The organism is Acinetobacter silvestris (genome assembly GCF_002135235.1).
Lineage (GTDB): Bacteria > Pseudomonadota > Gammaproteobacteria > Pseudomonadales > Moraxellaceae > Acinetobacter > Acinetobacter silvestris.
Genome location: NZ_NEGB01000002.1, coordinates 403,700 through 461,370 on the forward strand (window position 1 = coordinate 403,700; position 57,671 = coordinate 461,370).

General features: G+C 37.6%; 43 protein-coding genes, 3 tRNA genes and 1 other RNA gene (2 of these 47 running past the window's edge). 23 read left to right on the forward strand and 24 right to left on the reverse strand.

Features of this window, described 5'->3' with window-relative positions; genetic code table 11:
* The 3 genes from B9T28_RS05175 to B9T28_RS05185 all read right to left on the reverse strand — a co-directional run.
* Positions 1 to 105: the start of a DNA internalization-related competence protein ComEC/Rec2 gene (locus B9T28_RS05175; RefSeq protein WP_086202883.1), read on the reverse strand. The gene continues 2,343 nt to the left of window position 1, outside the view; the window shows 105 of its 2,448 coding nt (coding positions 1–105); its start codon is at positions 103 to 105; the stop codon falls past the left edge of the window.
* Between the two features lie 88 nt (positions 106 to 193).
* Positions 194 to 883 (reverse strand): lipoprotein-releasing ABC transporter ATP-binding protein LolD, encoded by a 690-nt coding sequence (gene lolD, locus B9T28_RS05180; RefSeq protein WP_086202884.1) that lies wholly within the window; start codon positions 881 to 883, stop codon positions 194 to 196.
* A complete protein-coding gene (locus B9T28_RS05185; RefSeq protein ID WP_086202885.1) occupies positions 876 to 2,111 on the reverse strand; it encodes a lipoprotein-releasing ABC transporter permease subunit in 1,236 nt (411 codons plus the stop codon). Before B9T28_RS05185 ends, lolD begins: the two co-directional genes overlap by 8 nt.
* Positions 2,112 to 2,134: 23 nt before the next feature.
* On the opposite strand from B9T28_RS05185, the gene B9T28_RS05190 reads away from it, so the two are divergent.
* Positions 2,135 to 2,707 (forward strand): PilZ domain-containing protein, encoded by a 573-nt coding sequence (locus tag B9T28_RS05190; RefSeq protein WP_086202886.1) that lies wholly within the window; start codon positions 2,135 to 2,137, stop codon positions 2,705 to 2,707.
* On the opposite strand, the gene B9T28_RS05195 is transcribed toward B9T28_RS05190, so the two are convergent.
* Both B9T28_RS05195 and B9T28_RS05200 read right to left on the reverse strand, forming a co-directional pair.
* Positions 2,704 to 3,615: a DMT family transporter gene (locus B9T28_RS05195; protein WP_086202887.1), complete on the reverse strand. Its 912-nt coding sequence runs from the start codon at positions 3,613 to 3,615 to the stop codon at positions 2,704 to 2,706. The genes B9T28_RS05190 and B9T28_RS05195 overlap by 4 nt on opposite strands.
* 25 nt (positions 3,616 to 3,640) lie before the next feature.
* Complete coding sequence (locus B9T28_RS05200; protein WP_086202888.1) at positions 3,641 to 4,111, reverse strand: YaiI/YqxD family protein; 471 nt, start codon at positions 4,109 to 4,111, stop codon at positions 3,641 to 3,643.
* A gap of 397 nt (positions 4,112 to 4,508) precedes the next feature.
* Here B9T28_RS05200 and B9T28_RS05205 point away from each other — a divergent pair, with 397 nt between their 5' ends.
* The 7 genes from B9T28_RS05205 (at position 4,509) to B9T28_RS05235 (ending at position 9,653) form a co-directional block, all read left to right on the forward strand.
* On the forward strand, positions 4,509 to 5,939 hold the full coding sequence (locus tag B9T28_RS05205; RefSeq protein WP_086202889.1) for an amino acid permease: 1,431 nt from the start codon (positions 4,509 to 4,511) through the stop codon (positions 5,937 to 5,939).
* A gap of 166 nt (positions 5,940 to 6,105) precedes the next feature.
* Positions 6,106 to 6,181 (forward strand) — tRNA-Glu (locus B9T28_RS05210).
* Positions 6,182 to 6,274: 93 nt separating this feature from the next.
* Positions 6,275 to 7,705, forward strand: coding sequence for an amino acid permease (locus B9T28_RS05215; protein WP_086202890.1), 1,431 nt, complete (start codon positions 6,275 to 6,277; stop codon positions 7,703 to 7,705).
* 130 nt (positions 7,706 to 7,835) lie between these two features.
* The gene (locus B9T28_RS05220; RefSeq protein WP_086202891.1) at positions 7,836 to 8,750 is read left to right on the forward strand and encodes a lipase family protein; all 915 of its coding nucleotides are present in this window, start codon (positions 7,836 to 7,838) and stop codon (positions 8,748 to 8,750) included.
* Positions 8,751 to 8,866: 116 nt separating this feature from the next.
* A tRNA-Glu gene (locus B9T28_RS05225) sits at positions 8,867 to 8,942 on the forward strand.
* Positions 8,943 to 8,983: 41 nt separating this feature from the next.
* A tRNA-Glu gene (locus B9T28_RS05230) sits at positions 8,984 to 9,059 on the forward strand.
* Between the two features lie 216 nt (positions 9,060 to 9,275).
* Positions 9,276 to 9,653, forward strand: a complete 378-nt coding sequence (locus tag B9T28_RS05235; protein WP_086202892.1) for a glutathione binding-like protein — start codon at positions 9,276 to 9,278, stop codon at positions 9,651 to 9,653.
* Between the two features lie 6 nt (positions 9,654 to 9,659).
* On the opposite strand, the gene B9T28_RS05240 is transcribed toward B9T28_RS05235, so the two are convergent.
* The 6 genes from B9T28_RS05240 to B9T28_RS05265 all read right to left on the reverse strand — a co-directional run bounded on the left by B9T28_RS05240 (position 9,660) and on the right by B9T28_RS05265 (position 19,843).
* Entirely contained in the window at positions 9,660 to 10,904 is a 1,245-nt protein-coding gene (locus tag B9T28_RS05240) for an NADH:flavin oxidoreductase/NADH oxidase family protein (RefSeq protein ID WP_086202893.1), read from the reverse strand.
* Positions 10,905 to 11,005: 101 nt separating this feature from the next.
* The gene (locus tag B9T28_RS05245) at positions 11,006 to 12,592 is read right to left on the reverse strand and encodes an ABC transporter ATP-binding protein (protein WP_086202894.1); all 1,587 of its coding nucleotides are present in this window, start codon (positions 12,590 to 12,592) and stop codon (positions 11,006 to 11,008) included.
* The gene (locus B9T28_RS05250; protein WP_086202895.1) at positions 12,567 to 13,580 is read right to left on the reverse strand and encodes an ABC transporter permease; all 1,014 of its coding nucleotides are present in this window, start codon (positions 13,578 to 13,580) and stop codon (positions 12,567 to 12,569) included. The genes B9T28_RS05245 and B9T28_RS05250 overlap by 26 nt, the downstream gene beginning before the upstream one ends.
* A complete protein-coding gene (locus tag B9T28_RS05255; protein ID WP_086202896.1) occupies positions 13,580 to 14,656 on the reverse strand; it encodes a microcin C ABC transporter permease YejB in 1,077 nt (358 codons plus the stop codon). The genes B9T28_RS05250 and B9T28_RS05255 overlap by 1 nt, the downstream gene beginning before the upstream one ends.
* A 30-nt stretch (positions 14,657 to 14,686) precedes the next feature.
* The gene (locus B9T28_RS05260) at positions 14,687 to 16,531 is read right to left on the reverse strand and encodes an extracellular solute-binding protein (protein WP_086202897.1); all 1,845 of its coding nucleotides are present in this window, start codon (positions 16,529 to 16,531) and stop codon (positions 14,687 to 14,689) included.
* A gap of 33 nt (positions 16,532 to 16,564) precedes the next feature.
* Positions 16,565 to 19,843: a LysM peptidoglycan-binding domain-containing protein gene (locus B9T28_RS05265; RefSeq protein ID WP_086202898.1), complete on the reverse strand. Its 3,279-nt coding sequence runs from the start codon at positions 19,841 to 19,843 to the stop codon at positions 16,565 to 16,567.
* A 215-nt stretch (positions 19,844 to 20,058) separates the two neighbouring features.
* Between B9T28_RS05265 and dnaQ the strand changes: the two genes are divergently transcribed.
* From dnaQ to nudC, 3 genes are all read left to right on the forward strand, one after another.
* Positions 20,059 to 21,462, forward strand: a complete 1,404-nt coding sequence (dnaQ, locus tag B9T28_RS05270; RefSeq protein WP_086202899.1) for a DNA polymerase III subunit epsilon — start codon at positions 20,059 to 20,061, stop codon at positions 21,460 to 21,462.
* 124 nt (positions 21,463 to 21,586) lie between these two features.
* Positions 21,587 to 23,230: a chemotaxis protein gene (locus tag B9T28_RS05275; RefSeq protein ID WP_086202900.1), complete on the forward strand. Its 1,644-nt coding sequence runs from the start codon at positions 21,587 to 21,589 to the stop codon at positions 23,228 to 23,230.
* Positions 23,230 to 23,985, forward strand: coding sequence for an NAD(+) diphosphatase (nudC, locus tag B9T28_RS05280; protein WP_086202901.1), 756 nt, complete (start codon positions 23,230 to 23,232; stop codon positions 23,983 to 23,985). The genes B9T28_RS05275 and nudC overlap by 1 nt, the downstream gene beginning before the upstream one ends.
* Positions 23,986 to 23,998: 13 nt before the next feature.
* Here the strand turns inward: nudC and B9T28_RS05285 are convergent, their stop codons facing one another.
* The 4 genes from B9T28_RS05285 to B9T28_RS05300 form a co-directional block, all read right to left on the reverse strand.
* A complete protein-coding gene (locus B9T28_RS05285) occupies positions 23,999 to 24,889 on the reverse strand; it encodes an alpha/beta hydrolase (protein WP_086202902.1) in 891 nt (296 codons plus the stop codon).
* Positions 24,879 to 25,550, reverse strand: coding sequence for a BON domain-containing protein (locus B9T28_RS05290; RefSeq protein WP_434057120.1), 672 nt, complete (start codon positions 25,548 to 25,550; stop codon positions 24,879 to 24,881). Before B9T28_RS05290 ends, B9T28_RS05285 begins: the two co-directional genes overlap by 11 nt.
* 87 nt (positions 25,551 to 25,637) lie before the next feature.
* A complete protein-coding gene (locus tag B9T28_RS05295; protein ID WP_086202904.1) occupies positions 25,638 to 26,075 on the reverse strand; it encodes a YraN family protein in 438 nt (145 codons plus the stop codon).
* Positions 26,076 to 27,026 (reverse strand): penicillin-binding protein activator, encoded by a 951-nt coding sequence (locus B9T28_RS05300; protein WP_086202905.1) that lies wholly within the window; start codon positions 27,024 to 27,026, stop codon positions 26,076 to 26,078. It abuts the gene before it with no gap.
* 11 nt (positions 27,027 to 27,037) lie between these two features.
* On the opposite strand from B9T28_RS05300, the gene rsmI reads away from it, so the two are divergent.
* A complete protein-coding gene (rsmI, locus tag B9T28_RS05305) occupies positions 27,038 to 27,880 on the forward strand; it encodes a 16S rRNA (cytidine(1402)-2'-O)-methyltransferase (protein ID WP_086202906.1) in 843 nt (280 codons plus the stop codon).
* 156 nt (positions 27,881 to 28,036) lie between these two features.
* On the opposite strand, the gene B9T28_RS05310 is transcribed toward rsmI, so the two are convergent.
* From B9T28_RS05310 to B9T28_RS05325, 4 genes are all read right to left on the reverse strand, one after another.
* Positions 28,037 to 28,660 (reverse strand): glutathione S-transferase, encoded by a 624-nt coding sequence (locus tag B9T28_RS05310; protein ID WP_086202907.1) that lies wholly within the window; start codon positions 28,658 to 28,660, stop codon positions 28,037 to 28,039.
* Between the two features lie 58 nt (positions 28,661 to 28,718).
* Positions 28,719 to 28,970, reverse strand: coding sequence for a hypothetical protein (locus B9T28_RS05315; RefSeq protein ID WP_086202908.1), 252 nt, complete (start codon positions 28,968 to 28,970; stop codon positions 28,719 to 28,721).
* A gap of 176 nt (positions 28,971 to 29,146) precedes the next feature.
* Positions 29,147 to 30,400 carry an FAD-dependent monooxygenase gene (locus B9T28_RS05320; RefSeq protein WP_086202909.1) on the reverse strand — a complete coding sequence of 418 codons (1,254 nt, stop codon included), beginning with the start codon at positions 30,398 to 30,400 and terminating at the stop codon, positions 29,147 to 29,149.
* Complete coding sequence (locus B9T28_RS05325; protein ID WP_086202910.1) at positions 30,397 to 31,608, reverse strand: FAD-dependent monooxygenase; 1,212 nt, start codon at positions 31,606 to 31,608, stop codon at positions 30,397 to 30,399. The genes B9T28_RS05320 and B9T28_RS05325 overlap by 4 nt, the downstream gene beginning before the upstream one ends.
* Before the next feature lie 482 nt (positions 31,609 to 32,090).
* Between B9T28_RS05325 and B9T28_RS14995 the strand changes: the two genes are divergently transcribed.
* From B9T28_RS14995 to B9T28_RS05350, 5 genes are all read left to right on the forward strand, one after another.
* On the forward strand, positions 32,091 to 33,287 hold the full coding sequence (locus B9T28_RS14995; RefSeq protein WP_252053489.1) for a DUF6714 family protein: 1,197 nt from the start codon (positions 32,091 to 32,093) through the stop codon (positions 33,285 to 33,287).
* Positions 33,288 to 33,390: 103 nt separating this feature from the next.
* The gene (locus B9T28_RS05335) at positions 33,391 to 33,807 is read left to right on the forward strand and encodes a hypothetical protein (RefSeq protein ID WP_086202911.1); all 417 of its coding nucleotides are present in this window, start codon (positions 33,391 to 33,393) and stop codon (positions 33,805 to 33,807) included.
* A gap of 49 nt (positions 33,808 to 33,856) precedes the next feature.
* Complete coding sequence (locus tag B9T28_RS05340) at positions 33,857 to 34,153, forward strand: hypothetical protein (protein WP_086202912.1); 297 nt, start codon at positions 33,857 to 33,859, stop codon at positions 34,151 to 34,153.
* Between the two features lie 215 nt (positions 34,154 to 34,368).
* On the forward strand, positions 34,369 to 34,617 hold the full coding sequence (locus B9T28_RS05345; protein WP_086202913.1) for a hypothetical protein: 249 nt from the start codon (positions 34,369 to 34,371) through the stop codon (positions 34,615 to 34,617).
* 81 nt (positions 34,618 to 34,698) lie between these two features.
* Positions 34,699 to 35,232 (forward strand): hypothetical protein, encoded by a 534-nt coding sequence (locus B9T28_RS05350; protein ID WP_252053492.1) that lies wholly within the window; start codon positions 34,699 to 34,701, stop codon positions 35,230 to 35,232.
* 431 nt (positions 35,233 to 35,663) lie between these two features.
* On the opposite strand, the gene pepP is transcribed toward B9T28_RS05350, so the two are convergent.
* Together pepP and B9T28_RS05360 are read right to left on the reverse strand one after the other, a co-directional pair.
* Complete coding sequence (gene pepP / locus B9T28_RS05355) at positions 35,664 to 36,980, reverse strand: Xaa-Pro aminopeptidase (RefSeq protein ID WP_086202914.1); 1,317 nt, start codon at positions 36,978 to 36,980, stop codon at positions 35,664 to 35,666.
* 117 nt (positions 36,981 to 37,097) lie between these two features.
* On the reverse strand, positions 37,098 to 37,730 hold the full coding sequence (locus B9T28_RS05360) for a UPF0149 family protein (protein WP_086202915.1): 633 nt from the start codon (positions 37,728 to 37,730) through the stop codon (positions 37,098 to 37,100).
* Positions 37,731 to 37,795: 65 nt separating this feature from the next.
* Between B9T28_RS05360 and B9T28_RS05365 the strand changes: the two genes are divergently transcribed.
* The 4 genes from B9T28_RS05365 to B9T28_RS05380 all read left to right on the forward strand — a co-directional run bounded on the left by B9T28_RS05365 (position 37,796) and on the right by B9T28_RS05380 (position 39,586).
* Positions 37,796 to 38,353, forward strand: coding sequence for a hypothetical protein (locus B9T28_RS05365; protein WP_086202916.1), 558 nt, complete (start codon positions 37,796 to 37,798; stop codon positions 38,351 to 38,353).
* Entirely contained in the window at positions 38,350 to 38,634 is a 285-nt protein-coding gene (locus B9T28_RS05370; RefSeq protein WP_086202917.1) for a cell division protein ZapA, read from the forward strand. The genes B9T28_RS05365 and B9T28_RS05370 overlap by 4 nt, the downstream gene beginning before the upstream one ends.
* A 100-nt stretch (positions 38,635 to 38,734) precedes the next feature.
* A non-coding RNA gene (gene ssrS, locus B9T28_RS05375) (6S RNA) lies at positions 38,735 to 38,917 on the forward strand.
* A 237-nt stretch (positions 38,918 to 39,154) separates the two neighbouring features.
* Entirely contained in the window at positions 39,155 to 39,586 is a 432-nt protein-coding gene (locus tag B9T28_RS05380; protein ID WP_086202918.1) for a hypothetical protein, read from the forward strand.
* Between the two features lie 429 nt (positions 39,587 to 40,015).
* On the opposite strand, the gene B9T28_RS05385 is transcribed toward B9T28_RS05380, so the two are convergent.
* Complete coding sequence (locus B9T28_RS05385; protein ID WP_086202919.1) at positions 40,016 to 42,883, reverse strand: ImpA family metalloprotease; 2,868 nt, start codon at positions 42,881 to 42,883, stop codon at positions 40,016 to 40,018.
* 1,344 nt (positions 42,884 to 44,227) lie between these two features.
* On the opposite strand from B9T28_RS05385, the gene hutH reads away from it, so the two are divergent.
* Together hutH and B9T28_RS05395 are read left to right on the forward strand one after the other, a co-directional pair.
* Positions 44,228 to 45,760, forward strand: coding sequence for a histidine ammonia-lyase (gene hutH, locus B9T28_RS05390; protein WP_086203047.1), 1,533 nt, complete (start codon positions 44,228 to 44,230; stop codon positions 45,758 to 45,760).
* A 75-nt stretch (positions 45,761 to 45,835) separates the two neighbouring features.
* Complete coding sequence (locus B9T28_RS05395) at positions 45,836 to 47,248, forward strand: amino acid permease (RefSeq protein ID WP_086202920.1); 1,413 nt, start codon at positions 45,836 to 45,838, stop codon at positions 47,246 to 47,248.
* A 736-nt stretch (positions 47,249 to 47,984) separates the two neighbouring features.
* On the opposite strand, the gene B9T28_RS05400 is transcribed toward B9T28_RS05395, so the two are convergent.
* Positions 47,985 to 51,698: a hypothetical protein gene (locus B9T28_RS05400; protein ID WP_213032966.1), complete on the reverse strand. Its 3,714-nt coding sequence runs from the start codon at positions 51,696 to 51,698 to the stop codon at positions 47,985 to 47,987.
* A gap of 12 nt (positions 51,699 to 51,710) precedes the next feature.
* A protein-coding gene (locus B9T28_RS05405) for a CshA/CshB family fibrillar adhesin-related protein (protein WP_171263458.1) crosses the window boundary here: on the reverse strand, positions 51,711 to 57,671 show its 3' portion. 420 nt of this gene lie beyond the right edge of the window; 5,961 of the gene's 6,381 nt are visible here — the last part of the coding sequence; its start codon lies off the right edge, out of view — the gene reads right to left on this strand; it ends in the stop codon at positions 51,711 to 51,713.

Here is a 57,671-nt window from a genome sequence, read left to right on the forward strand (position 1 = left end):
GAAAAAAATAAGCATGGGCCAAAGAGTAGAGATAAAATGGGGTAAATTTCGACCCATCATGGAAATTCCAAAAATCCATCCCAATAAAGTAAACAACCCAGTCATATTGTTATTATCAAATCTGTATTTATACAAAGAATTAAAGCCCATTTACATGGGCTTTAACAAGGTAATTTATCGGATAATGGATGAATCAATGTTCATGATTGGACCAAAGACCATCTTGCATGTGCAAAATTCTATCTGCTTTTTGCGCCAGTTGCTCATCATGCGTCACAATAAGCATCGCCATATTAAATTCACTGCGTAAATCAGTCAGTAAATCAAAAATACTCGCTGCAGTTTTTCGGTCTAAATTACCTGTAGGCTCATCTGCCAACATGAGTTTAGGTTGAGTGACTAAAGCACGAGCCAATGCAACACGTTGACGTTCGCCACCAGAGAGTTCGCCTGGTTTATGCGTTAAACGATGAGTTAAGCCCACTCGTTCTAATAAATATTCTGCACGTGCTTTTGCTTGCTTAAAAGATACTTCTTTTCTTAACATTAAAGGCATACATACATTTTCTAGAGCAGAAAACTCGGGTAGCAAATGATGGAATTGATAAACGAAACCTAAATGCTGATTACGTAAATAACCTCGTTCAGCTTCGCCTAAATTATCAAAGCGTTGTCCATTGAGGTATACCATTCCTGCTGTAGGGCAATCTAAACCACCTAACACATGTAATAAAGTACTTTTACCTGAACCACTCGAACCAACAATAGAAACAAATTCGCCCGAATTCACTTGCAAAGAAAGTCCTTTGATCACTTCAACAGTTGATTTTCCATCAGTAAAGGATTTGAAAACATTCTGTGCTTCTAACACGACATTACTCATAACGAAGTGCCTCTGCTGGTTGAATTTTTGCTGCACGAAAGGCAGGATAAATCGTCGCCAAGAAACTTAAAATTAAGGATAAACCAACAATCACTACTACGTCTTGCCATCTTAAATAAGACGGTAAATAATTAATAAAGTAGGCATCAAATAAGTGCCAACCAAATGTTGTATTCAACCAATCAATTAAATGACTAATACTTAAAGCTGAAATAACCCCCAAGATTGCGCCTACGACCGTACCCACGACACCAATGATGGTGCCCTGCACCATAAAAATTCGAGTGATTGTTGCAGGAGAAGCACCAAGTGTCCGCAAAATGGCGATATCTGACTTTTTATCCGTCACCACCATTACTAGTGATGAAACGATATTAAAGGCTGCCACTAAAACAATTAAAAACAGTAGCAAACTCACCATGGCCTTTTCCATCTGAATCGCACTGAATAAATTACCATGCGTATAGGTCCAATCTGATGCATAAAAATTACCAGGTAATTCTTTTACAATGTCATTGGCGACTTGTGGCGCAAGGAAAATATCATCGAGTTTCAAACGTATACCTTGAGCACCATCAGGAAGGCGTAATAAAGTTGATGCATCATTTAGTGCAATATAACCCAGACTGGAATCTACTTCTGCACCAATACTGAAAATACCCACCAGTTTAAAACGCTTAAATCGTGGCACTACCCCCGCTGGAGATGGCGTTGCTTCTGGTAAAACCAAAGTGACATTGTCATTGAGACTTAAACCCAATGCATCCGTCATTTGCTTTCCAAGTACAATACCAAACTCACCTTTTTTCAGCTGATCAATACTGCCTTCAACCATATGATTTTGGATAATTGAAACTTTTTTCTCGTATTCAGGTTCAATCCCCGTCACCATAATCCCAGCGACTTGTCCCTGTGCGGTGAGCATGCCTTGTAATTGCGTAAATGGTGCGACACCAGTTACATGTTTATGCTGTTCAATTTTCTTTGCAAGTACCGGCCAGTCTGTTAGAATTTGTGTTGAGGAAACAGTGGCTTGAGGTATCATCCCCAACACACGGTTTTTCAACTCTCGGTCAAAACCATTCATAACAGATAATACTGTAATAAGTACAGCAACTCCTAAGGTGAGACCGACCATGGAAACTAAAGCAATAAAAGAAATAAAGTGATTACTACGCCGTGCGCGAGTGTATCTCAACCCTATATACAGCGAGATTGGTTTAAACATACCATCTAGTCCGAGGTGATTTTATGGAAACGTTACAGCATCAAAACGAAGAAAACGAGCGTCGTGTTATGTCTCGTATCGATGCTGCATTAAGAATCAACTATCAGGTGATTCCTGATGAGACGGCACTTAATGATCCATATGATTCTAATTTTGTATTACCGCGCTATTTTCTACTACTTGCAGAATTAGATCAATTTGATCATGCGCTTCACTACGAAATAGAACAATTAAATGAAAAAGATCAACAAATTGCTCGAATATTATCCTTATTTAATCAAAAGTTAAACCTCATTACTGGTTCTCTTTACGATTCTATTGTACAAACCCTGTTACCAGTTCCACAAAATGTAAATTTTTCAGAGAGTGGTTTTAGTTTTTATAGTGATCAAAATCTAAAACAAGGCACTTATATACATGTAACATTAAGCCATCCTGAAAATTTCTTTCATATTGCTGCCACTGCACAAATCGCATATTCAGAACATGAAGAGGATGGGAAATTTCGAATTGGTGCGTACTTTATTACCTTGCATCCACAGGATAAAGTCAAACTTGCGAGCTGTATACAAGTCACCCCAACGACGACGATTTAAGATTGATTCAGTTTAAAAGCAAGTTCACGACTTGCTTTTAAATCTTTATAAAAATATAAAAATAGTCCGAATAATAAGACGATTGCACCAATAAAGACCATTGCTGTCGGTCGTTCATGATTTAAAATTGCACCAAAAAGCATTGCTAACATTGGTGTGAGTACAGTTGTCAGCGACAAAGTTGTTGCCTTAATATTCTGCACGAGTTTGAAATAACAAAACATCGCGATGAGAGATGCCATCACTACGGTATAGAGTAAAGCCAATAAAGATTTTGTTTCAGGTATATGATCGGGTGCATATTGCCAAATAAATGGAATCAGACACATTGCCACAAGCGTTGAAACGAGAATAGAACCCGTTGCTTGTGCCACAGGCTCAACCGTCGCATTGACTTTCTTTACCCAAAAAATAGACAGTGAATAAGTAAAAACACTGATCAGCATGAAGCCTATACCTATCGGATGAATATGCTGACTTTCTCCACCACTGGTACAAATTAGCCCTAATCCGCATACAGCGACCAACATGCCGAACCATTGTAATGACTGCAATTTTTGATTAAACCCAAAGCGACCAATCATTCCCGCCATAATCGGTGCTAAACCAAACATTAAAGCGATCATACCTGAACTTAAATATGGGGTTGCAGCATAGGTAAAAATTTGCGAACCGATCAAGCTAAATGAACCTGCCACATAACTATGCAATGCTACTTTATCAGTTGGAAATTTAATTTTAAGAATGAGTAATATAGCAATGGCCACAGGTAATGCAATCAAAAAGCGTAGCACTAAAGCCCACATTAAATGCAAATCTGACACACTCCAGACAATTGCTAACGGTGTGGTCGACCAAATGAAGACTAATAAAGCATAAGTCATCACGATATTGCTTTTAGATAACATACAACTTTTTCATTCCAAAAATACGTTAAAGAGATGTTTTACGTTTTTGCTTCATAATGGTTTGATCTAAACTACTTGAAAATTCTCGTTTATCTCGTTCAGAGAGCGGTGGTGGACCACCTGTTTGTACGCCTGCACCACGTAATGCATCCATAAAATCCCGCAAATGTAAGCGTGCTTTTATATTGGCTTCCGTATAAATTTCACCACGAGGATGAATCGCAACGCCTCCTTTCTCAATTACTTGTGCAGCTAAAGGAATATCTTGTGTCATCACAATATCATTGGCTTTCATTCGTTCAATGATTTCTTTATCTGCTTGATCTGCGCCATTCATTACTTGGATTGAATTAATCCGAACAGAGGGAGTTATGCCCACATTTTGATTTGCAACAAAAGTGACTTCTAATTGATAACGATCTGAAGCACGGATAATGACATCACGAAGAATTTTAGGCAGTGCATCAGCATCAACCCAAAGTTTAAAAGGCAGCACAGGATATCTCAGAAATTCACATGAATTCTAGTTTAACAAAAGATCATGACAAATAATGATAAAAACAAGATTTCTGCAACGAATCTATCAATTTGGAAATAGAGGAATTAATCAGCAATAAAAATTCGACTAAAGTCTGTAAAAAAAACTTAAACAATACCAACACACTTAATAAATTTTTAATGTTTTACAAATACTTAAAATTGAACATTTTCAACAGCATTTAAACTTTTTCTAAACCCCAAAACCCAACAACCCCCTATCAGTATATTAAACCCACAAATATTGATTAAATTATTTCCAATTTCACTGGAATTTCAATAGGTAAACCGGTGAATTTTTGTGAAAATTCATACTTTCTATTAAACTACTGCTTTAGAATTCATTGACAACGAATATGCAATCTCCCAATCCATCTACTCAGCAAAATGTTGCTGAAGGAAATTCTGTTTCTTTAAAAAGAACCATGACCCAACGCCATCTGATTATGTTGTCTTTGGGTGGTGCCATTGGTACAGGTTTATTTTTAAGCTCAGGTCAAGTTATTGCTCAAGCGGGACCAATTGGCGCCGTCATCTCCTATATTATTGGTGGCTTAATTGCTTACATGGTCATGCTGTGCTTAGGTGAACTTGCTGTGAATCAGCCTGTAACAGGTTCATTTGGTGCATTTGCAACAAATAATATTGGACCAGGTACAGGATACATGGTCTCATGGATGTATTGGTTGGGGTGGTCTGCAACACTGGGGACTGAATTCACAGCTGCAGCTTTACTCATGCAAGAATGGTTTCCATCCATTTCAGTATGGATTTGGACTTTGATCTTTGCCAGTGCGGTACTCATTTCAAATCTAACTTCAACGCGCTTTTTTGCTGAGTCAGAGTTTTGGCTTTCTTTTGTGAAAGTCTCGACAGTCCTTGTCTTCATTGTATTAGGGCTGGGAGCAATTTTTGGATTCATTGCATTTGATGGTTACGATTCTGCGCCACTATTTAGCAATTTAACTGCACATGGATGGTTCCCAAACGGTTTATTTCCCATTTTTGCCACCATGCTGATTGTCAACTTTGCCTTTAATGGCACCGAGATGATTGGTATTGCAGCAGGTGAAACCGAAAATCCTGAGAAAAATGTTCCCAAAGCCATTCATGCTGCTGTTTGGCGTTTAATGATTTTCTTTGTCGGCACCATTATTGTCATTAGCGCCTTACTTCCATACCAAGAAGCTGGATTAAATACCGCACATGGCAGTGGTTTAAGTAACAGTCCATTTGTATCTGTCTTTAATTTTATTGGCATTCCTTATGCTGAAGACATTATGCGTTTTGTGATTATCACCGCATTACTTTCCACAGCAAATTCGGGACTATATGCAGCATCACGTATGATGTGGGCACTGTCTGTGCAGAAGCAACTCCCTAAAATATTCTCTAAATTAACTTCATCTGGTACGCCTGTAATCGCCATTTTAGTAACGATGATTGGTGGTTTACCCGGATTATTGTCTGAGCAATTTGGTGCGGATGTAATTTTCAAAAACTTATTGGGTATTGCAGCATTTACTATGGTCATCGTGTGGATGAGTATTTGTTGGAGTCAATTCAATTTCCGTCGTCAATGGTTACGAGAAGGTAAAACCTTAACAGAACTAAAATTTAGAACCCCTTGGTTTCCATTAATTCCAATTTTAGGCTTTACCACCTGTACAATCACTGGGCTGAGTATGGCCGCTGATCCTGAAATGCTATCTGGTTTTATTGGCTGTTTAATTTTCATGGCACTTTGCTATGCCAACTATTATTGGCTATATCATCCTAAAAACTAAAATTAATCTTAAATATATAAAGGGAGCGATACATATTGCTCCCTTTTTTCTATTTATTTTTATGCAATGTATCATTTTTATTCAATTAAATTCTTTATGCTGAAATAATGATTGTCTAGGTTTGACACGCCATTCAAATATACCTATCATAGCCACACCTCAGAACGACCCTATCGTCTAGAGGCCTAGGACATCGCCCTTTCACGGCGGTAACCGGGGTTCGAATCCCCGTAGGGTCGCCATTTATTATTCTTATAAATTCTCATCATTTCCCAATTGCACTATTTGTTAATTACACTACAATAAGCCGCTTCGTAATATCTATTCCGTTTTATATGTCTTCTCCTCCATCTCAGCATGATGCATTCGACCAAGCACATTCTACCGCGCCTTTAAAACGTGCAATGAGCACTCGCCATCTTGTGATGCTTTCACTTGGTGGAGCCATAGGAACTGGATTATTTTTAGGTTCAGGAGAGGTCATTGCGCAAACAGGTCCCATAGGTGCCATTATTGCCTATATTCTAGGTGGATTAATTGCCTATATGGTCATGCTCTGTTTGGGCGAACTGGCTGTGCATATGCCTGAATCTGGTTCATTTGGTAGTTACGCAAACCAATTCATTGGTCCAGCAACTGGCTATATGATTACTTGGCTCTATTGGCTGACATGGACTGCGACACTAGGTACCGAATTTACCGCAGCTGCATTACTCATGCAGGAATGGTTTCCACAGGTTTCTGTTTGGTTGTGGACCATCATTTTTGCTGCAATTGTCTTTATTCTCAATATTAGTTCAACACGCTTATTTGCAGAATCTGAATTTTGGCTATCTTTAGTCAAAGTCATTACCGTCATCTGCTTTATTATTCTCGGTTTATTGGCTATTTTTGGATTTATTCCTTTCCAAGGTTATGAATCTGCACCACTGTTTAGCAATTTGACGACCCAAGGCTGGTTTCCACAAGGAATCTTCCCTATTTTTGCGACCATGCTCATCGTGAATTTTGCCTTCTCTGGTACTGAGTTAATTGGTGTTGCTGCGGGTGAAACCGAAGATCCTGCAAAGAATGTCCCTAAAGCAATTAATGCTGCTATATGGCGCTTATTAATCTTCTTTGTCGGAACAATTATTGTCATTAGTGCATTACTTCCGTATCAAGATGCCGGTTTAAATGCGAATCACAGTATCAGTAGCAGTCCTTTTGTCACCGTATTTTCATTTATTGGCATTCCACATGCTGAAGATATTATTCGATTTGTGATTATTACCGCACTACTTTCTGCTGCAAATTCGGGCTTATACGCTGCTTCTCGTATGATGTATTCACTCTCGATGAAGAAACAACTGCCAAGATTATTCTCAAGATTATCTCAATCTGGCACACCCATTATTGCGATTATTGTCACCATGTTTGGCGCACTTCCTGGTTTGCTTTCAGAACAATTCGCACCTGAAACTATCTTTAAAAATTTACTCGGTATTGCGGCCTTCACCATGGTCGTCGTATGGATGAGCATTTGTCTTTCTCAATTTAATTTCCGTCGTCGTTGGTACAAAGCGGGTCATACCAATGCTGAACTTAAATTTGTCGCACCGCTCTTTCCAATTGTCCCTATCCTCGGTTTTATTTTTTGCTTTATCACTGGTATAAGCATGGCAACAGACAAAGACATGCTTCCTGGATTTTTTGGATGTTTAATTTTTATTGCTGCTTGTTATATCAGCTATGCTGTTTTCTACAAACCCAAGAAAAATCAATAAAATACAAAGTTTCTTTCCCTCAAGAAGTGTTGCAAAATGCTACACTTCTTGTACCTCAAAACACTAGAATACCTATCAATAACCAAGTAAATTGAACGATAAACCTCACCAAGAATAATTACAAAATACGATGAAAATTATTTTCCTTCATGGTATGAATCAGCAAGATTACACCGCAGATTCATTAAAAGAATATTGGACGAGCATTTTCAGCAAAGGCATCGATGAGCTTTGCCTAAAAATAAATGTTGAAAAACTCAATATTGAACTGCCTTTTTATGGTGATTTAATAACTAAACACCAATTAAGCAATAACTTCGACTTAGATGCATTCTTACCCAAATCTATTCTTAACTTTCATTTGAATCACCACCGCGCTATAGAACCTAAAATTCAAACCTCAAACGTAAATATTCCAGAACTTCCTTTATTTACTAAAAAACAAATATTATCCTTTTCTACACGTATATATCTCGCTTCACAATTTGCCAAAGACATCGCGCTAAAAGAATTTGTCACCATACTCAATAACTTCCCCAAACTTCAGGAGAGTTTAATTCATAAGTTTTTAATCGAAACCTATATGTATCTCAATTGCTCCAAATTCATGCAGGAAGTAAATCAACGCGTTTTAGATAGTTTAGATGAGCATGAAGAACATATTATTGTTTCACACTCCTTAGGCACCGTGATTGCATACAATCTTTTACAACAAATCGATTCCAAATTTCGTATCCAACGCTTTATCACTTTAGGCTCACCACTTGCGTTTCGTATGATTCAAAGTAAAGTCATACAACCCATTATTCATCCGAAAAGCCTACATGGTGATTGGTATAACTTTTATTCAGATGATGATTTCTTAACAGCATTTCCACTCATTGAGGCACCATTTAACTTTCGTCCATCCATTAGAAATAAGAAGATTTCAACATTTACCAATATGCCGCATAAAATTATTGGTTATTTACAACACCCAGATGTCATCAAGTGCATCTTAGAACCCATTTTGAAACCTAGCGTACGCAAACAGTATTGTTTTTAATCACAACAACCAATTTTGGTGTGTTTTTATTCACTCAATCTATTTTTAACTTTTTATTGTATAAAAAGGTTTGACACTTTCACATATCCATCCTAATATACGCCCACCTCTGAAACGACCCTATCGTCTAGAGGCCTAGGACATCGCCCTTTCACGGCGGTAACCGGGGTTCGAATCCCCGTAGGGTCGCCATTAATTCATGGTTTAGTTTTCAGAAGTATGCCTCATCTATTGACCCTATCGTCTAGAGGCCTAGGACATCGCCCTTTCACGGCGGTAACCGGGGTTCGAATCCCCGTAGGGTCGCCACATTCGAGATTGAAAAATCTCAACAAAAAAGCCTGAGCATATTTTGACTCAGGCTTTTTTGTTTCCAAGCAAATCAAGTTTAAAATAAATTACTGCTTTATACTCAAGTAATTATTCAAATGTGACTACTCTTGCTGAAACAACAGCAATTCTCAACTTAGCCCTCAGGAAATACCTTTTTTTTATTATTGGAAGAATTTTGCTGAAGCGACATTTATGCCTGATTTAGCACTCAAACAAATTTTTACAACCATTGTTGCAAGAACACTCTTGCTTATACGCCCTGTCACTCAACTTCTTAAATTTGGATTTGATCTGGGATATTTAAACAACGCCCTCAATCAGCATATGCAAAAGATTGATGAACATTTAAAAACCCACCCATATATAGCAGGTCAACACTTTACCAATGCAGATCTTTTATTATGGTTTCCATTGTTCGCTTGCACCCAATCAAATCCAGCTTTTGAACAGTTACAACACATCCAACGCTATCTATTACAAATACAAAGCAGACCAGCCTTTCAACGTGCATTAGCGAAAGGGCAATGGTCTGCCTCGACATTTCAATCTTATTGGTCTAAAGCATGGTAATCCACATTAAGCACTTTTACGTGAATTAACACGACCGCGAATAACTGCTTTTACATTATTCGTAGCATAGTGAAAGAATACTTTCAGCGGAGATAGTTTTGGATTAGGCTGCTTTCCCTCACCAATCGCTTTAAATTGCGCTGCATACCAAAGAATTTCCATAATCGCCATTTTGTCGACAAAAGGAATACCCGTTTTAATTGGCGCGATGGCATAACGTACATCTTGCCCAGCAATCAAACGCTCACAGACATCCGTTTCGACCGCTAAAGGTCTTGCAATGCCTATAAACTCACATGCACCACTATCTAAGGCATCATTCATCCCTTTTGCAGTACGAAAGCCACCCGTCACCATTAAATGGCATTTAACTTCTTTACGAATCTTTTCAGCAAAGTCTAAAAAGTAAGCTTCACGTGCAATAGTACTGACTTTACGTTTATCAGCCTTGGCTCCTGCCATTGCCGGTGCTTCATACGTCCCCCCAGAGATTTCAATCAGATCAATTCCTGCTGTATCAATCGCCTTAAATACAGCGACAACCTCTTCTTCGCTAATCCCACCACGCTGGAAATCTGCTGAGTTTAATTTTACAGAAACAATAAAATTGTCAGAGGTCGTTAAACGAACTGCTTTATAAATTCCAAGCAGGAAGCGCATACGATTCTCAATAGAACCACCCCATTGATCTTGGCGTTTGTTGGTTAATGGCGATAAAAACTGGCTAATTAAATAACCATGTGCACCATGCAACTGTATTCCGTCAAAACCCGCTTTTTCACAAATTCGTGCAGACTCAGCAAAACGCTGGATAATCTCTAAGATTTCCTCTTCATGCAATTCACGCGGCGTACCAAAGGTGGTTGCTAACATCGGGCTAAATGGCACTGCTGAAGCCGAAACCGTTTCTTTATTTAAGCCCTTTGGACACTGACGACCAGGATGTGACAATTGAATCAACTGCACCATGCCATATTTTTTACCAATATCTGCCCATTCTTTAAGTTTGGCTAAATCACGTTCAGTTTCTACCACCACCACACCCGGTTCATTTTTAGCACGAAAATCAACCATCACATTACCAGTGATCGCACAACCCAAATGACCTTTGGCCCAAGTCTCATATAAACCTAAATGAAGTTGATTCGGCTGACCAGCATAGTTTGCTAATGCTTCACTCATCGCACCTTTAATTAGGCGGTTTTTAAAGGTTGTATTGCGAATTTTTATAGCTTCTGCGATATGGCTCATGCTCATCATCTCTATTTTATCTAGAGTATAAACTCTAAAATTATGTGTATTGCCAGTGTAAAATTGACAATCCATTTTGTCAAACTTAGCTTTTCTACTACTTAGTACTGACTCGCTGCAATTAAAGTCTTGGTATATTCACTCTTAGGCCTGGTAAATAAAGCATGGGTCTCTTGAAATTCAACCAATTCAGCATGATGTAATACCATAATTTTTTGACATAAAGATTTGACGACTTGTAAGTCATGGCTAATAAATAAATAGCTTATTTGGTACTCAATCTGTAACTGGCGCAATAAGTTAACAATCGCATGTTGTGTTGTTCGATCTAAAGCAGACGTGGGTTCATCTAAAATAATAAGTTTAGGATGTAACACCAAAGCGCGTGCTAATGCTACGCGCTGACGCTGCCCACCTGACAACTCATGCGGATAACGATCTTTGAACTCAACAGGTAATTCAACTTTTTGTAAAGCTTCTGTAATTAATCCCGCAATCTCTATTTTTTTTAATTTTTTAAGTGCTAATCCCTCCCCAATAATTTGCTCGACATTCATACGTGGATTCAGACTTGAATAAGGATCTTGAAATACCATTTGAAATTCAGAACGCAAAGGACGTAATTTACGTTCCTTTAATAAATTCAAATCCTGATTCAGTAAAAAAATTTTTCCACTACTTGCAATGAGTCGTGCAATTGCCAAAGCCATAGAGGTTTTACCCGAACCACTTTCTCCAACAATACCAATCGACTCAGCCTGATTAAGCCTTAAATCTAAAGGCTCAAGTGCAACAAAATAATCTTTCGCCCGATTCAGGATACCCTGCTTAATCGGAAACTTAACCGCTAACTTTGATAGAGACAGCAGCAATTCAGCATTTTCCGGAAGAGGATTCGCCTCGCCAAAGTCATGATTAAGTAAATGTTGCGTATATGTCGTTTGAGGATTATGAAAAATTTTCTGAACCTCACCTTGCTCTTCGACATGCCCCTTATTCATTACGATGACTTGATTAGCGTAGCGTTTAACCAAATTCAAATCATGACTAATTAAAATCATCGCCATATTTGAATTTTGAACCAACAATTGTAATAGGTTCAGAACTTGCGCTTGTAGCGTCACATCCAAGGCTGTGGTTGGCTCATCAGCAATGATAATGTCTGGTTCTAGTGCCAATGCAGCAGCAATCATCACACGTTGTCTTTGTCCACCAGAGAGCTCATGTGGATAGCATCTTAATTTTTCTTTAGCGTCTGGAATACCGACATCGTATAATAGATCCAGCACCCGTTTTTGAACTTTATCTTTTGACCAACCTTGTAAAAATAGAGTTTCACCAATAATTTTTTCAACACGATGTAACGGATTCAAAGCCGTCATCGGCTCTTGAAAGATCATCGCAATTTTCTGACCACGAATATTTTGTAATTGAGTTTGATTTAAAGTCAGTAAATTTTGTTGTAAAAATTCAACCTGCCCTGTAACTTTTAAAGAATCGGGCAATAGACCTAAAATCGCTAAACTGCTAATGGATTTACCCGAGCCACTTTCACCGACAATCGATAAAATTTCACCGACATGTAAATCAAAACTCAAATTTTGTACCAGTGTATGCTGAGCATTTTGAATACTTAATTGTTTAACTGAAAGTAATAATGTTTTAGTGCTGTCTTGGGTCGAATGCATCACGCGTTGCCTCCCCAATATAAATGAGCAAAGATAAGACCAGCGCCAAAGTAAAAAAGCCCGATAAAGCCAACCACGGTGCATTCAAATTATTCTTCCCTTGAAGTAATAACTCCCCTATAGAGGCAGCATCGGGTGGTAAACCATAGCCTAAAAAATCTAATGCTGTTAATGCAGTAATATTTGCAGTCAGCATAAATGGTAGCTGTGACAGACTAGAACTCATGGCATTCGGTAAAATATGCCGAAACATAATCGTGTAATCTCGAGCGCCTAAAGCACGCGCAGCACGGACATAATCTAAATTACGGGCACGTAAAAATTCTGCACGAACTAAGCCAACCAATGTAGGCCAACCAAATATCAGCATGATTAGAAATAACCAATAGACACTGGGTGTAAACATACTTACCAAAATCATAACCATAAATAAGGTCGGCAAGCCCCCCCAAACCTCTAAAATACGTTGTCCGATCAAATCAACCCAGCCACCGTAATAACCCTGAATTGCCCCCACAAAAATACCGATGATAGATGCAAATAAAGTCAGCGCTAAACCAAAAAGTAAGGAAACTCTTAAACCATATAAAATACGTGCCAATACATCACGCCCTTGATCATCAGTACCCAACCAGTTTGCTTTAGTCGGTGACGATGGAACAGGTACAGCCAATTCTAAATTTGGCGTCTGATAAGAATAAGGAATTAGCGGCCAAATTGCCCAGCCCTTATCCTGAATTAAAGCCTGAACCACTGGATCTTTATAATCTGCTTCTGTTTCAAATACCCCACCAAATGTGGTTTCGGGATACACTTTAAAAACAGGCATATAATAGGAATGATCATATTTAATTAATATCGGTTTATCATTGGCGATTATTTCTACAACCAACGTCATGGCAAAAATAAGCGTAAATAAGATAAAACAAAAGAAACCGAGCCGATTTTTTTTAAATTTTTCCAGCCTTGCGTGCATCATAGGTGACATTATTTTGCACCTCGCGACTCAAAACTAATCCTTGGATCAATCATTTGATACAATACATCGCTAATTAAACGCAGAATCAAACCCAATAATGTAAAAATAAATAAAGTACCAAATATCACCGGATAATCACGCTGTGAAATAGCTTCAAAACCAAGTAAACCCAAACCATCCAAGTTGAAAATAATTTCAATAAATAAATTTCCGACCAAGAAAATTCCGACTAGAGCTTCAGGTAAGCCCGCAATAACGATCAGCATTGCATTACGAAACACATGCCCATACAACACTTTATTTTCATTTAACCCTTTGGCACGTGCAGCTAATACATATTGCTTATTTAACTCTTCCATAAAAGAATATTTAGTCAAATACGTTAAAGCAGCGAACCCACCTAAAAGCATGGTCGTTAACGGTAAAGTCATATGCCAAATATAATCTTTGATTTTACCTAGCAAACTTAAACTCTGAAATTCGTCTGAAACCAAGCCTTGCAATGGAAACCATTGAAAATATGATCCACCTGCAAAAAAAACAATCAGTAAAATTGCGAAAACAAACGAAGGAACAGCATAGCCCACCGCAAGAAATAAAGAAGTCGATTTATCAAATAACATGCCATGCTGTTTGGCTTTTCTAATTCCCAAAGGTATGGATACCAAATAAATCAGCAAGGTACTCCACAACCCTAAAGACACTGTAACAGGCATCTTTTCCAAGAGTAATTGAGTCACAGGCTTATCTTTAAAAAAACTTGTCCCAAAATCAAAGCTCAAATACCCCTTCAACATGATCCAAAAACGTTCATAGGCAGGTTTATCAAAGCCATATTGCACTTTAATTTTCTCGACCATTTCTGGACTCAAGCCTCGTGCACCTTGGTAACTTAAAGCCTTGCCTGAGGTATTCGCAACTTCAGCTCCAGCTGTAGCCCCTAAACCTTGAAAATTTTCAGCTTGTTGAATCGCTTGTTCCACAGGGCCACCCGGTGCGATCTGAACCACAATAAAGTTAATTAATAAGATAAAAAACAATGTTGGGATAATGAGTAAAAGTCTTTTTAATATATATGTGCCCATCGAAACGATGTTCCTTGTGACCTCGAAGTATTATTTTTTAGTTAAAAAATGTTCAACTTTTTTGGCTTGCTGTGGATCCACCCACCAATAATCCAAACCTAAGGATAGTTTTGGTTTTATCGCGGGTTGCCTATACATATTCCAATATGCATATCGATCGACTTCACTACCATAGGTCAAAATTTTATAATAACCCGCACGTAGTAAGCGATCCAACACCTTAGTCCTTACAATTAACTGTTGCCGATTTGGTGCTTGAATGATTTGTTGAATAACATCATCAATGACTGGGTTTTTGATGCCAGAATAATTATAATTACCCGCTTCATCGGCAGCTTTACTGCTCCACATTTGCTCTTGCTCATTACCTGGACTCAAGGTTTGTGGCATCACATCCGTGGTCATATCAAAGTCCGTTTTGCGCTTACGTTCAATATATTGCGGTACATCCACTTGTCGAATCACAATTTGAATTCCCAATCTTTTTAAATTTCGCACAAAAGGCATTAAAGTACGTTGTAAGCCTTCTTGATGAATTAAAAATTCGATACGAATGGGTTTTCCCTTTGAATCCACCAATTGTCCATTTTTATATTGATAACCTGCTTGCAGTAAAATTTGGCGCGCTTCTAATAAGCCTTTACGATTAAAACCACTGCCATCCGTTACAGGAAATTTCCAATCAACTAGCACGCCATGTCGTTGAATAGGATTTAATTTTGCCAAATAAGGCTGTAATACCGCCAATTCTGCCGCACTTGGCAGCCCCGTCGCTGCAAGTTCACTCTTTTGGAAATAGCTTTGTAAGCGTTGATATTCTCCATAAAATAACGCTTTATTGAGCCATTCAAAATCATAGGCATACGTCAGTGCCTTGCGAAATTGAATATCATTAAAGGGAGCTCTACGCGTATTAAATACAAAACTTTGCGTTGGTACAGGCTGTTCAGTTTTGGATAAATACTTTGTCACCATTCCAGCTTTAACCGCTGGAAAGTTATACTCGGTGACCCATGCTCGAGCGCTATTTTCTTTATGTAAAGTATATTGTCCCGACTTAAACCCTTCAAAAGCGATATCCAAACTTCTGTAATAGACAAATTTCATTCGGTTAAAATTATAGCGCCCACGATTGACGGGTAGATCACGCCCCCAATAATTTGGATTCCGCTTATAACTGATACTGCGCCCAGCATCGATCCGCTCAATTAAATATGGTCCAGAACCCAAAATCGGCTGTAGCGTAATTTTGGTAAAATCTTTACTTTTCCAATCGGCTTTAGAATAAATTGGCATTTGCGCCAAAATCGAAGGCATTTCAGCATTATTGTCTGATTTAAAGGTCATTTTGACCTCATACTGAGATAAAACCTGCGTTTTAGCCAAGTCAGACAAATACATTTGCAAACCTAAATTAGCCTTAGTTTGAAACATATCAAAGCTAAACTTAACATCATCAGCAGTTACAGGTGTGCCATTACTAAATTTTGCTTTGGGATTGAGATGAAAAATGACAAATTGAGTATGCTCAGGATCTAAAGTCACTTTCTCTGCCAACAGTGGATACATCACCCCAGGCTCATTAAGCGACTGATCCATTAGGCTATCAAACAGATAGTCTACACCTTCGGTAGAACTTCCCTTACCGTTCATACTATTTAGATTGTCAAAAGTCCCATTCCCAGCTTGGCTAATAGAACCCCCTTTCGGGGCGTTCAGATTTGCATATGGCATGACCTGTGCTGAGGCATATTTCGGCATGGTATGAATCGCAATATAAGGTGTGGTCTGTACGGCTGACCACACATTTGAGCTAAACAGACATACCCCATATGCGAAAAGCATTGGCTTTGCATACGCAAATCTCTGTTGCATCACAATTTATTCCCTAATATTTGTTCTCAATCATTACAAGTTTGGCACTTTGATAATATCCCCAATACGTAATTGCGTATTGGGTTTAAGCTCATTCATTTCTGCCAACTCATTGGTATCCATACCATATTTACTCGCCAAACGAATCAATGAATCTCCGCTTTTGATTTTGTATTCAGTCGCGCGTTTCGGAATAAGAATACTTTGACCACGTTGTAACCCAGCTTTCGCACTCAAATTATTTAACTCAGCTAATTCCTGAACAGACATTCCCATACGATTTGCAATCGCATTTAAAGACTCACCAGACTGCACCGCATACTTCTCAGTATTTTTGGTTGCTGCACTAGACTTCACTTTAGAAGGAACTTTTAACTCTTCTTTTTCAGAAATTTTGCTAGCTAATTCACCATCCAGTTTCAAGCGCTGTCCAACGTTGACATTACTATTACGAGAAAGACCATTTAACTCACTTAAGAATGCGACTTGTAAATGGTATTTTTTTGCAATTCCAGCAAGGGTTTCACCGGATTTCACAATATGTGTATCAGGCTCATTGATGGTTTTCACATTACTTTTGACTTTTGCAACTTGTTCTGGCTCACCGGTTAACTTTAATTTTTGCCCCACCAACAAGCCAGATGCTGCCGTTAACCCATTTAAATCTGCAATTTTGTTGACTTGTACATTATATTTATTGGCAACTGCAATCAAGCTATCTCCAGATTGCACTGTATAAATCTCAGGAAGAGCACTCCCTGCTGGAATTTTCAGCGTTTGGCCTGCTATCAAGGCTTTTGATGCAGATAACTTATTCAACTCTGCCAATTCCGCAAGACTCATATTCGATTGTGTCGCAATACTGGATAAAGTATCACCACGCTGAACTTTATAAGTTTCAGTTTTATAATTCGTTTCAGCTTTTACATTCTCATATTTAGCACTATGTGACTTTGTTTCAGCTTTTGCTTCCGTCTGTTCATTCACTTCATGTAAAGGAACATTAATTTTTTGCCCCACGGACAAACTATTATTAACATCTAAACCAGAAGTTAAATCTGCAAGCTCCAATACGGATAATGCATAACGATCTGCAATGACTTTTAAATATTCGCCACGTTTAACCAGATAAACTTTCGTTTTAATCTTCGCGATTGGTTTAGCAGTATCAGCTTGAGTTAATGTTTTTTGAATCGAGCTGAGTTTATCATCACGATTGTCTTTCAAACTCAGTTTTTGACCAACCCATAAATTACTCGTTACCGATAAATCATTATAATTAGCCAACTGTTGCACAGACAATCCAAACTGTTCTGCCACCCCCGTTAAACTATCATTCGGTTTAACTGTATATAGGCTTGGTTTATCTTCTTTTTTCAGTGATTTCGCTGATGAATTTTCACTGACGGGTTTAGCATCATATAAATATAATGATGTTCCGACATACAAAGTACTATTCGGATCAACTTGATTCCAGTTTGCAATATCGCGCCAATTCACTCCGTTCTTTGCCGCAATCGTAGCTAAATTGTCACCCGACAACACAATATATGTACTGCGCTTGCCTTTGGGTGGAACAACTACAACCTCGGTACTGGTTTTTTCAAAAACTTTCGAACGATTTAATTTCGCTTCAACTGAGGTATTCGAGGTGTTTTCAGCAAGCCCTTTAGGGTACGCAAAACCTACCGAATTACCCTTACCTTGCTGTTGAGCAACTGACTGGCTGGTTTGAATTGCTGTTAATTTAATTTTTCCATCAAAAGGATCTACAATTTCAGTACCTTGTGGTGCAATCGCTTTAATTTCTTGTACAACTTCTTCTTTTTCAGCCGACGTTGCTTGTGGTTCTAAAACTTGCTTAACCGTTTCCTTGCCACCTTCTGCTTTTACCGCCGCCACTATTTGCTGACGTTCTTTACTCGAAATCGGTGGTTCAATTGCAACAGGTTTGACATTGACTGCTTGAGTCACTGCGACTGGAATACGTGGTGCACTTGGAATGTCGGCATTCGCAGCAAAAGAAGCCAAGGCATCTGAACCCTGTGGTGTTGATTTTGACTTAGCTGCTACACCAATTGTACTTCCAGTATTACTGGTTTTCGCAATAGTCGTTGTAGCCGTTAAAACAGGTGGCGTCGTTTTAACAGGAGTAATCACTTGACTATTTACATTCGAAACAGCAATAGGATTTAAACTTGTTGGCGAAGTCATCGTACTATTGCTAGCTGTAGAACTGGCCCAAAAGCCTTCTGAGCTTGGTTTTAAAACTTTAATTTTAGTATCAATATTCGGGTTTAAATCTGCAGGAATCAAAATACGCATTGGACTAGCGGCATCAATGACTTCACCACGATGCCCAGGATTAAGTTGATACAATTCAGCACGGCTCAATCCAATTGTCGTTGCAATTTGATTCAACTGAATACCTGCAGGTACTGAAACTTCCCTAAAATGTGGACGATTCGCAATCGGTGGTAAAGTTACGCCGTATTGTTGCGGCTTTTTAATAATTTGTGCGACTGCAATAAACCGTGGCACATAGTTCATGGTCTCTTGAGGTAATTTTAGTGACCAATAATCGGTAGGTAATCCTGCTGCTTGATTACGATTAATCGCCTGCTGAATACGCCCAGGACCCGCATTATAAGCGGCTAATGCCAATTCCCATGAACCAAACTGATTATATAGACTCCCTAAAAACTCATATGCAGCACGCGTTGACTCAACAACATCACGACGGCCATCATATAACGTGGTTTGTCTTAAACCATAAATTTTTCCTGTACTCGGAATAAATTGCCACATTCCTGCTGCAGCTGCACTACTGGTCGCAGCGGGATCATAAGAACTTTCAATAATTGGCAATAAGGCTAATTCGGTAGGTAAACCACGACGCTCAGCTTCCTTCACCGTATGATACAAATAGCGTGAAGCACGCGCGCTCAAACGATCAATATACGGTTGACGCGATACAAACCAACTACGCTGTGCATCAATACGCGGATCCCAATGCGTTTCATCCATTTTAAAACCGACCGTCATGCGCTTCCACACATCACCATGTTTTAAAACCAGTAAGCGATCCCCTTCAACTGCGCGCATATCTGTCGCAGAAAGCAAATCTTCTAAAGAATCTAAACTATTGGAATCGAGCATTCCACTGTGTTTAGCGCTATGTGTCTTTGTAACACCCGCAGTCGACGAACAACCTGTGACTAAACCCATTGCTGCTACAGCTGAACTAAGAAGAGAAAGTTTAAATAAAACAGATGCAGAGGAATGCCACACTGCTGTGGTTGGTTTATACATACAAGATTCCGAACAACATATAATAGATTATTTTATAAATGCCATTTTAGAGAAGCTAACGACTCACACAAGGCATTAATTGAGTGCTTAATACATATAAATGTTACAAGAAATTAAAAAATCTCGAGATCACACCCTGAAAACGCTCATTTAAGTATACAATAAAATCTTCAAACAGTTTGTTCAACACTAAATTCAACGCATTGGTCCAAATTATGTCTCAAACAATCACACTTTATGTTGATGGCGCTTGTAAAGGTAATCCCGGTCTAGGTGGATGGGGCGCATATATCATCATGGGGAATAATGACGAGCATAAAATATGTGGTGGAGAAGCTGAAACCACCAATAATCGTATGGAACTCACTGCTGCCATAGAAGGGATTGCATTTTGTCCTGTAGAAGCAAAACTCATTATTTGGACAGATTCGATCTACGTTAAACGTGGCATTACCGAGTGGATTGAAGGTTGGAAAAAGAAAAACTGGAAAGATGTTAAAAACCCGGACTTATGGAAAAAATTAGATTCAGTTTGTAAAAATCGTGACATCGAATGGAATTGGATTAAAGGTCATTCAGGTCATGCAGGCAATGAAATGGCGGATCAACTGGCAAATCTAGGCGTTGAACAAACCCTGAGCAAAATTAAAAATGGGACTTTAGTTACGACTACAAATAACGCAGAACCTGATGATATTGTAGATAAAAAAAAAGATGAAAAAGATTGGCTCCTAGATGATCCCTTCGGCTTTGATTTGGCTGAATCTGACTTAGAAGATGAAATGCTTATTGATGAGGAGATTATAGTCACTCAAACATTTGAACAAGATGTTGAAGTGAGCAACTCAGAACAGAACTTAATCTCCTTTGCTCAAAATATGCATCCGCAAATTGTCATTACGCCAGCCACATTAGATCTACAAGGTCCGCGCCAATTAATACTCGATACTGAAACCACTGGTTTTTACTATCAAGATGGTGATCGAATTATTGAGGTCGGCGCGCTCGAAATGATCAACCGCAAACTGACTGGTAGTTCAATTCACATTTATATCAATCCTGAAAAACCAGTCGGTGACTCTGAAAATGTGCATGGAATCAGTGATGATTTCCTTAAAGATAAACCTAAATATAACGAAATTGCAGATGTCTTATTTGACTATCTAAAAGGTGCAGAAATCATCGCACATAATGCGACTTTCGATATGAACTTCTTAAATATGGAGTTCAAACGCAGTGGCCTACAAACCTTATCTGAAGTATGCGAAGTTACGGATACTTTAGCTTTAGCAAAACGTAAACATCCTGGACAAAAAAATTCGCTTGATGCCTTAGTGCGACGTTATGAAGTTCCACAACGCGATCGTACCTTTCATGGTGCATTACTTGATGCTGAAATTTTATCCGACGTTTACTTAGCCATGACCGGCGGTCAAGTCTTATTAGATATTGATGCTTCGACTGTAACTCAGGATCAATTCAACGAACAAAAATATCGTCAACCCATTAATCTTGAACTTCCCGTAATTATGCCGTCATCCGACGAATTATCTGCACATGAGAACTGGGTCAAACAATTTCAAGAGAAACATAGTGAAACCTGTCTTTTTGCAAAATAAAATCAAATTTAAATGTGTTTTTATATGTAAAGATTTTGCAGTTACGTTATATTAAAACATGGAACATTTGGTCTCTTTTGAGACTACAACAAAACATTTATATACCTAGGAAAGGTGCAGATCAATGTCTTACCAAACCTCTATTCATTTTGATCCAACGGCTTTATTAATAATTAAAAAAGAAGTCGATAACTCAATACAGCAGGTTGAATCTGTCGTTAGCAGCTTAGTGGAAGATCAAACTTTACCGTTTGGTATTGATGATGCACTGGCTCAATTTGAACAATGTGCACATGTTCTAATGTTAATAGACATGCCCTATCTCGCTAAAATAGCTGACTACTCTGCTCAGCTCATGCGTAAGATTATGCAAAATCCGCAACAATTTCATATTCCAGATGTCATCGCATTAAGCGAAGGCACTACGATGCTGAAACGCTATATTGAATTTAGTTGTTTACGTGAAGTAAAAGTACCACAATTTTTACACGACACCTTAAATCGCTTAGAAATATCTTTAGACAAACCATTGACTCAAGATGGGCAAGCTATTGTTCCGTTATTAGATTGTGTTTCGCCAGATTTCAATCTTCCGCAGGCACCAGAATTAGAGCAATCGATTTATATTCATAAATTGTATAAAATTTGCTTAAATAAATTTTTGAAGCAAGCTGAAACCAAACTTGACCAACAAGGCGTCAAATTGGTTGGAACATATCTTGCCAATTTATCCAGCAATACACCAAGCGCACAGTATTGGAATCTCGTTTTTGTCGCACTAAACCATATTGAAACATTAGTTCTGAATGATGCTCGTTTAAGAACTTTAATTTCAATAGAAACCAATCTCGCACAGTTCTTTAAAGCAAAGCTTGAGTTTCAGCCAACGATAAATGATTTGGCCAATGTTCTAAGCCTATGTATCAGCCAAGATGATGAAACATCGCAACACATTCGTGAACAAATGAATGTCGGTGAAGACATTCTTTCGGATACACAATTACAAGTATTTAGTCGTCATCTGTATGGTCCAGATTACAATACGATTCATAGTGTTAGTCAGTTGATTACTGAAGAAATGACTCAAATTCGCAATGATATTGAGTACAACTATCAAAATATGTCTGAAGAAAAAACACAGGAATTAAAAGCCAAACTGACTGATTTAGCGCATGTCTTTAAAGTACTCAACTTAAACGAAGCCTATGCTGAATTAAAACAACAAGCGGATCTACTTTCTCAACAAAACATGTTGCAAGATCCAAATTATGCACAGCAGTTAATGAATAGTATTTTATCAGCGATGAATTCTATTGGTATTCTGGAACGTAATTACACATCAAGTCGCTTGCAATTGCGTGTTAACAATATGCATATCTCTCTCGATCGTTTAGATGAAGCCCATCAGGCATTATTGGCTGAATCTAAGGCATTAATTGATTTAAGCACACAAACACTCATTCAATTTATTCAAGAGAGTGAAATTACCAATTTAGAGCCAATTCCATCCCAATTGAAAGAAATTAGTGGTGCACTGCTGTTCCTCGGACAAAAAGATGGTCAACAAGCCCTATTAAACAGTGCAGACTATTTACAAAAAAATCTTCAACAAAGCATTCAGCCAAATCATATACAAATCAACTTGCTCCTCGATGTTTTAGCCAGTGCCGATATGATGATTGAGAATTTGCAAAGCAAACAACCTGTTCTGCAAGCCATGTTTGATGTTGCATCAGCCAGTAGTCAGAAATTAACGGCGGTTGCCTAATGTCAGAACTATCACTTGCTTATATTTTTCAGCATCAACAATTGTTAGTGGATGCCAACTATCAACTGCCTAAAGTTGAAAAATTAGCAAGTGATCTGAGTTTCCATGCAGGGGATCAAGTGATTGCCCGCGACTTAGGTCTAGAAGAAGCAATTCCTGAAGGGTTTCAACTTGTTCCAATACGCCATCTGATTACTCTATGGCCTGCTGCACAATTCTTACAAGCCAGTCGTGCAGTGCAATTATTGGAATGGCGCAGAAATCATAAGTTTTGCTCGCATTGTGGACATGAAACCCAAGTCCACTCAACTGAATATGCCATGGTCTGTCCTGCCTGTAACTACCACCAATATCCGCGTGTACAACCCTGTATCATCACCGTTATTACTCGTGGTCAAGATGAACTCTTATTAGCAAAAAATGCCAAGACACAAACTAATATGTATGGATTGATTGCAGGTTTTGTTGAAGTTGGTGAAACGCTAGAAGAAGCTGTTCGCAGAGAAACCTTGGAAGAAGTCGGCTTACATGTCAACAATATTCAATATTTATCTAGTCAACCTTGGCCATTTCCGAGTAATTTGATGCTTGCCTTTAAAGCAGAATATGTATCAGGTGAAATTGTGTTGCAAGAAGATGAAATTAGTGATGCTCAGTTCTTTAAATTCAACCAGTTACCTGAAATACCTTTTGCTGGCAGTATCGCACATGCCATGATCGAACATATCATTCATCATACAGATATGCCGCAATAAAAAAGATGCCAATTTAGGCATCTTTTTTTAATGTCTCATCCAATGACTTTACAATTTCCAATCGTGTTTTATAAAAACGACTAAATAAACTAGAAACACTCCCCATAATCGAAATATGGCCCGTTTTCGGAATCACTTTAATTTCACAATGATTCCCCGCTTCTTTCAGTTTTTGTTGTAAATCAAGTGTATTGCTATCTTTAACCACTTGATCATTTGCCGCCACAAACAAGTAATGTTGAATCTCATTTTTTTCTACAAAATAATAAGGCATCACTTTTTGATATGGTACCGTTTGATCAAAAGCCTCTTCAGCTAAAGGATCACCTTTATAATCAAAATGATAAGGACCAGAAATACCGATAATCGCCTTAATATTTTTCTTCACAGCCACCGCATAACTTTGCGGATGATACAGTAATGATGCAATATTAAATGCACCCGCAGAATGTCCCATCAAAGCTATTTTTTGCGTTGAAATGCCTAATTTAGACTGTTGTGATTCTAGATAACTCAAAGCGATCGCTAAATCATCAATATAGCTTGGAAATTTATGTTGTGGTGCAAGATGGTAATTCATGACTGCGACATCATAACCAAAACGTGTAAATGCTTCGCCCACAAACTTGTAGGCACTTTTATCACCATGTGTCCAAGCACCACCGTGTACAAATACAATCAGTGGCTTGTAGGTTGTATGTTCTGAAATATATAAGTCTAATCTTTGACGCGCTTTTAAACCATAAGCCACATTTTTACGAATAGAATAGCCTTTTTGAGGAGTTAATCTATTTAACGTTACACTGCCTAAGTCATATAAACGAAAATCTCGATAGAACTCTTTAACCAACATATACTTTTTTCGCAATTGCTGCTGTACATCTAAAATCTTATTACTGAACATTATGACTCGACTCTACCGCATCAGGATCAATAGCCACGGGTGTTTGTACATCTGTTTGAGTACCACCTACAACAGGTGTCGTAAATGACGAAGCTTGTGCTAAGCGGCTCGGTTGGTCAATATTATCAATCAACGTCACGATTTTAGTTACATTGCCGACTTTTTGTAAAACATCATTTAAATCGGTAATTTCAGGATTATTTAAGCGACCCAATACATATAAAACACCATCTTCAGTATGAATCATGACTTTATTATCTGAAACAACAGGTGCTTTCATAATTAAACCACGCGTATTTGCCGTAGTTGTCGCATCTTGCATAATGCTGCTGTAGCTAATTTGATTCCCAACTGTAATATAATTATGTACCGCCTTAACATCACTCATGGAGCGCACATTATCTTCAGCTAATTGTTTCAAATGTACATCAGGGACTTGACCTGTTAATAAAACATTACTATGAAAGCTATTAATGTTGACACGAGATTGTTTAAAACGACTATCTAATTTATATAAATTAATTTTTGCAGTTCTTTCAATAGAAGAATCAATAAAAACTTGTCCTAAAGACCGTACACCACTTTCAGTGCCTACAGGTGCTGTACCCGTTCCACCTGAAATAAAACTTGCGCAACCAGATAGACTCGCAACACAAAGCATCGTTAAAACAATACGGTTAAACACTCCGCAAAACTCCTTATTGAATACAATAGTTCTATAATTTTTAAACTGCTGCGTAAATTATATTCACAGATTAATTAAGTCTGCATCTAAAGTAAATGCATTTTCAATCCATTGAGAATCATATGAGTATTTTGAAAAATCTTGCTGTATATTTTTTGCAAATACTTGATGAAAATCAAAACAAAAAACATCAAAACGATAATAAAAATCATGAAATTCAGGATTTTTTTCGATAAAATACAATGCTGTCTTAAATATTTTTAATTGTTTAGAAGATGTAACCATCTCAATCGCCTGTCCTCGTTCGGTGATTGAACGTGCTTTGACTTCGACAAATATCAACTCTTGCCCTTTTTGAGCCAGAATATCTATTTCTCCAAAACGACTGTGGAAATTCTGCTGAACAATGCGATAAGCCTCTTGTTCAAGCATCCGCACCGCTTCGAGTTCAGCCCATTGCCCGAGTGGTTTTGCTTGATTTTTTGTTTTATTTAGCGCCATTTATAAAAAATCTAATCCTTTTTTCGTATTTTCAAAACACTGCGGCGTTCGTTCCACCCGATGACTCAATATTTTAATCTGCCCAGTCCGACCACTAAAGCTGAGATTTTTCACTTTAGGATTCACCATAAATTGCTCTGCAATATGCCATGCATCCCCGCCAAATGCGATTAATCGCTGATAAGGCAATGTCGTGGGATTGTGTTTGTATGCCTGAATCACATCATCCCATTTTGCATTATATACTGCTGGCACATCACAAAACTTAATCCCGAGAGGGAGTGGCTGACTATCTTCAACGGCCATTGCTGCCGTGTAAATATGCTGTTTGGGTAATGCTTTCACACTATTCAGCCATTGATTACTCCCTAAAAATAGTAAGCCCTGATGGATTTCCATTTTTTTGGGAATTACATCTATAAATTCAATGTTTGCTGCATATTTTTTGTGTAATGCATTCAAAAAGCTTAAAGAATCTGTTTCCGTACCTGGCTGACGTAGAATATAAATTTGATCAATCGCATCTTTTTCTAAATTATTAATCAATGCTAATGAATCATCCTCTTTAGACAAACTATATTGCCATACATTCTGATGCTGTTTACTAACTTCATTCAAGGCTAAAACAGGAATTTGAGGATTTTCCTGAATCAGGGCTTCTACCTCTGTACGTGCCAAAGGACCTATAATCAACTGAGTTTTTTGACTGATATTCTGCTTTAAAATATTTTTGATACTTTTTTGATCTGAGTTTACAAATTTAAGCGGGATATTTGCATTCGAAGATTGATAAGCACTCATAATCCCCTGCTTAATGCTTAATCCAGCTCGCGCCATTGGTCCAGATTCAGGTAAAATAACCAAGACCTCTGCTTGAATACTCGTGGTTACGCTTAAAAGCAAAAAAACGAGCCATTTCTTTTTACCACTTAACCTTATTCTTTTGATCATGGAGAACCCCTATGAGTGCTCAATTATTTGTCGTAGCGACCCCAATTGGGCACTTAGATGATATGACTTTTCGTGCTATTGAAGTTTTAAAGTCTGTCTCTATTATTGCGGCAGAGGACACACGCCAATCTGCTCAGTTATTAAAGCATCATAATATATCAACTCCACTCACCGCGTGCCATGATCACAATGAAAGTAACAAAATTGATATACTTATCGAAAAATTAAAAAATGGCGACAGCATTGCACTAGTCAGCGATGCAGGAACACCATTGATTAGCGACCCAGGCTTTAAATTTGTTCGTGCTGCACAAGAACATGGTATCCGTGTCATTCCTGTTCCTGGTGCATGCGCAGCCATTGCGGCGTTAAGTGCTGTAGGTTTACCCAGTGACCGATTCAGCTTCGAAGGTTTTTTACCCTCTAAGCAATCACAACGCCTGCTACAATTGGAAAAACTCAAACACGAAACGCAAACCCTAATCATTTACGAAGCGCCTCATCGTATTTTGGACAGTGTCAAAGATATGGTCAGTGTTTTTGGTGCAGATCGTCCTGTTGGCTTTGCCCGTGAAATTACTAAAACCTTTGAAACCATCAAAAAAATGACGCTCGCAGAATTGGTTATATTCATTGAAAGTGATCGCAATCAACAGAAAGGGGAAATTGTCTTGGTGGTTGGTGGCGCAACTGAAGAAAAAGATTTAGATCAGGAAAAACTCGATAAATTATTGTTACGTTTACTAGAAGATTTATCGGTTAAAGCGGCATCACAAATGGCAGCAGATTTATTCAATATTAAAAAGAAAGTAGCTTATCAACGTGCTTTAGAACTTACTCAAAAAGACGATTAAAATTCTCTAAATATACATTTATCAGTTTATTTCCACAAATCGACTGATCGATAGACTTTTTGCATAAAGCCTTTTTATTTATCCTTAAAGGAGAAAAATAAAGAGGCTTTTATGCTTATTAGATGTCTAATTAAATTGATTCACAGCAATGCGCTATTAATTCTGCCCATTATTCCCCCAACGCAGATATGCCTGACGTTGGCTGAGTAAATTATAATAATTTTGTACATGTTCTAAATGAGGATGTTCAAAGGGTGTCAGCATCCAGCGTTGAACAGATAAGCCTATAGGAATATCTGCAAGCGTAAACTCCAGCCCTGTTACGAAGGCTTGAGTCTTTGCCAATTGAGCATCTAAAATTTCCATGGTTTTCGTCCATGTTTGAATACTTTTTTCGACCAAAGCCTGATCTTGATGCAAAGGCGAATGACGTACCAAATGCATCACGGCATAGGTCCAACTATTGTTGAGTTCAATTCCTTGCCAATCAATCCATTGATCAATGAGTGCTCTTTGCTGTGGATGCTGTGAATATAAGATGCGTCCATGATATTGATTCGCCAAATATCGAATAATGCTATTAGATTGCCAAAGCACAAAGTCCTGATCAATCAAAACAGGAATCGTCGCATTCGGATTCAAATTAATAAATTCAGGTAACTGAGGCGAGTGAAAACCTCTTCCCCAATCTTCACGCTCATAGTTCAGATTCAACTCATCACATAACCAAAGTACTTTTCTAACATTGATTGAATCAGTACGCCCTAAAATTTTAAGCATTGGTCATCCTATTTGCATCATCCAATAAAAAGCATCACGCTTGTGATGCTTTTTATGATCAATCTTTTGCAGATTCATCCGGTGGAACTTCTTTAATGATGCCACCACGTGCCAAAAAGGCCGCAACTTCATCTTCTAAAGCTTCACGCTGTCTTTTTTTAGCAGTCACAGTTAATGTTTCTGCTTCTGCTAAATCTGCATCTGATACAGTTGAATCACTTGTCGCTGCACCTTTTTCAGCTGCTTGCGCTTCATCATCATCTACCGCATTGTCTTCAGTATTATCATCATAATCGTTTGAATCTGTCATCTTTAGTTCCCCATTCGTGACGTCAAGTTACCATCCCAATAATGGTGATGTTTTACCGAGAAATGTACCAAGCTCTGCTCAATTCTTCTAGAGGTTAATCCTAAAAAAATGTACCTTTTTTAATCAAAATGGTTAATTTATATAAATGAATGGTTAATTTATATCTCTTTAGCAAATTAGACTGCATAACGTGTAGCTTTTAATGTATTAAAACCATTTGCCTGTGCCATAAAACGATCTTTCAGTAGGGTCTGCTGTTCGACTTGTTTTAAAGCAAAATTTCTTGCCCAAACCAATGGAAATACTTCCGCACTTTCAATCCATCCAATGACTGACATCGCGTGCATCATTGCCTCATTTTGACCTTTTCGAGTATGTTCATAGCGTTTCAATGTCTGTTCATGCGCCCAAACACCCCGCTTTTGATCATGCAATAAAACATCACAGAGTACCGCAGCATCTAAACAACCAATATTGACACCTTGTCCCGCTAAGGGGTGAATCACATGTGCCGCATCACCAATCAGTGCTAAACCCTCTTTGACGTAATATTTTGCAGCACGGGCTTTTAAGGGAAATTTCGCGCGTGGGGTTGCTTCAAGCACTTCACCTAACATATGATGACTTTCACGGGTTAGTAATTGTGTAAACTCTTTATTATCCAGTGCCGCATATTCATCTGCATAATCATCGGGCAAAGTCCAAACAATAGAAATCCAATGCTGATCTTGCTCAACATTTAAACTTGCCATCGGTAAAAAAGCTAAAGGCCCAGTCGGTAAAAAAATCTGACGCGCGACATATTGATGCGGTTGTGCCGTTCGAATTGCACAGGTTAGACCTGCTTGCTGATAATCTAAAACATCTAAATCAATCAAAGCTTGCTCACGGACAAAAGAGTTTGCACCATCTGCACCAATCAGCAATTTGGTGTTCAATTGAGTTCCATCTGCGAGTTGAATAATCCAACACCCCACACCTCGCTCAACGCGTACCACTTTGACTTGAGTACGGTAATCTTGTAGTTGTTCCAGCATTTTTTGTTGAATCGCTAAATTCAATACACTAGGTTCAACCATGGAACCCAAACTTTGTTCAACCGATGGAAATTTTTCTGATGATTGCCCAAAATTAATTTCACCGTAGCCATTTTTATTCCAAACTTGCATACCGGTATAGGGCATCTGACGAGCAATCTTTTCCCAAGCATGTACCGTTTTAAGCAAATGAATCGTGGCCTGACTCAAGGCTAAAACTCGGGGATTTTCCACAGCTAAAACCTGCTGTTCATCTAAAATAGGGGCAGCATCCAGTACCGTTGCTTGCACTCCACCCTGTGCTAAAAGTAATGCAGTTAGCCCACCCACTAAGCCACCACCCACAATCACCACATCCAAAATACCTGTTTCAGCTCGATTCACTTGGCTCATGCTTTTAACCCCATTGCATAATTGGCAACCACAGGCTTAATCCCGGGAATCACTTCAAAAGCCACTAGACCAGTATTTCGAATCAGCTTTAATAATGGATTTTGATTGCTAAAACCACGGACTACGGCATCACAAAATTTAATGACGCGTTGCTGATCACTTAAACGTGCTTGCTCATAGGCTTTCAACATTTCAGGCTGACCAATATCATCCGATTCAGACAATTGCTCTTGCATAAAGCGCACCAAGACATCAGCATCACGTAAGCATAGATTAAAGCCCTGACCTGCAACAGGATGAATCGTATGTGCTGCATTTCCCATCAGGATGACACGCCCCACGGCTTGTTTCTCTGCCAGTACTTGTGACAATGGAAAACTAAAGCGTTTACCAGTTTTAATGAATTTTCCAGCACGATCGCCATAAGTTTGTTGTAAGGCATCTAAGAAATGTTGATCATTTTCTTCACCTAACCACTCATGCTCAGTGCCTTTCTTCACAGGCCAAACCACTGAACGACGGCATTCACCTGGAAGTGGCAACAATGCTAAAGGACCCAGTGGACTAAAACGCTCAAACCCCACCTGTCTATGCGGTTTAGAAGTTTGTACAGCGGTCACGATTGCAACTTGATCATAATCATGTATATTCACACCTACACCCAAAGCTTGACGACAGAATGAATCTCGGCCATCTGCTGCAATCACTAATTTGGATTTTAATGGATGAATGAACTCGCCCTCACGTGTTGCTTCGATATAGACATATTCAGCATCTTGCTTAAGTGAGGTCACATGCACACCATCAATCAGCTCAATCAAGGGCTGCTGACGAACTTGTGTTAATAAAACCCGTCCTAACCATGCATTTTCAATCACTTGACCAAAACTTTCGACTTTTTCTTGTTCTGCTAATAAACGCGCCTTACCAAAACTGCCTTGCTCAGTAATATGCACTTCTAAAATAGGAGTCGCATATTCTTGCAATACACTCCAAAGACCAAGCTTTTGATAAATTTGCACACTGCGTCGGGACAATGCCGTATTTCGTGCATCGAAACTAGAATGATAAGGTGCAAGATGAGCATCATCATAATTTGGATATTTAACCGCTTCTAAAAGTTTTACCCCAATATTTGCTTTCGCTAACATCAAAGCCAAACTTAAACCGACCATTCCACCGCCAACGATGATGACTTCTTGTTGCATGCCTTGATCCTTTCTATACATCATTCAGCTTGCTGAATACTTATAATCTTGATTAATTTTATATTACATCAAGGTCGATGATTTTTATATTGAAATAGTTCATTGTGTTTATTCTTGTTGTACCGATACTTCGCCCTAAGATACCAAAAGTCATTTATTTCTAAAAATTTTAATCAAATGATGAAGAGCACTTCTTAGTTTAACTCATTAAATTTTGGAACATGGCTAAAAATTTCTACATAAAATGTGAAAAATAAATATAAAAGCCCAACTACCAATGATTAGACCCCGATAAAATTATAAGAAATTGATTTTAAAATAATAAAAAATATTTCACTTAAGGTATATTATGTTAATTTTAGACAAATTAAACATTAGAGGGCGAATAAAGCATGAGAGAGTCGTCAGAAGAAAATTATCTTAAAAACGCATTAGATACTAAGCCGAATGTAATACATATCTAGGATTACTAGGGCAATAATATGAATACTGATACATTATTAAAACAAATAGAGCTGACATTTAAGAATGTTACTCTAGGTGATGACTATACCCTTCTTGAAGAAGATTTTGCAGATACAAGCTACTTAAGAAGGTATCCTCATCAATATCCCTACGATGCACATAGTGAAGGTTATTTTTCAAAAAATAATTTATTTAATGAAATAAAAAGTAGTGCTTTATTATTAGGAGAAGAGAAAAATGATCTCATTCTAGCTATAGAGGAAGGAAAAAGAGTTTACAATAAATATAAAATATGGCAAGAAGTTCCTTTTTGGTATTTGGATAAATATGCAGATGGCTTTTATTTTATTACGCCAAACTCCTATGTATTTTATACACCTGCTTTAATTAAAAATTTAATTTTAAACCCAGAAAATTTTAAAGATGTAGCTTTTGATAAATGGATATCCAGATTATTAATGGATGATGGTGATAATATAGTTCTCATTAAATTTAATATTTTTCAGTTAGAAATAATGATAAATTTTTTATCTAATTTATTAAATTACGATTATATTTTAGAATTTATTGAATTGGAAAATATGGAAAATACCATAAGAGTTATGAATACAGAAATCTTATCAAGAAAAATAAAGCTAGAATTTCAGAATGTTACTTTAGGTGATGCTTATACTCTTCCAGAAGAAGATTATGCAGATACCAGCTATTGGTATTTTGACAAAAGGCGTACTGATTTAAATTTAACGGAAGAAGAATGGGCTAAGCAGGAAATCCATTTGATTGATACAAGTGGATGGCTACCAGAAGAGCGTCAAGAAGCGATTCAAGCAATTACAGAAAAAAGGAAAATGTCTAATCGATTTAGCAATCCATTGGAAATACCTTTTATATATCTAGATCGTTACTCTACAGGTTTTAGCTATTTAAAACCTAAAGCATATTTATTTTATACTCCAGCAATTATAGTTTATATTTTATCTGATTCTGAAGGATTAAATTCAGCAAGCTTTTCATCATGGCTTTTCCGTCTAAGTTGGGCTAATAGTTATGAATTGATTACAGTGTTATTGAAATATTTTAGTAAAATACAAGTGGATATTTTAATTGATTTTTTACGATATATTGCAAGTATAAATAGTATAGATATTAATAATAAGGATAGAATTAAAGAGTGTTTAGACAATATTAAATTATTAGAATTTAAGAATGGTTAATGTATTAATCCTTATGCTAGGACAATATTATGATATAAAAATCAACCACCTGATTATCGATATATAATACAGAGAAAATTTTTGATGGGTATGGAGTAGCTCAATGATAAACAAGTTTGATGAATTAATATCTAAATTACACGATGCAAGATTGTTTGGTTTTCTCTTAGACCATGATCCCAACACTATGGATTTAAATTTAATTTTATATGTGCAGATTTTTTCTGATTATAATTTTGAATTAGAATTATATTCACTCGAAAAAACATTCATCATATTTGAAAAAACGTCAATTAATAAATTAAGCATCAATAATGATTTATTTAGTGGGCAGTTTTTTATCACTGATATAGTAGTTGAGCAATTAGAAGATAAAAAATTTAAGTATAATTTTTTCTTTAATGTTACCTCTATAGAGCTAATTTTAATTTCAGAGAATGTTCATCTTATTAGTTCTGGGATAATTAAAGAAAATAATATTCAATTTTTACCAACCAATTGGAAAAGTTTATTAGATTAATGGAAAAACAAACCCGCCCCTGAAAAACCTATTATGCGATGTGATAATTATGATTGACGTAACAATTTTTGAAGGAACCGATGGTGACCCACTTAAAAGAGTATATTTCAAAAATACTAAAGGGTGGATAATTAGAGAGTCATTTTACAATCAATCAATCAATCAATCAATCAATCAATCAATCAATCAATCAATCAATCAATCAATCAATCAATCAATCAATCAATCAATCAATCAATCAATCAATCAATCAATCAATCAATCAATCAATCAATCAATCAATCAATCAATCAATCAATCAATCAATCAATCAATCAATCAATCAATCAATCAATCAATCAATTAAATCAATTAAATCAATTAAATCAATCAATTACAGAGGAAATTGTTGAATTTGATGATAAAAATAAAATTGCTCGTCAAGTTTTATTCGTTACAAATGAACATAAAGCCATTGCCTATAGAAATCTATACCAAACAGGTGAAAGTGAAAGATCAGATAAAAGATCAGGCTTTACAGATTATAAACTCATAGATGATCAATTTAAAAAGATAAGTTGGATGATCTATGAACCCTCTTCTCAGAAAAAATTGTTTTCAAAAAGTCTATATTATAATAAAAATGATGAAATTCTTTATTATCGTATTAGCGATGATAATACCCTTACGACTACATATTTTGATCCAAACGATAAAATTATTGAAGATTTTTTTGCGTTTTCAATATCCGACCTAAATTTATTTGAAACTTATGGCAGTATTAAATCGACATTATTAGCTCAGGCTAGAGAGAAATATTCTATAGACTAACTCTTATTTATTTCTAACTATAGTCTTTGTTATTCATTGCTTAGATGATGCCCGAAATACACTGAACTTATGTGAAAATTAATGATGAATACAAATATAAAAGAACTTCTTAAAAAAAATTTCCCAACTTTTCAATTAAGCAGTAATCGCTCTTTGTTTGAGTGTGCTTTTTATGATGCACACTATAGATATTTTAACCAAATTGATGATGATTACTTATCTGCAATAGAAACGTCAGCAGAAGGTTTAATTCTTGAATATGGTTTTAATTGGCCTGAATTTTACATACAAGCTGGACTAGAAGCGGCTCGTTCACGTAGTAGACCGCATGAGGGGATCAAAACATGGAAAGATGTGAGTTATGAATACTTATATTATTTTGGAGAAGACTGTAGCTATTTAAGTTCAGAGGGCTTTAAATTCTTTTTCCCTGCTGCTGTCTATCATTTTCTAACAACTGATCAAAATAAAGCTTATATGGATCGGTTCATTTTTAGGTTTGAATCGCAATGGGAAAAAGATAATCACGTTTTTAATGATGCTCAAAAAAAATTTATTAGTGAATTTGTAAAAGAGCATTATAAAGGGGATTTTTCTTGGATACCTACTCTTTAAAATAAGATATTGATATAAATTATATTTTTAATATCCACAATTTCAATTATAAAACGCCAAAAAATCCATACCTCGATCTTGTTTAAGTTGGGGTTTCTCCATTTCTCTTTTCCGCTCTTTCATTTGAACAATATTATTTTCAATATTTCCGAAGTTGCGAGCAAGTTCTACTGTGATTGAAGTACTGTTCGAAAGATTTCTTTTTTGCATCTGTGATAGATATTGCAATGTTCACTCGTTGAAAGTCTTTTAGTAGAACCTTCTTAAAGAATGATTCTGTCAGGTATATACTAGAAACTTGAATTTTTATATTTTTTCACACAGCAATTTTTTCCATTTAACATAAGCATTATGCGAAATCTGATATATAAAAAACCATTCTAATTCATATAAAAGCCGATTTTCTAATCGGCTTTTATATATTCTTTTTATTAAGACTGTGCCATTAATGCTTCAATATCAGCAATAGACTTTACTACATTTTTAGTCAACACCAATGGACCATTGCTAGTTACGACCACATCATCTTCAATACGAATGCCAATACCACGCCATTTAGCCTCTACAGTTTCATCATCAGGTGCGATATATAAGCCCGGTTCTACGGTCACAACCATACCTACTTCATAGGTACGCCAATCTCCATCCATTTTATATGAACCCACATCATGCACATCCATCCCCAACCAATGCCCTGTACCATGCATATAAAATTGACGATACGCTTCAGTTTCAATGATGTCTTCAATATTACCGCTCATCAAACCTAAGTCTAGTAAGCCTTGTACCAAAATACGTACCGCTACATGATGTGGTGCTTTATATGAGTTTCCAATCTGAATTGCATCGATCGCTGCAATTTGCGCATCCAAAATTATTTGGTAAAGTGCTTTTTGCTCAGGACTAAACTGACCATTGATCGGAAAAGTACGGGTAATATCCGAAGCATAACATTGGTATTCACATGCAGCATCGATTAGGACTAAATCACCATCTTTAAGCATTTGATCATTCTCCACATAATGCAGAATGCAGGCATTTTCACCGCCACCGACAATGCTGTTATAAGATGGAACACAACCATTTTGTCCAAAGATATAATTTAATTCTGCTTCGAGTGCATATTCCATCATGCCTGGACGTACTTTTTGCATTGCACGGGTATGCGCTTCAGCACTGATATTTGAGGCTATTTGCATAAGCTCTATTTCTTTCGTGGATTTATGCAAACGCATTTCATCAACAATAATATCAAGCTGCTGAATTTGAGTTGGAATGGCTTGTCCTTGATTTTGATCAAGAGCTTGTTTTAACCACATCGTAACTTTGCTATCTAAATCTGGACGTTGCCCAACGCGGAAATAAAGTTTTTCTTTATTCAATAATTTAGTAATAATTTCTTTATCAAGTTGCTCAATAGCATAAGCTTGATCTGCTGCATAATCCTGAATTGCACCATCAATTCCAACTCGATAACCATTCCAGATTTCCATCTCGCGATTACGTTCACGGCAAAACAGACTATAGGTATATTCTGTACCTGAGTCTTCAGTTTCAATAACGGCGACCGCTTCCGGCTCTGCAAACCCAGTAAGATAGAAAAAGCTGCTATCTGCACGAAATTTATAGTCTGCATCTCGATTACGCATTGCCACAGGACTGGTTGCAATCATTGCGATGCTATAGGGACCCATTTGCTTTGCTAGGCGGTCACGACGTTCCTGAAAATCTGCTTGCGTCAGTTTCATTGTCTTTTCAGCTTATCTTTCAGATATTTAATGATTTTGCGTTTTATCTTAACGCAAAATCATTTTGAATAATTAAACTCAAATCATAAATTTATGTAAACCTATGATATGCGGAAATTAACTTGGGCGATGTGGTGTAAACATTTCAACCAAATTACTACTGTCTGATGTTTCAATATTTTGCTTCATTTTACTGTGAAAATTCTGCAATAAAGAACTGTTTAATACTGAGATTTTTTTACGTCCAACCGACAATGACACAGGAATCAAACGAACGAATTCGTAAAGTTCCTGATAACTTTGCTCGCCTTCTTCATCATCATCTGTTTCTTCAAACTCAACTGATGCGACGTCTTGTAAACTTTCAATTAACTCTTGTTCATTGGCCCGGATATGGCCTGAAGCCAAACCAAAACCTAAAACCACCCCTGCACACCAATCTGCAAGTGCTTGAACACGTTCTGAAAGAAAATGTTCATCATCTGGAAGCATTGGAAGATAGTCTAATTCATCTTCAGCTAAAGCATGAGCAACATCATTTGCCTCTTCTTCAAGCAAAGCTAAAGCATCATCGTCCAATTTCGGAACATTAAGTGTTGATAAAATTTGTAACCATTCATCACGAGTTGGCGCTTCAGTTACACAAACTACACCAGTCAGTAGACCATGTAACTCACTAGGGCTTGAAATTTCCTCAATCCCCTCAAAATTATGCTTCCAATCTGACCAACCTGAAATATCGTCTTGCATTCGTTTATCCAACCTCTATACTTCTGTATATATTACCTTTGATTGCAAATCTGTGCGACTACGTTATGTTAGAACAATTACAGCGTCTACAGACGCATATTGGCGCTTTAAAAACACGCCTTGAAACTGTTGAGAATGAAAACCGATCACTGTTAAAAGAAAAAGATAACAGTGAGGAGAAGTCTCATGCCCAAATCATGCATAAAAATAGCATCATTACACACAAGCAAGATGAAGTAGATAATCTTACAGAACAACTTTCAGCGCTACAATCTCAATTCCAACAACTCAATACCGATGCAAGTGCACTTGCAGAGCGTTATGGTCGTTTGGAAAAAAGCTGTACCGACTTGAAAACACGTTTCCAAGAAATTCTCGCTGAACGTAATGAATTGCGGATTATTAAAGAAAAAGTGTTGAATGAACAACGTCATGCTCAGCAAGAAATTACTGATTTGCATGCTGAACGTAAACGCTTAATTCAAAAAAATGATCATGCAAAAGCAAAAGTTGAGGCCATTATTCAGCGTCTTGCTATTTTGGGCACGGAACAAGATCATCATGCGCAAGAAATTCAGCAGCTTGCTCATCCGACTGAAAACAATGAGGAGGCATCATCATGACTGAAGTCGTGACTGTTGAATTACGTTTAATTGAGCAAATTTTTCGCCTCTCAACAACTACCAATCAAAAAGCAGATTTGGAACGTGCGGGGCAGCTTTTGAATGATAAATTTCAAGAATTCCGTCGTAAAGCACCGAATATGGAACATAACAAGTTAATGATTATAGTGGCTTTGGAGTTAATGCAAGAAATTCTGACCATGAATAAATCGTTACAAGAGTATTCACATTGTGAACGCTTACTCAGCACGATGCTTGAAGATGTTGAAAAAGTAGTATAAACCGCTTTTTCTTTGTGCAAACAAATGTGATTTCAGTATTAAGTTTATATAATTTAACCCACGATGATTTGCCTCTCGTCATAGATTATGTATACTGACTATAACTCTGAGATGTTCGCCAGCGGGTCTGATTCCCCTGCCGATACTTAAACTTACGGATGTGTTCTGTATATTTTGAGTGTATGCCCACCTTGAGTGGGAAACCTATTAAGTGTACGTCACGTCCACCTTGAACTCATCGGGTTCAGGGTAACGACCATGCAGCGGCATCTTCGGAGTGTTTTATTTAAATAAAAATAATTAATTAATGTAAAAACTCTCTACCTAAACACTTATAATTTCAAAGTGAGTAATATTACAACATAATCTATATTCATTAAATTCCCGATAATTTATGAAATACTGATCTTAAAAAAATTTAATGGCTACATTGAGCTATTTTCTGTGCTTAAGATAATAAGATTTTATGGATATAAAAATTTCATATTGAGCTATCAGTCGCTTGGAGAGAAATTATCAAATGAAACAATTACTAATTACTGCCATATTTACATTGTGTAGCATCTCTGTTTCTCATGCTTATAATAATACAGCTAATCGCCCAAACTGGCTTAAAGAAAAAATTCCAACTGAAAAACTTCTCGAATTAATAAACCAAATAGAAGGAAATTCTGATGATGATGTAAAACAATTAGATTTATGGGATAACACAGAAAATGATCAAGACTCTGATCATTTTAAGAAAAAGAAAATGCAGGTTGCATGTAAAGTTAAAGGTGATTTGGTTGATATGGACAATTTAATCACTTTTCAATCTAAGTTTTACCCTGAATTAAAACAGCTTATTACCGAAAAATCTAAAAATGACTTATTTAAAATGCTAAATTCGCCTGATATGCCAACCAATAAAGAATGTTTAACCGTTGATATATTTGTAGATGATCTATTATAACAATACATTACAGGCTATTGTGTCAGCGAGCGAAATCAGATCATTAAAGCCGATGCCATACAATAAATAGCCAACCTTTATCAAGCTTGAGTGCCTGATCATTGAGTGAAATTGTTTGATCCACTCCCTTCTCGGTAGAAATTTAAATACTATTATACTAGCAGTACTTAATAATATTTCGACCTCTAAAGAGTGAGAAGATTATGTTTCTATGCTGTTAACATAGAAAAAATCCGCGTACCAATCATGGAAAATGATATGTGTTTATACTCTTATATCAAAAAATACGGTTCATTAATGAACCTTGATTCATATAGTTGAAGTGAAAATTGGGTTATGGGCTTAGTAGCGAATAATATTTTAAGATAAATAAAAAGGTTACTTTCAAGAATGAAAATAACCTTTTGTGTAACGCACTCAGAAAAATACTTAGTAAGGATAGTTTGGAACCGAACCCGTTGCCGGAAGTGTTACCCAAGTCCCTTCATCTAAATGGTTCGACCTATTTACAGGTTGAGCATAGAAATTTAGTGGTGCCATAGGCAATTTAAGCATGGCAATGGATGTATGTGCAGTATCAGTAACAGGCAAACCATAAAGCTTAAACATCTCTTTTAAGTCATAACCCATAATTTTTGAGCTGAGTACATAAATCATATCAGGTCGACTCAAGTCTTTCGCAGTGAATGCCCCTAAACCCAACTTATTTTTCTCTTCAACTGTTGCTTTCGCAACATCAATCTGATTATACAGACGTTGCGAAATATTCAGTAAGCGCATAAATTCAAATACACCTTGCGAATCAGGTCGTGATTTAACTTGATGTAACTTGGTATAGTTATAAGCTAGCTGCATGTGGAATGCTTGCTGGGCATTGTCATTACCTTGCCATAGACGTTTTTCCATCTCTGCACGCAACGCCTCACCACTTAAGTTCGTATTACGATTATCTTTGATATTGCCATATAACAGAGGGTGATTAAAATTATTACCGTTATTGTCTAGACCATAAATTTCATATTTACGCAGCATACTTAAGCCAGCTAAAATGTTGTTATTACATTCGGTACCGCAACCAATAGTGCTTTTATTCTCTGTCGATGGGAAAGTCATGGTCAGCACCCCCTGAACAGTATTATGTCCAAGTTCATGTACCCAGCCCCAGCCTATATCCAACCCCGTTGCTCCATCAGATGGATTACCTGAACATAGGAAGCCACAAGTGGCAATCCAACCAATAAAATGCTGAACACTCGGTGCGCGATGAATGCTACCAGTACAGTCCCAGCCTAAAGTATTACAGTATTGCTGAGTGCTACCATCTAACGGCATATTGTTATAACCATTGGCAATATGGTTACTGTCATAAATAACAGTCTTAATCCTATCAATGTAGTCACGTGGTGAAGAGCTTCCCATCGCTTTGAGTGCATAAGCATTGATTTGCTGAATTTCACCACCTACAAATTTAAAAGTATTCCATCCAAAGGTTTTACTTTGCAAGCTAGCACTAGCTGCATTAATTTCAGAATCTGTAATCGGCTGAGTAAAATCAAAATGCGCATATTTTGCACCACCTTTGATTTTTAAAGTAATCGTACTGCCTGCCTTAGCATTGTTATAATTCAGCATTAATGGGCCACCAAATGGGCTGATAAACTTGTTATCAATGCCTGCATTCAGTTTTACAGTATAACTATTTGGACGAAGAGGACGTTGATAGCCACCGTCACCAAATGGATTTCCCCAAGTTCGTAAATAGCTAGTTTGTACAGCAAGGTTAGCACCTTGAGCATCTACAACTTGTATAGATGTAGCCTTAGCAGGAATACTGGCACGACCAATAGCAGTCATTCCGTTACCTTGCGGAATCGTCACAGTAATGGTTTCCCAATCACTACTGACTGGCATGTTTTGTGCTTCTGCTGGCATATAGTCACCAGCACCTTGTATCGCAGCCTTGGTATAATCACGGTTGTAATCTAGCCAGGCATCTGAGGCATAGGTTTTCATAAAAGTCAGCGGATCACCGTTTTTATTTAAACCCGTATAGTTCACAGCTGGACGCCATAAATCTGCAATTAAAACCAATGCTTTTAAAATACTATTTTTATTTTCTTCACTAAATGCTGACAAGCCCTGACTATTCAATCTCTGTAGTGCGCTTGAATGTGTAAGCATGCTTTGAATCATTGCATTGTTGGCGTTAAGCTCGCCTAAAGTGACCGATGTAGGATCAATGAAATATTTCAGGGTTTTAATGGTGCCATCAATCTGATTAATTCGTTCCCAGCGCTGCTCAATACTTGCAGAATTTGCCATCAACAATGTACTTTCAGCTCTGAACCAATTCATATTGGATTGAATGCCTATGGCATTCAAAACTTTTTGAGTATTTGCTTTGACATCCCAATTAGACCCTTGAAAATAAATCGCTTTACCGGCTTTTAAGTATTTGTCAATCAGCTCTTTTTCAAACTTCTCACCCTCAATACCTTGCCCCAAAACAATCAAATCAACAGCTTGCCAACAGGTATTTGCAGGATCCAGTATATTGCATGTTGAGGAGTTAACCGCTACGCCTAATTGCTTTTCAAGATAACTCTTAACATCGGCAGCCGATGTTCCCTTAACCACAACATTCAGTGGTTTATTCACCATTTGATGTGCATTACCAGTGATGAGCCAGCGTAGGCTATTATTCATCACTTCTGTAAACTGAATAAAATCAGCATTCTTATTTAAAATTGGGCTAAACATTTCCTGACCATAAGCCAGAGCTCGCCCTTCACCAATTTTTGTTACAACACCTAAGCCGCAACCTTTACCCGCTTGTAAATTAAGTACATCATCACAAACGCTATCCCCCATAGCAAAAGGTATGCCAATACTTAAATCAGTTGGATAAAGATTTAATGATGGGCCCGGTGTAAATTGTAAAGATGGCTGTATCGTTTTATTATTAGCATCCAAATATAAAGAACTTAACAGATTTTTTTGCCAATTTTGCTGTTGTTTTGCTGTACTCAGTGCCCATTGCAATAACATTTGACGATCTTGTTCTGTTAGATTTGCAGCACTACCTGTTTGAAGGGCTTGGTTCATACGATCATTGGGAATGACTTCAGGTGGTTTAATCGGCAGGTTTTCTTGTGAACCTGATTCCCCCCCACTGCCACCACCTCCTCCACCGCAAGCAATTAATCCTATTGATAATGATATCGTCAATAACGCATTTCTAAATGCTAAAGTCTGTACGGCCACAATGATTCCCCAAAGTAAAAATAACGACATCATGTTTAAAATATCGTAAATAATAGTTTGAGATTATAAAGGTAAAAAAGATAAGTCCTCATTAAATTAATAGCTATCTTTTTGTTTTTTAAGATTAATTAATTTACAAAAACATACTTTAATGTGATGTATTTAAAATTAGTTTAGCTTTGTTTTAAATTCGACCAAAATTAAACTGATTTCATATCACCTCTTACTTTAGCCAGTAGTATTTTCATCAATCACTTACTCGCTATCCGCTTAGTGTAAATTCCAATAATTAAATTAAATTTCAGACCAAGTATTGCTGCTTATTTCAATAATACTCAGCAAGCTAAATAAAACTATAAATGACCAAGAGCACTATTCATTCCATTTTATTAATTTTTCAGTGATGGCTTTTAAGATGATATTTAATTTACATGTTCGCATATCACCTTAAAGTCCCTTTCCAACCAATAACAAGAATTTGAAATTTAATATATTTTTATAAAAAAATCAGACTATAGGGTGAAGTTATATTCATTTTAAGAATGCTTTTTATCACAATAACGCTGGATACTTTTCGCTAAAATAAAATTATTGAATTTCTTAAACTGCATTTCAGTGCAAATTCTGAGTTGATAAAATTAAAATTTAGATCATTGGGAGGAAGTTCTATACAAAACCAAATTCTAGTAAAACTTAAAAAAATGAAATATTACAATAACTACGTACTTCGTAAATGAACCTTCAATTCCTGAAAATTTAAATGAATTAATTTTAAATTATACAAATATTAAAACCAATTTATTAATAAATTCTTAAGATTAATTTTAGATTATCTTTAAAATATAATAATCATGTTATTCTTCACCTTAAATCCACGCTAATTGTATAAAGCACTTCTCACTAACGGAGTTCGTGCCGATCAATGTCTGTATTTTAAAACCTGCTGTTATTGTTCGTATTTTATACTTTATTAAAAATTAATTAATAATATATTCATTAACTTAGATTTTTTTAACATTGTTACAAAAAATCTATTTTCAAAACCAGTAATATTTGTGTAAAGTTTTCTGTATATACAGGATTGTACCTATATACGTAAAAGTTAAAATTATCGTCAATAAAAATATGAGCAAAGGAAAGGAGTCTGATTGTGACCATCACAAATTTAAGTGAAGCAATGTGCGCATATTATCGAATACAAAATCAAGTTGACTCATGAATAGACAAATAGTGTGACGCAGAAGATATGTTATGTCTTGATCTTGAAAGTGATAATTGATTGATAAACATAAATTAAAAATATTGAACTCCTCTGCTGATTTTTTTAAGGAAAATTTAAAATCAGTAGATATACGAAATGATAAAAGGTAAATGAAAATGGAACTTCTTCTTCAACCCGGTAAACTTAATCTCGCTGATTTACGTCAGGCTTATTTAAATCCTATTCAAGTCAAACTTGATGAAAATGCAATTCCTGCAATTCAGGCAAGTGTGGATTGCGTAAATAAAATTATTCAAGAAGGCCGTACAGCTTATGGTATTAATACCGGATTTGGATTATTAGCTTCTACTAAAATTGCACCTGAAGATTTAGAACAACTACAACGTTCTTTAGTTCTTTCACATGCAGCTGGTGTTGGTGAACCGCTAAATGATGGCATGGTTCGCTTAATTATGTTACTTAAAGCGAATAGCCTAGCGCGTGGTTTTTCCGGTATTCGCTTAAGCGTTATTAATGCGCTATTGGCATTAATTAATGCTGAAGTGTATCCACATATTCCATTAAAAGGTTCAGTCGGTGCTTCAGGTGACTTGGCACCACTCGCACATATGTCTTTAGTGTTATTGGGTGAAAGTAAAGCACGTTATAAAGGTGAATGGTTACCTGCGGTTGAAGCTTTAAAAATTGCAGGTTTAGAACCTATTTCTTTAGCTGCGAAAGAAGGACTTGCCCTACTCAATGGAACACAAGTTTCGACAGCTTATGCGTTACGTGGTTTATTTGAGGCAGAAGATTTATTTTCTGCAGCAGTAGTTTGTGGTGGCTTAAGTGTTGAAGCAATGCTAGGTTCACGTTCACCATTTGATGCACGTGTGCATGAAGTGCGTGGTCAGCGTGGTCAAATTGATGTTGCTGCGGCTTATCGTGACTTACTCTTAGATCACAGTGAAATTGGTCAATCACACGAAAGTTGTGAAAAAGTACAAGATCCATATTCTCTACGTTGTCAGCCTCAAGTAATGGGCGCATGTTTAACACAAATTCGCCAAGCTGCTGAGGTTCTTGAAATTGAATCTAATGCTGTTTCCGATAATCCATTGGTTTTTGCGAAAGAAGGCGATGTGATTTCAGGTGGTAATTTCCATGCAGAACCTGTTGCGATGGCTGCGGATAATCTGGCATTGGCAATTGCAGAAATTGGTTCATTATCTGAACGTCGTATTTCGATGATGATGGATCGCCATATGTCACAGCTACCACCATTCTTAGTCGAAAATGGCGGAATCAATTCAGGGTTTATGATTGCACAAGTGACTGCAGCAGCCTTAGCCAGTGATAATAAAGCATTGGCACATCCTGCGAGCGTAGATAGTCTACCAACCTCTGCAAATCAGGAAGATCATGTTTCTATGGCACCGAATGCAGGCAAACGTTTATGGCCAATGGCAGAAAATGTACGTGGCGTGTTAGCCATTGAATGGTTAGGTGCATGTCAGGGCTTAGACTTTCGCAAAGGACTAAAAAGTACGATAAAATTGGAACGTGCACGTAATATTTTACGTGATCAAGTACCATATTATAGTGAGGACCGTTTCTTTGCGCCAGATATTGAGCAAGCCAGTGATTTGTTAGCCAGTGGTTGTCTAAATGAATTAATTCTTACCAAATTGTTGCCTAGTCTTGCATAAGTTGTGATTTAAAAAAAGGTCACATGATGTGACCTTTAGCAAACAAAAAAATTTCCTCAAGGATTGGAGATTCAAATGTCACAAGATTCTGCCTTACAAAGAGGCTTGAGCACTCGCCACATACGCTTTTTAGCTTTAGGCTCAGCGATTGGAACGGGCCTTTTTTACGGCTCTGCAACTGCAATTCAAATGGCAGGGCCATCGGTATTAATAGCTTATATTGTTGCTGGTATTGCAATTTATATTGTCATGCGCGCACTGGGTGAGATGTCAGTACATAACCCAGTTTCCGGTTCTTTTAGTCATTATGCGACAAAATATATTGGTCCATTTGCTGGTTTTACCACAGGCTGGACCTATGTATTTGAAATGATCATTGTGGCTTTGGCCGATGTCACTGCATTTGGCATTTACATGGGATTCTGGTATCCCGATGTACCTCGATGGATTTGGATTTTATCGTTAATTTTATTTTTAGGTGCAATCAATTTAATTCACGTTAAAGTCTTTGGTGAATTAGAGTTTTGGCTCTCCATAATTAAAGTAACCGCCATTATTGCCATGATTATAGGTGGTTTTGGGTTAATGTTTTATGGATTCCACAACGATCATAGTGCGATTGTATCTGGCGTTCAAAACTTATGGCTCTATGATGGCTTTATGCCTAATGGGATTGGCGGTCTAGTTGCCTGTTTATCGGTTGTCGTTTTTGCTTTTGGTGGTATTGAAATCATTGGTATTACTGCAGGTGAATCTGCAGATCCTAAAAAATCAATTCCTAAAGCGATTAATGCTGTTCCCGTTCGTATTTTATTATTCTACGTATTGACCATTTTTGTACTCATGTCAATTTTCCCTTGGAACCAAATTGGTACACAAGGCAGCCCATTTGTACAAATTTTTGAAAGTTTAGGCATTAAATCTGCGGCAACTATCTTAAATATTGTCATCATTTCTGCAGCAATTTCAGCCATTAATAGTGATATTTTTGGTGCAGGCCGTATGCTATATGGTATGGCTCAGAGTGGGCAAGCACCCGCTGTATTTACCAAGGTGTCTAAGAATGGTGTACCTTGGATGACCGTTGTTGTGATGGCAGGTGTACTACTGATTGGGGTGATACTCAACTACCTCATTCCTGAAAATATTTTCCTCATCATTGCATCGATTGCCACTTTTGCAACAGTTTGGGTTTGGTTAATGATTCTTGTCTCGCAGATTGCTATGCGCCGCAAATTATCAACAGAAGAAATCAAAGCTTTAGATTTTCCAGTAATTGGTTGGCCATATGCCCCAGCATTTGCAATTATATTCATGTTGTTTATTTTAGCAATGATGGCATATTTCCCAGATTCTAGACCCGCAATTTACGTTGGATTCGGTTGGCTCTTTATTTTATGGATTGCCTACATTGTTAAAATTAAGCCGAAATTAAAAGGTTTTAAAAGTGAATTAACATCGCAACAAAATTTAGAAATAAAAGGCTAAAAATAGATCAGCCCAATTTATAATAATTGGGCTAATCTACCAGTTATCTATTAACCTATCCATTCCAATACAGCTATCCAATTTTTTTAATGATTAAGCTCTTATTTTAATGATCCATAAGCAAAGATAAATAGAGGCAGAAGCAAATCGTCGCCAATGATGGAGGATGCTCAACCTCGCAAATATGTGCATTCTAACTCATAACAAATAATGCGAATAATCGATAAATATTAGGTAATCTATTCAATCAGATGAAAGCTTGATAGGATCTATATAGATGGTACTTTAATATAAAGAAATATCATCAAGTGACTGCAGATTGGCAAGTATATATCTTCAAAAAAAGAATACAACGAACCATTAAAAACTAACATCAAGACACTGTTATATGCTTAAACAATGAAGCTTATTAAAATTATTAACGTGTGAGTATTGATACTGCATAATCATAGAAATAAGTTCTAAAAGACTTAGCTGAGATGATCAAAATTTCAATCGTTTACTCTATTATTTTAAACTCTACCAATCAATCACTTCAAGTTTCTAAAAAGAATCATCAACAATACTGAATAGTTCAATCAAATCAGGCATGCTAAATTAAAGATTTTAGAGGACTTCTCAATCTCATTATTAAAACACATTCTATCGCCGATTAAAAAAGCTAAGGAAGTGAATAAAATATCAAAACCTTAGCTCTTTCAATTATTTAACATTCTACAATATTAAATAAATATTATTAATAATAGCCTACAAAGTTCAGAAACCATCCTTTATTACGATAGTTATCTACACGCGTTAAATCACCATTAAACTCTGTAAAATTATAACCAATACCGACACGGAAATTTTGATTAATATCCTTATCAATACCTAATAGCACCCCTTGCTTGTCTCCACCGTCCTGAACATTCAACCAACGGTATTCTGCAAGCGCATGCCAATTATTTATCACTTCATAACGACCTTGCACTGCTGTAAACATCGTATCCGAATCAAACCACTGGCCCTGATCACGCCCCAAGCGTACTTTTCCGACACGATCTGCCAACTTCAAAGCAGTTTCAAAACGATGTGTCCAGCGATAAACGCCTTCAAGTGAAACCACTTGTGCCTGCTGATCATAATAGGCTGCTGAGATTGCACTATCATCCCAACCACTAACCTGACCAAGAGATGATAAATCATAAACATAGGTATAACGCCCGAAAATACCCCATCGAGAGTCATTCCATGGACGATAAGCAAAGCCTAAGCTACTTTCAGCAAATTTTGCACCTGCTTCGGCATTAATATGATCACGGGTTTCAGAATAATTGGCCTTTGCTGCCAAGGTTAAACTGTCATTAATTTTATGTCGTAATGTATTCGTAGTCACCCACTGTGTTCTATCTTCAGCATCTGAATCATCACGCCATTCCACTTTACTTTGCCAGTTCGTGTTCGGAGTGGTACGTCCACCATAAACACTCACAGCTTTGCGTTTTACATTTCCGCTGCTTGCATCAAGATTACCATGCTGTAAGGAATAACCCAGATTCCAATTTTCTGCAGGGTAAAAATCCATACCAAAAGTATGCACTAATGCATTGCCGTTACGTTGGTCTTTCAAATACTGACTTTCATTATAAACATTTGTTCGCTGTGTTAGACGCCAACGCTGACCGAGCGTCCAACCCGCCTGATTATCATGATTAAATAAACTATCATACTGAGTCGTATCCGCGGCTACCGTATATGCACCATACAAGCTATGTTCTGGAGTAAGTTGATACTCACCCGAAACTGTTGCCGAATCTCCTCGGCTACCATGTGTTGCTGCAGCATTTACAGAAGATTGATTTCCAAATAAATAGCGTCCACCTAAAGTCACAGCATCATTATTATCATAGAGTCCCGAACTATTGACTGTCGCTTGTCCCACACCATACATTTCCAATGATGGTGTAAGTCTTTGACTATACTTTAACGCCGCAAGAGTTCCTGCCGCATCACCTGCAAAACGCTCTTCATCTACATGTCTTAATTCGGCAGTCAGTGTTTGCTCATCATTCAAACGCCATTCTGTTGTAACCTGACTTTGGCTTAAACTTTCTTGACCACGTTCAGCTCGACTATGCTTAGTGTATAAGCTCATATTAGGTTTAAGTTCCCCTAATACTTCAGCGCCATACTCCGTCACATCTTGTCCTATAAAATCAGTCCGAGCCGAGGAGTATCCTGCGTCAATGTTTCTCCACCACGCACCAGCACTCCAATCATGAACCGTCAAACCTTGCTCTTTTAAGTTAACTCTCGCTTCGACCGAAGTCGCCTTACCATTTCTAGGTACATTAGAGGTTAACTGAGTGAAGCTTAAACCGCCATTATCTGAAAAAAAGACGGGAACACTGGTCGACTCACTTTGTCCATGTTCGACTTTTAAGTAAGTGCCTCTTCCTGCTTTTAATGTAATATCCGCCGCTTTAAGCTTGTAATCATCACCAGATTTTTGTTCATCAATATAGGTTGCTCCTACACCGATATAATCATTTAACCAATGTTTAGCTCGAATACCTGCGGTTAATTGGCCATCCAAACCTTTCGGTGCATATTCATAATCTACTATTAGACGTTGTTCATAGCCATCTAATGGCGTATCAATAGTAATACTATTGCGATCTTCACTCGCAATTTGGGCTAATGGTCTACGCGTAATGATACGTCCTTGATAAGCATCAAATTCATAATCTGCACCACTAATTAACTGCTTGGTCGAAATCACTCGACCCGTAGTTTTATCACGAATTTCCAAGGTCACAATATCTGAACCTGGAACAATATCCGTATGACGCAAATAATATAAACTTCCGCCTGTACCTAATAGCTCTGTCTGGCCATGTGCTGTATTGGCATCTGACCCAAATAAACGAATTTTTGTTTTTTCATCACCATATTTGGTTGATAAATTACTTCTCCAATCCAATGCACCACCATAAAGTGAGCGCTGGTATTGAGCCAGTTCAGTGCCCGTAAATCCTGTAGCATAGTTACCCCATAATGCTTGGTTTTTATCCCAATCTACTCGAAGGTACATTCGCCCTTGAGTATCAACATCTCGTGTTGTCGTAGAGTCATCACCATAGGTTGGATAATACTGTTCAGGATCTAATCGTCTAAAAACATCTTCAGCGTAAGAATCGGTAAATCCAGTAAATAGTTTTCTAATTTCCCTTTCGGTTGTATCCGCCTGGGCAGTAATTAAGTATTTAGCCTTGAGTTTAGATTTAACATAAAATGCAAGTCTGGCATCTGTAAGTAAATCATCATCTCTGCCAGCATTGGCAGCAATTTCATGCGAACCACTAATTTTCTGTTGTTGCACAGTCACATCTGCAATCGCAGTACCAAAAAAGTATTTACCCGTTACATTTACAGGCAATATTTTTTCTATTGCAGTCTCACCATTACCCACACGAATATTAAACTGATGTTCTCCCACAGGCATGAGATATTCTGCAACAAACTTGCCTTCTTGGTCGACTGGGTAGGTTTGGTCATTAATTGACAACTGACTATTTGAAGGAATATTTCTTCCCTGTACACGAATTCGCGAACCATGCAGCAAAATATTCTGTTGCCTTAAACCATTCCCAGCAAAAACATTGTTAATTAAACTTTGTTTAAGTGCGTCCTGAGTCGTCAATGCAGTATTCATACTTTTTTCAAGCGTATTTCTTAATAAAGTATTATTACGCTGCTCATCCTGTGGACTAACCAACTGCAACTGACCTGGATAGGTTTCATCAAACTGTCCATTTTTACCATAAGCACGGACAATATAAATTAATTGATCACCCTCACGATATTGATATGAAGATGACAATTGACCTTGCCATTCTGTATCTGTAACAGCGCCAACAGTTAAAGGTATTGTTGCTAAAGGTGTTACGTAATCTGTATCACTGCTCCGAAAAACCAAAAGCTCCATTCTGTCAATAAATGCAGAATAATTGCTTCGAGTAAAAAAGTTCACCGGTTTTATAATCTTACCGTTTGCAAAAGCAACCACCGAAGGTCCTGATACTGTCAGTTCAGCACGTCCTGGAGTAGGATCTTCCGTCGCCCAAACCACTCCACCATGTGGTAATTCAGCATAAAAACTACCCTTTACTTTGGCTACTCCAGGTGGAGCTGCAGAAGCTACGCTAAGTGTAACTCGCCGATCGGGAGCAAGTTCATCCGATGATGACTTTTTAGATGTTCCCTGAGTTATCTGCTCATCATAACTTTGTGATCCTACACGGAATAACAATTGCCCATCATCAGAACATTGATTGTTCTGACAATTTACTGCATTTTCATTACTCTTTTTTGATGATTTCTGCGTTTCTGAATAACTGTCTGCCCACACATACGGTGTCATTCCAGTCATTAATGAGGCAATCATATAATTCAATAATTTAATTTTCATGGTAGCCCCTTCTTAATGACTTATGTTTTGCTGAGTAGACGAATCACTCAGCTGACTGGTTTTCAAGGTACGGGATTCTTCAGCATTCAAAAGGGTAACCTGTAACTTCTGTTTTACCTCATCTGATAAATATGGCAGCAATGCCTGATAAACAGCCTTCGCTCGTTTTAATCCAAGTTTCATGTTGTATGCATGATTTGCTCTAACATCTGTATGCCCAACAATAGAAACAACCTCACCTTTAGATTGATTAATATGTGCTGCTATCTGTTTAAGCAAAGGAATATAACGTGGGTGAACATCAGCTTTATCAGTTTTAAATAAGATTGTACCAACAATTACACCTTGCTCATTCAGACCACTCACCAATTGGTTTTGACCATTAAGCTCTGTCATTACAGAAATTGATGTTTTAGACAAAACTTCTTGCGATAGATTCTGCTTCAAAGCATTCTGCACGGCTTGGGCGCGAGCAAAAGCAAGTGCTTCATATTCTCCATTGGCAGTGATAGTTAAATTACCGCCATGGAATTTATCCACTTTCATCGCAATGGTTTTCAATACTGGTAAATATTTATCACGCACTATCGCTTGATTAGGTTCAAACAAAACCTCACCAAGTTCCAGTTCTGCTACTTTAGATTCACCTTTCAATAGTTCTGGTTGAGCGTATACGCCAAAATCAAAACGTACTGGTAGACCAGGTGTAACTCGACGAAGTAGTGGATTGTTAGTTGTAAATACAGCACCTTGTGGCAAGGTAGCTGGGTCAACTTTTAAAATAAAGTTACGACCTCTATCCCAATTTCCACCATTCACCCCCACAAGATGGTAACGACCAAACTGATCGGTTTCCATTAAAATTCCTTCCACAGAGGCAATGCGCACTCCCGGAATACCTTTTTCATCAATACCTGTACTGCGAATAATATATTCAACAAGATAGCCATCAGATACCTGAGTCACTACACGCTGAACATCAAGCTCAACTGCATTTCTTCCTGCTTTCGCTTCGCCAGTTTTTTCAATACGTACATCACCCGTTTTTGTCATATGCACGATGACACCTTGGTCATTGCTCAAGACAAAATCATCTGTAAATGCCAGCGTTTTAAGTTTTTGACGAATCATGATTTGATGATTTTGAATTGGATCAGCCTCAGACTGACGCGCCTGAATATTCCCCAATTTAATCCCATGTAATAATGGAGCACTTGCATCAGCTTCTGGCTGATAACCAGAACCTTTATTCACTTCAGTAGAATTTGGAATATAGGCTTCAGGTACAAATCCACCTTGAGCAACCATACCACTCACTGCTGCACTGTCTTGCCATCCATCACGATCACGATCATTAAATACCGTACCAAAAATCAGCGATTCATCTAGTAATGGATCATTATCTGACTGAACAGAAGCAGTAGATTTATTAGAGATATCATCTCCGTCACTATTTTTAGTAATCGCAGTGTTGATATGAGTGCCTTGCTGAATACCAGCACCAACCTTCGTTAAGTAACTAATTGAACCCGTCTTTCCAACAGCCAAATTAATGCCATTAAAGACCACTGGACGTGTACCAGTTGCGGCAATGTTATTACCTAAACTTGAACTTGTTACAGAACCTGCCACATAAGTAAATCCTGCTGCTGGCGTATCAATTAGTTGAGCATTTTCTACAGCTACTTGACCAATATTAGTTACTTGAATGGTGTAACGAACAAGATCACCAACTTTAACTTTCTTCACAGCTGCTGATTTGACAATCCTTAATAGAGATTCATCCGCAATAACACCAACTTTGATATATGCTGTAGAACAACTCAAGAACTCAAAATTATCACAAATTTGATAATGAATTGTGTAGTCACCTACTGGTGTTCCAGCCGGAACTGTCACCGCTCCAGTTAGCAAATCCAGTAAAGGCACCAACGGACTACCATTCACTGGTACTGCAGGTTCTAATATTTTTCCTGTAATTTCAGCAGGGTTAAATGCAAAATTATTTAAGGTATCATTTTCTGAGTAAGCATTACCTACAGTTTTGGTCTGATTACTACCTCGATGAATACCATAGTTATCATCTACAGCCTTAATCTCTCTTTTTACTGGAGTCGTTGTACTACAAGTTGTACAGCTTGGTTGATCGCCGCCTGATGCAATAACCGTATTCACAACCGTATTCACTGCATCCTTCCCAACCGTTACTTGATAGCTAATCGGATAGATATTTGGAATCTGACCTTTTGGTGCACTAATACTTATGTTTTTACCCGTACCTGTGATTGTCCAACCTGTCGGGGCAGTACCACTCACAAAGCTTAGACCTTGACCCAATGTATCATTTAGCGTTAATACATCAGTCGTTTGGGAGTTCGCAACTGTCACATTAACCGTATAGTTAATTGTGTCGCCTACTTTTGCTGTAGTTGCAGTCGTAGTTTTTACAATATCAACACTTGGTTTAGTCACTGGAGTTGTGGTGGTACATGTCGTACAGCTTGGTTGATCGCCACCTGATGCAATAACTGTATTGACAACATTATTTACTGCATCTGCATTGACCAGTACTTTATAAGTGATGGTATAGGTATTTGGAATTTGACCTTTTGGTGCATTGATACTGATGTTTTTACCCGTACCTGTGATTGTCCAACCTGTCGGGGCAGTACCACTCACAAAGCTTAAGCCTTGACCCAAAGTGTCATTCAGCGTTAATGCATCTGTGGTTTGAGAGTTCGCAACCGTCACGTTAACCATATAGTCAATCGTGTCACCTACTTTAGCTGCAGTTGCTGTGGTCGTTTTGATCACATCAACACTTGGTTTCGTCACCGGTGTAGTGGTAGTACATATTGTACAGTTTGGATTATCTTTTCCTATTGCTGTAACTGTATTCAGTACATTATCTACTGCATCCGCACCCACTAAAACCTTATACGTTAGATTATAGACTCCTGGCATCTGACCTTTCGGGGCAAGAATATTGATCTCCTTTCCGATGCCAATTAACGCCCATCCTGTTGGTGGAGTTCCACTCACAAAGCTTAAGCCTTCACCAAGAATATCTTTCAAAGCCAAAGCATCTATTGTCTGTGAATTTAGTACTGCTATCTTCACTGTATAATCAATTGTATCACCCACTTTAACAGTAGTTGCTGTCGTTGATTTTTCAACATTAATAACCGATACAGCTACTGGTGTTGTTGTGATGCAAATAGTACAACTTGGATTGTCTCCTCCCGATGCAATGACTTTATTCACCACCTCGTTGAAAGCATCCTCACCCACCAACACTTTATACGTCACGCTGTATGTATCAGGTACTTGACCTTTCGGTGCAGCTATATTAATGGCTTGACCATTACCAGTTAGTGTCCAACCTGTCGGGGCAGTGCCACTCACAAAGCTTAAGCCTTGACCCAAAGTATCATTTAACGTTAAGGCATCTGTGGTTTGAGAGTTCGCAACCGTCACTTTAACCGTATAGTTAATCGTGTCGCCTACTTTTGCTGTAGTTGCTGTAGTTGTTTTCACAACATCAACTGTAGATTGAGTCACTGGAGTCGTGGTAGTACAAGTGCTACAGCTTGGCTTATCTCCGCCTGTTGCAGTGACTTTATTTACTACATTGTTTACCGCATCCGTACCCACTAAAACCTTGTACGTTAGATTATAAGTTCCCGGAATCTGACCTTTCGGTGCAGCTATATTAATAGCTTGACCATTACCCGTTAGTGTCCAACCTGTCGGGGCAGTGCCATTCACAAAGCTTAGGCCTTGACCCAAAGTATCATTTAACGTTAAGGCATCTGTGGTTTGAGAGTTCGCAACCGTCACTTTAACCGTATAGTCAATCGTGTCGCCTACTTTTGCTGTAGTTGCTGTAGTTGTTTTCACAACATCAACTGTAGGTTTAGTCACTGGTGTCGTTGTAGTACAAGTTGTACAGCTTGGCTTATCTCCACCTGATGCAGTAACTTTATTGACAACATTGTTTACCGCATCCGTACCCACTAAAACCTTGTACGTTAGATTATAAGTTCCCGGAATCTGACCTTTCGGTGCAGCTATATTAATGGCTTGACCATTACCCGTTAGTGTCCAACCTGTCGGGGCAGTACCACTCACAAAGCTTAAGCCTTGACCCAAAGTATCATTTAACGTTAAGGCATCTGTGGTTTGAGAGTTCGCAACCGTCACTTTAACCGTATAGTCAATCGTGTCGCCTACTTTAGCAGTGGTCGCTGTAGTTGTTTTAACAACATCAACTGTAGGTTTAGTCACTGGTGTCATTGTGGTACAAGTTGTACAGCTTGGATTATCTCCACCTGATGCAGTAACTTTATTGACTACATTGTTTACCGCATCCGTACCCACTAAAACCTTATACGTTAGATTATAAGTTCCCGGAATCTGACCTTTCGGTGCAGCTATATTAATGGCTTGACCATTACCCGTTAGTGTCCAACCTGTCGGGGCAGTGCCATTCACAAAGCTTAGGCCTTGACCCAAAGTATCATTTAACGTTAAGGCATCTGTGGTTTGAGAATTTGCAACTGTCACTTTAACTGTATAGTCAATCATATCTCCCACTTTCGCAGCTGTAGCTATAGTGGTTTTTACAATATCAACACTCGGTTTTTTAACGACAACATCTTTAGTCGCACAATAACCTGTGGCAACATCACATGAAGGAGAAGGAGTCTCAGGTGTATTCTTATCGGGGTCACTACCACCGCCGACACTCGCATAGTTTGTAAATGTTGTAGGAGAAGCTGTTACGGCTTCACGAGGTACATTGACTGGCAAGACTATAGCCGAATTACCTGTTGGCTTTAATACAGCACTACTTTTACAGGTAATGAGTTGATTACTGTCAAAAGTACAAGCCCATCCATTAGTGTCATACGTACCCGTCCATTTTGCAGTTAAACCAATAGGCATTTGGTCTAGAACAGTAATTTCACCTTCTGTGTCCACATCACCTTTGTTCGTGACTGTCAGTGTATATATTGCATCATCCTGATTAACGATCCAGCCATCTGTGCTAGCGTTATTCGTTTTAGCAATATGAAGTTTAGGTGCTCCAATCGTCAAAATACTGTCTTCTACTTCACCATCACTGGCTTTACCAGTAGGCTCGGTAATTTCAGAAGAATCCGATGCAATACGCAAACGAATAAACGACTTACCTGCTTTTACATCATTTGGAATAGTCCAAGTTAAAGTTGTTTTTCCACCACTACAAGTAGATTGACTTCTTTCTCCACTATCAAACTTTCCATTTATATTAAAATCAATCCAACCTGAAACAGCCCCTGTACCTTTACAATCAAACGTTGCTTGATAAGACTTATTTTTATTAACAGTACTTATCGGTTTATAACTTGTTGATACCTCCCAACCTTGCCATGCATCTTCATCGCTGACTCCATTTAATGGATTTTTGTCATCACCTGTTGCATCATCACTAAAAAGCGGTTCACGCTCAACATCAGGACCAAGAGAACCTAAATAAAGTGTATGTTTTGGAGAAAGAACTGAGACATTATCTGATAGCTTAGAACTTGCTGTAAGTGGGTTTCCTGTTATGGTCATACTGTCGACAAGATGCATCGCACCATCGTAAGACTTAGGTGCGTCACTAAAATCGGCATATGGCACAACTAAACCAATAGCCATTGCAGTTTTTCCGCCACCTTGAAGCTTAAAGTTCATCGTATGCGTACTTGATTTTTTTGAAAACTTTAAAAAAGTAACTGCAGATTGTCCTGCATTAGATACGCTAGTGGTAATATTAATCGTCTGAAGACCTGCAGACGTAGAAGTATTAAGATGGTATTGATCGGCCGAAGCAGCTGTAACCTTATCAATTAAATACCAATCACCCTCTCCTGTCGCCCCAAAATTTTCATTATCTGCCATAGATTCAGCATCAGCAATGACAAAACCTTGAGCACTAAAACCGAC

Excerpts from the sequence above, each read along its gene's own strand:
- B9T28_RS05260 (WP_086202897.1), bottom strand. The coding sequence starts at position 16,531 with ATGCAACAGAGATTTGCGTATGCAAAGCCAATGCTTTTCGCATATGGG.
- B9T28_RS05265 (WP_086202898.1), bottom strand. The coding sequence starts at position 19,843 with ATGTATAAACCAACCACAGCAGTGTGGCATTCCTCTGCATCTGTTTTA.
- B9T28_RS05300 (WP_086202905.1), bottom strand. The coding sequence starts at position 27,026 with ATGATCAAAAGAATAAGGTTAAGTGGTAAAAAGAAATGGCTCGTTTTT.
- B9T28_RS05245 (WP_086202894.1), bottom strand. The coding sequence starts at position 12,592 with ATGCATTCGACCCAAGACAGCACTAAAACATTATTACTTTCAGTTAAA.
- B9T28_RS05185 (WP_086202885.1), bottom strand. The coding sequence starts at position 2,111 with ATGTTTAAACCAATCTCGCTGTATATAGGGTTGAGATACACTCGCGCA.
- B9T28_RS05380 (WP_086202918.1), top strand. The coding sequence starts at position 39,155 with ATGAAACAATTACTAATTACTGCCATATTTACATTGTGTAGCATCTCT.
- B9T28_RS05335 (WP_086202911.1), top strand. The coding sequence starts at position 33,391 with ATGATAAACAAGTTTGATGAATTAATATCTAAATTACACGATGCAAGA.
- B9T28_RS05220 (WP_086202891.1), top strand. The coding sequence starts at position 7,836 with ATGAAAATTATTTTCCTTCATGGTATGAATCAGCAAGATTACACCGCA.
- B9T28_RS05250 (WP_086202895.1), bottom strand. The coding sequence starts at position 13,580 with ATGTCACCTATGATGCACGCAAGGCTGGAAAAATTTAAAAAAAATCGG.
- B9T28_RS05400 (WP_213032966.1), bottom strand. The coding sequence starts at position 51,698 with ATGAAAATTAAATTATTGAATTATATGATTGCCTCATTAATGACTGGA.
- B9T28_RS05365 (WP_086202916.1), top strand. The coding sequence starts at position 37,796 with ATGTTAGAACAATTACAGCGTCTACAGACGCATATTGGCGCTTTAAAA.
- hutH (WP_086203047.1), top strand. The coding sequence starts at position 44,228 with ATGGAACTTCTTCTTCAACCCGGTAAACTTAATCTCGCTGATTTACGT.
- B9T28_RS05315 (WP_086202908.1), bottom strand. The coding sequence starts at position 28,970 with ATGACAGATTCAAACGATTATGATGATAATACTGAAGACAATGCGGTA.
- B9T28_RS05235 (WP_086202892.1), top strand. The coding sequence starts at position 9,276 with ATGCCTGATTTAGCACTCAAACAAATTTTTACAACCATTGTTGCAAGA.
- B9T28_RS05385 (WP_086202919.1), bottom strand. The coding sequence starts at position 42,883 with ATGATGTCGTTATTTTTACTTTGGGGAATCATTGTGGCCGTACAGACT.
- B9T28_RS14995 (WP_252053489.1), top strand. The coding sequence starts at position 32,091 with ATGAATACTGATACATTATTAAAACAAATAGAGCTGACATTTAAGAAT.
- B9T28_RS05285 (WP_086202902.1), bottom strand. The coding sequence starts at position 24,889 with ATGTTCAGTAATAAGATTTTAGATGTACAGCAGCAATTGCGAAAAAAG.
- dnaQ (WP_086202899.1), top strand. The coding sequence starts at position 20,059 with ATGTCTCAAACAATCACACTTTATGTTGATGGCGCTTGTAAAGGTAAT.
- B9T28_RS05240 (WP_086202893.1), bottom strand. The coding sequence starts at position 10,904 with ATGAGCCATATCGCAGAAGCTATAAAAATTCGCAATACAACCTTTAAA.
- B9T28_RS05275 (WP_086202900.1), top strand. The coding sequence starts at position 21,587 with ATGTCTTACCAAACCTCTATTCATTTTGATCCAACGGCTTTATTAATA.
- B9T28_RS05190 (WP_086202886.1), top strand. The coding sequence starts at position 2,135 with ATGGAAACGTTACAGCATCAAAACGAAGAAAACGAGCGTCGTGTTATG.
- B9T28_RS05395 (WP_086202920.1), top strand. The coding sequence starts at position 45,836 with ATGTCACAAGATTCTGCCTTACAAAGAGGCTTGAGCACTCGCCACATA.
- B9T28_RS05350 (WP_252053492.1), top strand. The coding sequence starts at position 34,699 with ATGATGAATACAAATATAAAAGAACTTCTTAAAAAAAATTTCCCAACT.
- B9T28_RS05345 (WP_086202913.1), top strand. The coding sequence starts at position 34,369 with ATGATCTATGAACCCTCTTCTCAGAAAAAATTGTTTTCAAAAAGTCTA.
- B9T28_RS05195 (WP_086202887.1), bottom strand. The coding sequence starts at position 3,615 with ATGTTATCTAAAAGCAATATCGTGATGACTTATGCTTTATTAGTCTTC.
- B9T28_RS05290 (WP_434057120.1), bottom strand. The coding sequence starts at position 25,550 with ATGCTTTGTGTTGCGAGTCTATCTGGTTGCGCAAGTTTTATTTCAGGT.
- B9T28_RS05370 (WP_086202917.1), top strand. The coding sequence starts at position 38,350 with ATGACTGAAGTCGTGACTGTTGAATTACGTTTAATTGAGCAAATTTTT.
- rsmI (WP_086202906.1), top strand. The coding sequence starts at position 27,038 with ATGAGTGCTCAATTATTTGTCGTAGCGACCCCAATTGGGCACTTAGAT.
- B9T28_RS05340 (WP_086202912.1), top strand. The coding sequence starts at position 33,857 with ATGATTGACGTAACAATTTTTGAAGGAACCGATGGTGACCCACTTAAA.
- B9T28_RS05215 (WP_086202890.1), top strand. The coding sequence starts at position 6,275 with ATGTCTTCTCCTCCATCTCAGCATGATGCATTCGACCAAGCACATTCT.
- B9T28_RS05255 (WP_086202896.1), bottom strand. The coding sequence starts at position 14,656 with ATGGGCACATATATATTAAAAAGACTTTTACTCATTATCCCAACATTG.
- lolD (WP_086202884.1), bottom strand. The coding sequence starts at position 883 with ATGAGTAATGTCGTGTTAGAAGCACAGAATGTTTTCAAATCCTTTACT.
- B9T28_RS05205 (WP_086202889.1), top strand. The coding sequence starts at position 4,509 with ATGCAATCTCCCAATCCATCTACTCAGCAAAATGTTGCTGAAGGAAAT.
- B9T28_RS05360 (WP_086202915.1), bottom strand. The coding sequence starts at position 37,730 with ATGCAAGACGATATTTCAGGTTGGTCAGATTGGAAGCATAATTTTGAG.
- B9T28_RS05310 (WP_086202907.1), bottom strand. The coding sequence starts at position 28,660 with ATGCTTAAAATTTTAGGGCGTACTGATTCAATCAATGTTAGAAAAGTA.
- nudC (WP_086202901.1), top strand. The coding sequence starts at position 23,230 with ATGTCAGAACTATCACTTGCTTATATTTTTCAGCATCAACAATTGTTA.
- pepP (WP_086202914.1), bottom strand. The coding sequence starts at position 36,980 with ATGAAACTGACGCAAGCAGATTTTCAGGAACGTCGTGACCGCCTAGCA.
- B9T28_RS05325 (WP_086202910.1), bottom strand. The coding sequence starts at position 31,608 with ATGCAACAAGAAGTCATCATCGTTGGCGGTGGAATGGTCGGTTTAAGT.
- B9T28_RS05295 (WP_086202904.1), bottom strand. The coding sequence starts at position 26,075 with ATGGCGCTAAATAAAACAAAAAATCAAGCAAAACCACTCGGGCAATGG.
- B9T28_RS05320 (WP_086202909.1), bottom strand. The coding sequence starts at position 30,400 with ATGAGCCAAGTGAATCGAGCTGAAACAGGTATTTTGGATGTGGTGATT.